This is a genomic window from Tsukamurella ocularis, assembly GCF_965138335.1.
Classification (GTDB): domain Bacteria; phylum Actinomycetota; class Actinomycetes; order Mycobacteriales; family Mycobacteriaceae; genus Tsukamurella; species Tsukamurella ocularis_A.
In genome coordinates this window covers 53798-108342 of record NZ_CBCSDV010000018.1, presented here as the reverse complement: position 1 = coordinate 108342, position 54545 = coordinate 53798, and the positions used below count along the sequence as shown (strand labels likewise).

61 protein-coding genes, 1 tRNA gene and 1 riboswitch (2 of these 63 running past the window's edge) are annotated in these 54545 nt (G+C 71.5%); of the genes, 32 read left to right on the top strand and 30 right to left on the bottom strand.

From position 1 onward, the window contains the following. On the top strand, positions 1–790 hold the 3' portion of the coding sequence (locus ACNAYW_RS16795) for a lipase family protein (protein WP_415850798.1). 614 nt of this gene lie to the left of the window's left edge; only the last 790 of its 1404 coding nucleotides appear in the window; its start codon lies beyond the left edge, outside the window; it ends in the stop codon at positions 788–790. Here the strand turns inward: ACNAYW_RS16795 and ACNAYW_RS16790 are convergent, their stop codons facing one another. The 18 genes from ACNAYW_RS16790 to ACNAYW_RS16705 form a co-directional block, all read right to left on the bottom strand. Continuing rightward, positions 791–1429 (bottom strand): TetR family transcriptional regulator, encoded by a 639-nt coding sequence (locus tag ACNAYW_RS16790; protein ID WP_415850804.1) that lies wholly within the window; start codon positions 1427–1429, stop codon positions 791–793. It lies immediately after the preceding gene. A gap of 50 nt (positions 1430–1479) precedes the next feature. After that, entirely contained in the window at positions 1480–1806 is a 327-nt protein-coding gene (locus ACNAYW_RS16785) for a hypothetical protein (RefSeq protein WP_415850797.1), read from the bottom strand. Between the two features lie 15 nt (positions 1807–1821). After that, on the bottom strand, positions 1822–3294 hold the full coding sequence (nuoN, locus tag ACNAYW_RS16780) for an NADH-quinone oxidoreductase subunit NuoN (RefSeq protein WP_415850796.1): 1473 nt from the start codon (positions 3292–3294) through the stop codon (positions 1822–1824). Then, the gene (locus ACNAYW_RS16775; protein ID WP_415850795.1) at positions 3291–4769 is read right to left on the bottom strand and encodes an NADH-quinone oxidoreductase subunit M; all 1479 of its coding nucleotides are present in this window, start codon (positions 4767–4769) and stop codon (positions 3291–3293) included. The genes nuoN and ACNAYW_RS16775 overlap by 4 nt, the downstream gene beginning before the upstream one ends. Beyond that, positions 4766–6643, bottom strand: a complete 1878-nt coding sequence (gene nuoL / locus ACNAYW_RS16770; RefSeq protein ID WP_415850794.1) for an NADH-quinone oxidoreductase subunit L — start codon at positions 6641–6643, stop codon at positions 4766–4768. Before nuoL ends, ACNAYW_RS16775 begins: the two co-directional genes overlap by 4 nt. Before the next feature lie 3 nt (positions 6644–6646). Continuing rightward, positions 6647–6946, bottom strand: a complete 300-nt coding sequence (gene nuoK, locus ACNAYW_RS16765; RefSeq protein WP_415850793.1) for an NADH-quinone oxidoreductase subunit NuoK — start codon at positions 6944–6946, stop codon at positions 6647–6649. Beyond that, the gene (locus ACNAYW_RS16760) at positions 6943–7716 is read right to left on the bottom strand and encodes an NADH-quinone oxidoreductase subunit J (RefSeq protein ID WP_415850792.1); all 774 of its coding nucleotides are present in this window, start codon (positions 7714–7716) and stop codon (positions 6943–6945) included. Before ACNAYW_RS16760 ends, nuoK begins: the two co-directional genes overlap by 4 nt. Then, entirely contained in the window at positions 7713–8216 is a 504-nt protein-coding gene (gene nuoI / locus ACNAYW_RS16755; protein ID WP_415850791.1) for an NADH-quinone oxidoreductase subunit NuoI, read from the bottom strand. The genes ACNAYW_RS16760 and nuoI overlap by 4 nt, the downstream gene beginning before the upstream one ends. Beyond that, complete coding sequence (gene nuoH / locus ACNAYW_RS16750) at positions 8209–9525, bottom strand: NADH-quinone oxidoreductase subunit NuoH (RefSeq protein WP_415850790.1); 1317 nt, start codon at positions 9523–9525, stop codon at positions 8209–8211. The genes nuoI and nuoH overlap by 8 nt, the downstream gene beginning before the upstream one ends. Continuing rightward, the gene (locus ACNAYW_RS16745) at positions 9522–11864 is read right to left on the bottom strand and encodes an NADH-quinone oxidoreductase subunit G (protein WP_415850789.1); all 2343 of its coding nucleotides are present in this window, start codon (positions 11862–11864) and stop codon (positions 9522–9524) included. The genes nuoH and ACNAYW_RS16745 overlap by 4 nt, the downstream gene beginning before the upstream one ends. Beyond that, a complete protein-coding gene (nuoF, locus tag ACNAYW_RS16740; RefSeq protein ID WP_415850788.1) occupies positions 11861–13201 on the bottom strand; it encodes an NADH-quinone oxidoreductase subunit NuoF in 1341 nt (446 codons plus the stop codon). Before nuoF ends, ACNAYW_RS16745 begins: the two co-directional genes overlap by 4 nt. Continuing rightward, a complete protein-coding gene (nuoE, locus tag ACNAYW_RS16735) occupies positions 13198–13920 on the bottom strand; it encodes an NADH-quinone oxidoreductase subunit NuoE (protein WP_415850787.1) in 723 nt (240 codons plus the stop codon). Before nuoE ends, nuoF begins: the two co-directional genes overlap by 4 nt. Further along, positions 13917–15206, bottom strand: coding sequence for an NADH-quinone oxidoreductase subunit D (locus ACNAYW_RS16730; protein WP_415850786.1), 1290 nt, complete (start codon positions 15204–15206; stop codon positions 13917–13919). The genes nuoE and ACNAYW_RS16730 overlap by 4 nt, the downstream gene beginning before the upstream one ends. Then, positions 15203–15937 (bottom strand): NADH-quinone oxidoreductase subunit C, encoded by a 735-nt coding sequence (locus ACNAYW_RS16725; protein ID WP_415850785.1) that lies wholly within the window; start codon positions 15935–15937, stop codon positions 15203–15205. Before ACNAYW_RS16725 ends, ACNAYW_RS16730 begins: the two co-directional genes overlap by 4 nt. Then, positions 15934–16488 carry a NuoB/complex I 20 kDa subunit family protein gene (locus tag ACNAYW_RS16720; protein ID WP_415850784.1) on the bottom strand — a complete coding sequence of 185 codons (555 nt, stop codon included), beginning with the start codon at positions 16486–16488 and terminating at the stop codon, positions 15934–15936. Before ACNAYW_RS16720 ends, ACNAYW_RS16725 begins: the two co-directional genes overlap by 4 nt. Beyond that, the gene (locus ACNAYW_RS16715) at positions 16479–16841 is read right to left on the bottom strand and encodes an NADH-quinone oxidoreductase subunit A (RefSeq protein WP_146435395.1); all 363 of its coding nucleotides are present in this window, start codon (positions 16839–16841) and stop codon (positions 16479–16481) included. Before ACNAYW_RS16715 ends, ACNAYW_RS16720 begins: the two co-directional genes overlap by 10 nt. Positions 16842–16982: 141 nt before the next feature. Further along, entirely contained in the window at positions 16983–17378 is a 396-nt protein-coding gene (locus tag ACNAYW_RS16710; RefSeq protein ID WP_415850783.1) for a response regulator, read from the bottom strand. A gap of 28 nt (positions 17379–17406) precedes the next feature. Next, positions 17407–18381, bottom strand: coding sequence for an isopenicillin N synthase family dioxygenase (locus ACNAYW_RS16705; protein ID WP_415850782.1), 975 nt, complete (start codon positions 18379–18381; stop codon positions 17407–17409). Positions 18382–18532: 151 nt separating this feature from the next. Here ACNAYW_RS16705 and eno point away from each other — a divergent pair, with 151 nt between their 5' ends. The 7 genes from eno (at position 18533) to ACNAYW_RS16670 (ending at position 23320) form a co-directional block, all read left to right on the top strand. Continuing rightward, on the top strand, positions 18533–19816 hold the full coding sequence (gene eno, locus ACNAYW_RS16700) for a phosphopyruvate hydratase (protein WP_415850781.1): 1284 nt from the start codon (positions 18533–18535) through the stop codon (positions 19814–19816). Between the two features lie 38 nt (positions 19817–19854). Then, positions 19855–20274 carry an FtsB family cell division protein gene (locus ACNAYW_RS16695; RefSeq protein WP_146486725.1) on the top strand — a complete coding sequence of 140 codons (420 nt, stop codon included), beginning with the start codon at positions 19855–19857 and terminating at the stop codon, positions 20272–20274. After that, on the top strand, positions 20274–20798 hold the full coding sequence (locus ACNAYW_RS16690; protein WP_415850780.1) for a DUF501 domain-containing protein: 525 nt from the start codon (positions 20274–20276) through the stop codon (positions 20796–20798). The genes ACNAYW_RS16695 and ACNAYW_RS16690 overlap by 1 nt, the downstream gene beginning before the upstream one ends. Beyond that, a complete protein-coding gene (locus tag ACNAYW_RS16685; RefSeq protein ID WP_415850779.1) occupies positions 20795–21748 on the top strand; it encodes a Ppx/GppA phosphatase family protein in 954 nt (317 codons plus the stop codon). Before ACNAYW_RS16690 ends, ACNAYW_RS16685 begins: the two co-directional genes overlap by 4 nt. 90 nt (positions 21749–21838) lie before the next feature. Then, positions 21839–22117: a hypothetical protein gene (locus tag ACNAYW_RS16680; RefSeq protein WP_415850778.1), complete on the top strand. Its 279-nt coding sequence runs from the start codon at positions 21839–21841 to the stop codon at positions 22115–22117. 70 nt (positions 22118–22187) lie between these two features. Further along, positions 22188–22781, top strand: coding sequence for a DUF418 domain-containing protein (locus ACNAYW_RS16675; RefSeq protein ID WP_415850777.1), 594 nt, complete (start codon positions 22188–22190; stop codon positions 22779–22781). After that, entirely contained in the window at positions 22760–23320 is a 561-nt protein-coding gene (locus ACNAYW_RS16670; protein ID WP_415850776.1) for a DUF418 domain-containing protein, read from the top strand. The genes ACNAYW_RS16675 and ACNAYW_RS16670 overlap by 22 nt, the downstream gene beginning before the upstream one ends. Here ACNAYW_RS16670 and ACNAYW_RS16665 read toward each other — a convergent pair. Next, positions 23304–23618 (bottom strand): DMT family transporter, encoded by a 315-nt coding sequence (locus ACNAYW_RS16665; protein WP_415850775.1) that lies wholly within the window; start codon positions 23616–23618, stop codon positions 23304–23306. The genes ACNAYW_RS16670 and ACNAYW_RS16665 overlap by 17 nt on opposite strands. A gap of 18 nt (positions 23619–23636) precedes the next feature. Beyond that, a riboswitch (guanidine-III (ykkC-III) riboswitch) is annotated at positions 23637–23700 on the bottom strand. A gap of 70 nt (positions 23701–23770) precedes the next feature. Between ACNAYW_RS16665 and ACNAYW_RS16660 the strand changes: the two genes are divergently transcribed. The 3 genes from ACNAYW_RS16660 to ACNAYW_RS16650 all read left to right on the top strand — a co-directional run bounded on the left by ACNAYW_RS16660 (position 23771) and on the right by ACNAYW_RS16650 (position 26011). After that, on the top strand, positions 23771–24346 hold the full coding sequence (locus ACNAYW_RS16660) for a dihydrofolate reductase family protein (RefSeq protein ID WP_415850774.1): 576 nt from the start codon (positions 23771–23773) through the stop codon (positions 24344–24346). A 67-nt stretch (positions 24347–24413) separates the two neighbouring features. Beyond that, positions 24414–25388 carry a mechanosensitive ion channel family protein gene (locus tag ACNAYW_RS16655; RefSeq protein ID WP_415850773.1) on the top strand — a complete coding sequence of 325 codons (975 nt, stop codon included), beginning with the start codon at positions 24414–24416 and terminating at the stop codon, positions 25386–25388. Between the two features lie 56 nt (positions 25389–25444). Then, a complete protein-coding gene (locus ACNAYW_RS16650) occupies positions 25445–26011 on the top strand; it encodes a dihydrofolate reductase family protein (protein WP_415850772.1) in 567 nt (188 codons plus the stop codon). A 26-nt stretch (positions 26012–26037) separates the two neighbouring features. On the opposite strand, the gene ACNAYW_RS16645 is transcribed toward ACNAYW_RS16650, so the two are convergent. After that, positions 26038–26111 (bottom strand) — tRNA-Leu (locus tag ACNAYW_RS16645). 85 nt (positions 26112–26196) lie between these two features. On the opposite strand from ACNAYW_RS16645, the gene ACNAYW_RS16640 reads away from it, so the two are divergent. The 3 genes from ACNAYW_RS16640 to ACNAYW_RS16630 all read left to right on the top strand — a co-directional run bounded on the left by ACNAYW_RS16640 (position 26197) and on the right by ACNAYW_RS16630 (position 28016). Next, entirely contained in the window at positions 26197–26403 is a 207-nt protein-coding gene (locus ACNAYW_RS16640; protein ID WP_068524404.1) for an RNA polymerase subunit sigma-70, read from the top strand. An 18-nt stretch (positions 26404–26421) separates the two neighbouring features. After that, on the top strand, positions 26422–26961 hold the full coding sequence (locus tag ACNAYW_RS16635) for a Clp protease N-terminal domain-containing protein (RefSeq protein ID WP_415850771.1): 540 nt from the start codon (positions 26422–26424) through the stop codon (positions 26959–26961). Between the two features lie 128 nt (positions 26962–27089). Continuing rightward, positions 27090–28016: a Bax inhibitor-1/YccA family protein gene (locus ACNAYW_RS16630; RefSeq protein ID WP_415850770.1), complete on the top strand. Its 927-nt coding sequence runs from the start codon at positions 27090–27092 to the stop codon at positions 28014–28016. Positions 28017–28075: 59 nt separating this feature from the next. Here the strand turns inward: ACNAYW_RS16630 and ACNAYW_RS16625 are convergent, their stop codons facing one another. Continuing rightward, complete coding sequence (locus tag ACNAYW_RS16625) at positions 28076–28993, bottom strand: SGNH/GDSL hydrolase family protein (RefSeq protein ID WP_415850769.1); 918 nt, start codon at positions 28991–28993, stop codon at positions 28076–28078. Positions 28994–29063: 70 nt separating this feature from the next. On the opposite strand from ACNAYW_RS16625, the gene ACNAYW_RS16620 reads away from it, so the two are divergent. Then, a complete protein-coding gene (locus ACNAYW_RS16620; RefSeq protein ID WP_415850768.1) occupies positions 29064–30446 on the top strand; it encodes a cystathionine beta-synthase in 1383 nt (460 codons plus the stop codon). A 13-nt stretch (positions 30447–30459) separates the two neighbouring features. Next, positions 30460–31632, top strand: a complete 1173-nt coding sequence (locus tag ACNAYW_RS16615; RefSeq protein WP_415850767.1) for a cystathionine gamma-synthase — start codon at positions 30460–30462, stop codon at positions 31630–31632. On the opposite strand, the gene ACNAYW_RS16610 is transcribed toward ACNAYW_RS16615, so the two are convergent. Further along, the gene (locus ACNAYW_RS16610; protein ID WP_415850766.1) at positions 31625–32092 is read right to left on the bottom strand and encodes a hypothetical protein; all 468 of its coding nucleotides are present in this window, start codon (positions 32090–32092) and stop codon (positions 31625–31627) included. The genes ACNAYW_RS16615 and ACNAYW_RS16610 overlap by 8 nt on opposite strands. A 160-nt stretch (positions 32093–32252) precedes the next feature. On the opposite strand from ACNAYW_RS16610, the gene ACNAYW_RS16605 reads away from it, so the two are divergent. Then, entirely contained in the window at positions 32253–33320 is a 1068-nt protein-coding gene (locus ACNAYW_RS16605; protein WP_415850765.1) for a polysaccharide deacetylase family protein, read from the top strand. Positions 33321–33392: 72 nt separating this feature from the next. Here ACNAYW_RS16605 and greA read toward each other — a convergent pair whose 3' ends face one another. From greA to ACNAYW_RS16590, 3 genes are all read right to left on the bottom strand, one after another. Then, positions 33393–33887: a transcription elongation factor GreA gene (gene greA, locus ACNAYW_RS16600; RefSeq protein WP_415677623.1), complete on the bottom strand. Its 495-nt coding sequence runs from the start codon at positions 33885–33887 to the stop codon at positions 33393–33395. Between the two features lie 167 nt (positions 33888–34054). After that, positions 34055–34816 (bottom strand): queuosine precursor transporter, encoded by a 762-nt coding sequence (locus ACNAYW_RS16595; protein ID WP_415850764.1) that lies wholly within the window; start codon positions 34814–34816, stop codon positions 34055–34057. Beyond that, positions 34813–35241, bottom strand: coding sequence for a DUF4307 domain-containing protein (locus tag ACNAYW_RS16590; RefSeq protein WP_415850763.1), 429 nt, complete (start codon positions 35239–35241; stop codon positions 34813–34815). Before ACNAYW_RS16590 ends, ACNAYW_RS16595 begins: the two co-directional genes overlap by 4 nt. A 61-nt stretch (positions 35242–35302) precedes the next feature. On the opposite strand from ACNAYW_RS16590, the gene mca reads away from it, so the two are divergent. The 3 genes from mca (at position 35303) to ACNAYW_RS16575 (ending at position 38484) form a co-directional block, all read left to right on the top strand. After that, positions 35303–36169, top strand: a complete 867-nt coding sequence (gene mca, locus ACNAYW_RS16585) for a mycothiol conjugate amidase Mca (RefSeq protein WP_415850762.1) — start codon at positions 35303–35305, stop codon at positions 36167–36169. Next, positions 36169–36495: a hypothetical protein gene (locus ACNAYW_RS16580; RefSeq protein WP_415850803.1), complete on the top strand. Its 327-nt coding sequence runs from the start codon at positions 36169–36171 to the stop codon at positions 36493–36495. The genes mca and ACNAYW_RS16580 overlap by 1 nt, the downstream gene beginning before the upstream one ends. Before the next feature lie 66 nt (positions 36496–36561). Continuing rightward, positions 36562–38484 carry a glycosyltransferase family 39 protein gene (locus ACNAYW_RS16575; protein ID WP_415850761.1) on the top strand — a complete coding sequence of 641 codons (1923 nt, stop codon included), beginning with the start codon at positions 36562–36564 and terminating at the stop codon, positions 38482–38484. A gap of 51 nt (positions 38485–38535) precedes the next feature. Here ACNAYW_RS16575 and ACNAYW_RS16570 read toward each other — a convergent pair whose 3' ends face one another. Beyond that, the gene (locus ACNAYW_RS16570) at positions 38536–38931 is read right to left on the bottom strand and encodes a RidA family protein (protein WP_415850760.1); all 396 of its coding nucleotides are present in this window, start codon (positions 38929–38931) and stop codon (positions 38536–38538) included. Between the two features lie 123 nt (positions 38932–39054). On the opposite strand from ACNAYW_RS16570, the gene ACNAYW_RS16565 reads away from it, so the two are divergent. Further along, positions 39055–40023, top strand: a complete 969-nt coding sequence (locus ACNAYW_RS16565; protein ID WP_415850759.1) for a helix-turn-helix transcriptional regulator — start codon at positions 39055–39057, stop codon at positions 40021–40023. Between the two features lie 3 nt (positions 40024–40026). Here ACNAYW_RS16565 and ACNAYW_RS16560 read toward each other — a convergent pair whose 3' ends face one another. After that, positions 40027–40515, bottom strand: a complete 489-nt coding sequence (locus ACNAYW_RS16560) for an SRPBCC family protein (RefSeq protein WP_415850758.1) — start codon at positions 40513–40515, stop codon at positions 40027–40029. Positions 40516–40593: 78 nt separating this feature from the next. On the opposite strand from ACNAYW_RS16560, the gene ACNAYW_RS16555 reads away from it, so the two are divergent. The 3 genes from ACNAYW_RS16555 (at position 40594) to ACNAYW_RS16545 (ending at position 44474) form a co-directional block, all read left to right on the top strand. Beyond that, positions 40594–42579: a thioredoxin domain-containing protein gene (locus ACNAYW_RS16555; protein ID WP_415850757.1), complete on the top strand. Its 1986-nt coding sequence runs from the start codon at positions 40594–40596 to the stop codon at positions 42577–42579. A 197-nt stretch (positions 42580–42776) separates the two neighbouring features. Next, the gene (locus tag ACNAYW_RS16550) at positions 42777–43835 is read left to right on the top strand and encodes a 3-deoxy-7-phosphoheptulonate synthase (RefSeq protein WP_415850756.1); all 1059 of its coding nucleotides are present in this window, start codon (positions 42777–42779) and stop codon (positions 43833–43835) included. A 102-nt stretch (positions 43836–43937) separates the two neighbouring features. Further along, positions 43938–44474: a DinB family protein gene (locus ACNAYW_RS16545; protein WP_415850755.1), complete on the top strand. Its 537-nt coding sequence runs from the start codon at positions 43938–43940 to the stop codon at positions 44472–44474. Here ACNAYW_RS16545 and ACNAYW_RS16540 read toward each other — a convergent pair. Further along, a complete protein-coding gene (locus tag ACNAYW_RS16540) occupies positions 44386–45321 on the bottom strand; it encodes a DMT family transporter (protein ID WP_415850754.1) in 936 nt (311 codons plus the stop codon). The two genes, ACNAYW_RS16545 and ACNAYW_RS16540, sit on opposite strands and share 89 nt — an antisense overlap. A 145-nt stretch (positions 45322–45466) precedes the next feature. On the opposite strand from ACNAYW_RS16540, the gene ACNAYW_RS16535 reads away from it, so the two are divergent. The 6 genes from ACNAYW_RS16535 (at position 45467) to ACNAYW_RS16510 (ending at position 51023) form a co-directional block, all read left to right on the top strand. Further along, positions 45467–46219 (top strand): SDR family NAD(P)-dependent oxidoreductase, encoded by a 753-nt coding sequence (locus ACNAYW_RS16535; RefSeq protein ID WP_415850753.1) that lies wholly within the window; start codon positions 45467–45469, stop codon positions 46217–46219. Between the two features lie 90 nt (positions 46220–46309). After that, entirely contained in the window at positions 46310–47170 is an 861-nt protein-coding gene (locus tag ACNAYW_RS16530; RefSeq protein ID WP_415850752.1) for an ABC transporter permease, read from the top strand. Further along, positions 47167–48225, top strand: coding sequence for a taurine ABC transporter substrate-binding protein (locus ACNAYW_RS16525; protein WP_415850751.1), 1059 nt, complete (start codon positions 47167–47169; stop codon positions 48223–48225). The genes ACNAYW_RS16530 and ACNAYW_RS16525 overlap by 4 nt, the downstream gene beginning before the upstream one ends. Next, complete coding sequence (locus ACNAYW_RS16520) at positions 48222–49007, top strand: ABC transporter ATP-binding protein (RefSeq protein ID WP_415850750.1); 786 nt, start codon at positions 48222–48224, stop codon at positions 49005–49007. Before ACNAYW_RS16525 ends, ACNAYW_RS16520 begins: the two co-directional genes overlap by 4 nt. A gap of 72 nt (positions 49008–49079) precedes the next feature. After that, positions 49080–49880 (top strand): isoprenyl transferase, encoded by an 801-nt coding sequence (locus ACNAYW_RS16515; protein ID WP_415850802.1) that lies wholly within the window; start codon positions 49080–49082, stop codon positions 49878–49880. A 147-nt stretch (positions 49881–50027) separates the two neighbouring features. After that, entirely contained in the window at positions 50028–51023 is a 996-nt protein-coding gene (locus ACNAYW_RS16510; protein WP_415850749.1) for an oxygenase MpaB family protein, read from the top strand. Between the two features lie 29 nt (positions 51024–51052). Here ACNAYW_RS16510 and ACNAYW_RS16505 read toward each other — a convergent pair whose 3' ends face one another. Continuing rightward, positions 51053–51661, bottom strand: a complete 609-nt coding sequence (locus tag ACNAYW_RS16505) for a TetR/AcrR family transcriptional regulator (protein ID WP_415850748.1) — start codon at positions 51659–51661, stop codon at positions 51053–51055. Between the two features lie 45 nt (positions 51662–51706). After that, positions 51707–52642 (bottom strand): type I pantothenate kinase, encoded by a 936-nt coding sequence (coaA, locus tag ACNAYW_RS16500; protein WP_415850747.1) that lies wholly within the window; start codon positions 52640–52642, stop codon positions 51707–51709. A gap of 33 nt (positions 52643–52675) precedes the next feature. Here coaA and ACNAYW_RS16495 point away from each other — a divergent pair, with 33 nt between their 5' ends. Further along, on the top strand, positions 52676–53887 hold the full coding sequence (locus ACNAYW_RS16495) for a DUF885 domain-containing protein (protein ID WP_415850746.1): 1212 nt from the start codon (positions 52676–52678) through the stop codon (positions 53885–53887). A gap of 9 nt (positions 53888–53896) precedes the next feature. Further along, positions 53897–54545 carry the 5' end (the start) of a serine hydroxymethyltransferase gene (glyA, locus tag ACNAYW_RS16490; RefSeq protein WP_415850745.1) on the top strand. Its footprint extends 650 nt past the window's final position, so only the first 649 of its 1299 coding nucleotides appear in the window; it begins with the start codon at positions 53897–53899; its stop codon lies off the right edge, out of view.

The window sequence follows — 54545 nt, the reverse complement described above, 5'->3', positions numbered from 1 at the left end:
GAAGACCCCCGTCACGCTGTGGGGCTACTCCGGCGGTGCGATCGCCAGCAGCTGGACCATCGAGGAGCACCCCACCTACGCCCCGGAACTCAACATCCGCGGCGCCGCGTTCGGCGCGCCCGAGCGGGACCTGGCCGCGTCGCTCAAGTCGGTGAACACCTCGCTGCTCGCGGGCCTCATCCCGCTGGCGCTCTCCGCGCTCGGCAAGGACTCCGAGGAGTTCCGCGCGGCGCTGGACAAGGTGCTCACCCCCGAGGGCCGGGCGCGCGTGAACGAGACCCGTCGGCACTGCATGCCCCAGAACGTGGTCGCCAACCTGTGGTTCGACTACAACCGCATGCTCACCAAGCCGGTCGACGAGGTGCTGCGGATCCCCATCATCGCCAAGACCATTCGCGAGCGCGGCGTCAGCGGCCGCGTCCCGACGGTGCCCGCGTACGTCTACAACGGCATCACCGAGGAGGTCGCGCCGATCACCGGGACCGACAAGCTCGTGGACTCGTACTGCCGGGGCGGCGCGTCCGTGACCTATCGCCGCGAGGAGTTTCCGCCGAACCCGGTCAAGCAGCTCATGACCACCCACGGCACCGTCGTGGTGACGGGCGCGGGCGGTGCGTTCGACTGGCTCAAGCAGCGGATGGATTCGACCGGCCCGGCATCGTCGGGCTGCGACATCCGCACCGTCTTCAGCAGCGGCCTCGAGCCCGCGGCGGTCGGCACCTTCGGGCAGGCCATCGGCACGGTCCTCGCCTCGCTGGTCGGCGCGCCGATCGGGGCGGGACCCCGGTAGTCAGTCCCCGGGGGCGGGTTCGACGGTGCCGTCGGGCCCGCTCAATCGGCTCGGCTCGATCGCGACGGGGTTCTCCTTGAGGCCGATGAGGCCGTACCAGGAGAGGTTGACGATGTGCGCGGCCACGGCCTCCTTGGGCGGGTTGCGCACCTCGAGCCACCACTGCGCGGTCATGGCGACCATGCCGACCAGGGCCTGCGCGTACAGCGGCGCGAGCTCGGGGTCGAGGCTCTTGTTCTGGAACTCGCCCTCGAGGTGGCTCTCGACCTGGCCGACGAGGTCGTTGAGCAGCGTCGAGTAGCCGCCCGAGTGTTCCGCGGAGCTGTTGCGGGTGAGGATGCGGAAGCCGTCGGCCCGCTCCTCGACGTAGGTGAGCAGCGCGAGGGCGATCTGCTCGATGCGGGTCTTGGACCGGTCCTCACGCATGGCGCGGGAGAAGACCTCGAGGACCATCTCCATCTCGCGGTCGACGACCACGGCGTAGAGGCCCTCCTTGCCGCCGAAGTGCTCGTAGACCACGGGCTTGGACACACCGGCCTTCGAGGCGACCTCCTCGATGGTGGCCGCCTCGTAGCCGCGGTCGGCGAACACCGACCTGGCCGTGTCGACCAGCTGGTTGCGCCGCTCGGCGGCGGTCATCCGCTTGCGCGGCGGCGCGCCGGCGCCGCGGTTCGCCTTCGCGGAGGAGGTCACGGAGCGTCCGTCGGGCCGGACGCGGCACCGTCGTCGCCCGACGGGGCGTCGGAGGGCTTGCGCGCGGCCTCGGCCTGCGCGGCCACCTGCGCCTGGTACGCGGCCTCGGCTTTGTCGTGCTGGTTCTTGATGAATCGGCTCGCGAAGACCAGGCCGACGAAGAACAGCAGCTCGAAGACGATGGCCGCGACGTACAGCACGCGCGCCGTCGTCGTGGTCGCGTCGGTGAGCCGCCAGATCAGCACGCCGAGCACCAGCAGCAGCACGGCGCCCATCGACTTCAACTGCAGGCCGTTGCTGAACGGAAGCGGCTTGTCACTCATGGGTGACGAGTCTACTTACCTCGCGGCGAAGACCGTGAGATCGGCGAACAGGTCCAACACGGGCTGCGGGAAGATCCCCAGCGCGATCACCGTGACGACCCCGAGGGCGATCGCGAAGCCCGTGAGCGGATCCACCCGCGGCACGTCGGGCGCGAACTCGTGCGCCGGCGCGAAGTACATCGTCATCAGCACGCGGATGTAGAAGACCGCGGCCAGCGCGCTCGCGAGCACACCGACCACCACCAGCCACGCGCCGCCCCGCTGCGCAGCCGCCGCGAAGACCGCGAACTTGCCGACGAAACCGGCGGTCAGCGGGATTCCGGCGAAGGACAGGAGGAACAGCGCCATGGCCCCGGCGAGCAGCGGCCGGGTCCGGCCCAGCCCCGCCCAGCGGTCCAGGTCGGGCACCTCGGCGCTCGTTCCGTCCGGCCGCGTCTCGCGGACCGCGGCGGCGACGGCGAAGGCGCCGACGGTGCTGATCCCGTAGACCGCGAGGTAGAAGGAGACCGCGCCGCTGCCGCGGACGGTGCCCGCGAAGACGCCGATGAGCAGGAAGCCCGTATGCGCGATCGCCGAGTACGCGAGCAGGCGCTTGACGTCCGACTGCGTCACCGCGATGACGGAGCCCACGACGACGGTGACCACCGCGACCGCGGCGACGACCGGGCGCCAGGGCACGTCGCGGAAGGCGACGAGGGTGAGCCGCACGATCACGCCGAACGCCGCGATCTTCGTGGCCGCGGCCATGAACGCGGTGACCGGCGTCGGCGCGCCCTGGTAGACGTCGGGCACCCACGAGTGGAAGGGCACGGCGCCGACCTTGAACAGCAGGCCGACCCCGATCAACGCGGCACCGATGGTGCCGAGCACCGCGTCCTGCGGCGCCGCCGTGATCGACGTGGAGCCCGTCGCCGCGAACCGCAGCGCGACGCCGAAGAGCAGGATCGCGGAGCTGAACGCGCCGAGCAGGAAGTACTTCAGCGCCGCCTCGAGCGGCAACAGGCCGCGCCGTTTCGCCAGCGCGCACAGCAGGTACAGCGGCAGCGAGAACACCTCGAGCGCCACGAACAGCGTCAGCCAGTCCTGCGCCGAGACGAAGGCCAGCATGCCGCCGAGCGCGAACAGCGTCAGTGGCACCGCCTCCGTGTGCGTCAGCGAGTCGTAGCGCGCCACCATCAGCGCGAGCGCCGGCAGCGTGGAGATCAGGAGCAGGCCCTGCAGCGCGAGGGAGAGGCCGTCGTCGGCGACCGACCCGGCCAGCACGGTCCGTGGGCGCGACCCGGCGTCCGCGAGCACCGCCACCGCGATCAGGGCCGCCACCACCGCGCCGCCGCCGAGTACCGCGTGCACCTTCGCGCGGAGTGCCGCGGGCGCGAAGGACTCCACCAGCACACCGACGATCGCCGCCGCGAAGACGATGATCGCGGGCGCGATCTGCGAGTACTCGATCGACGGCGCCGGGAGCGCAGCGAGCGGTTGCGGGTTCATCGGGCGACCTCCGCGACCGTGGGCGAGACCGACGGATTGATCGCGTCCAGCGCGGGCCCGGGGAAGAAGCCGAGCAGGGACAGGGCGACGATCAGCGGGGCCAGCACGAGCAGCTCCCGCGGCCGCGCGTCGTCGACGGTGCGCTCCACCGCCTCCGGGACGGGCCCCGTGAACATCCGCTGGTAGGTCCACAGCACGTACATCGCCGACAGCACCAGCGCGAGCACGGAGACGATCGCGGCGAACGCCCACCGCGGGTAGGTGCCGACCACGACGAGCAACTCGGACACGAACGGCCCGAGGCCGGGGAGCGAGAGGGTCGCGAGGCCGGCGATGAGGAAGATCGCGCCCAGTTTGGGCGCCCGCGACCAGGCGCCGCCGAAGTCGGCGATCCTGCGACTCCCGCGGCGCGCCACCAGGACCCCGGCGGTGAGGAACAGCGCGGCGGTCGCCACGCCGTGGTTCACCATGTACAGCACCGACCCCGCCTGTGAATCGCCGGTGCGCGCGACGACGCCGAGGATGATGAAGCCGAAGTGGCTGATCGACGTGTACGCGATGAGCGACATCACGTCGGACTGGCCGATCGCGAGGATCGCGCCGTAGACGATCCCGATCACCGCCAGCGCCGCGACCCACGGTGCGAACCGGGCCGCCGCGTCGGGGAACAGCGTGAGGCAGTAGCGCAGCATGGCGAAGGTGCCCACCTTGTCGACGATCGCCATCATCAGCACCGCCGTCGGCGGATTCGTCTGCACCGCCGCACCGGGCAGCCACGTGTGCAGCGGCCACAGCGGCGCCTTCACGGCGAACGCGAACAGGAAGCCGAGGAACATCAGGTCCTGCGCGATGCCGGGGCCGGGCCGCGCACCGTCGAGCAGGGCCCGCAGGTCGAAGGTGCCGGACGCGGCGTACAGCCCGACGACCGCCGCGAGCATCACGAGGCCGCCGGCCAGGTTGTAGAGCAGGAACTTCACCGCGGCATGAGCGCGGGCACCGGATTCGCCGCCCGTGCCGCCGAACCCGGCGAGCAGGAAGTACAGCGGGATCAGCATGGCCTCGAAGACCAGGTAGAACAGCAGTACGTCGGTGGCGACGAAACTGACCAGCACCATGGCCTCGACCGCCAGCGTGAGCGCGACGTAGGTGCCGGCGCGCTCGCTCTGCGGGGAGGTCTCGCGCCACGCGGCGAGCAGCAGCACGGGCAGCAGCGCGGCGGTGAGCAGCACCAGCACGAGCCCGGTGCCGTCGAGCCCCAAGCGGTAGCCCGCCCCGAACGACGGTATCCACGCGTGCGATTCGACGAACTGATAGCCGCCCGCGGGGTCGAAGGCGACGGCGAGCCCGATGCCGATCACCAGCGCGATCAGCGAGGCCGCCAGCCCGATCCACCGCGCCGCGCGGGGCACCGCCGCGGCGGCGACGGCACCGACCGCGGGCGCCGCCCACAGCAGCGTCAGCCACGGCCCGCTCATGAGAGCCACACCGCCGCGGCGCCGATGAGCACCGCCGTCCCGGCCAGCATGGTCAGCGCGTAGCTCCGCGCGTACCCGGTCTGCGAGCGGCGCAGCAGGAGCGAACCGAGGTGCACGCCCGCGGGAATCGCGTCGATCGCGCCGTCGATGCCCTTGCGCTCGGCGACGAGCAGCGCCTCGGTGGCGGCCTGCCCGGGCCGCATGAAGACGGCCTCGTTGAGGGCGTCGCCGTACAGGTCCTTACGGGCCGCGCGGGTCAGGGCGCTCACCGCCGACGGTGCCGCCACGGGCACGGTCCGCGTCAGGCGGACCGCCACTGCCACGCCGATCGCGACGGCGCCGAGCACGAGCAGCGTGACCGCCCAGGCGGGGATCGCGTGGTGCGCCTCGGGCGCGGCTCCGACGGCGGGAGCGAGGAAGTCGGACAGCGTGCCGCCGACCACCAGGAGCGCGCCCGCGCCGACGCTGCCCAGCGCCAGCACGATCATGGGGGCCGTCATCACCCGCGGCGACTCGTGCGGATGCGTGCCCTCGCGCCAGCGGCGCGCGCCGAAGAACGTCAGCACCATCACCCTCGTCATGTAGAAGCCGGTGATCCCCGCGCCGAGGATCGCGGCGCCGCCCAGCACGACGCCCCAGAAGCCACCGCGCCCGAGCGCGGTCTCGATGATCCCGTCCTTGGTGAAGAACCCCGACAGCGGCGGAACGCCGATGATCGCGAGGTAGCCGAGACCGAACGTGACCGCGGTGACCGGCATGACCCTCGCGAGGCCGCCGTACCGCCGCATGTCCGTCTCGTCGCCCATCCCGTGCATCACCGAGCCCGCGCCGAGGAACAGCCCGGCCTTGAAGCAGCCGTGGGCCAGCAGGTGCGCGATCGCCAGGGCGTAGCCGGCGGGACCGAGGCCGGCGGCCAGCACCATGTAACCGATCTGGCTCATCGTCGACGCGGCCAGCGCCTTCTTGATGTCGTCCTTCGCGCAGCCGATCACGGCGCCGAAGAGCAGGGTGACCGCGCCGACCGCGAGCACGAAACCCTGTGCCACGGGCGCGGCCTCGAAGACGGGGCCCGTGCGCACGATGAGGTAGACGCCCGCGGTGACCATGGTCGCCGCGTGGATGAGGGCGGAGACGGGGGTGGGGCCCTCCATGGCGTCGCCGAGCCAGCTCTGCAGCGGCACCTGTGCCGACTTGGCGCACGCGGCGAGCAGCAGGAGAAGCCCGAGCCAGGTGAGCACGCCCTCGCCGGCCTCACCGGCGCGGGGCAGGAACTCGCCGAAGGTGGTGGTGCCGAAGGTCGTCAGGGTCACGGCCACGGCCAGGGCGAGGCCCATGTCGCCGACGCGGTTGACGATGAACGCCTTCCGCGCGGCCGTCGCCGCGGAGGGCTTGTGCTGCCAGAAGCCGATGAGCAGGTAGGAGGCGAGGCCCACGCCCTCCCAGCCGAGGTAGAGCACGACCAGGTCGTCCGCCAGCACCAGCACCAGCATCGCGCCGAGGAAGAGGTTGAGGTAGCCGAAGAACCGCCGCCGGCCCGGATCGGCCGCCATGTAACCGATCGAGTAGACGTGGATCAGCGTGCCCACACCGGTGATCAGCAGCGCGAAGCACACCGACAACTGATCCAGGCGGAAGGCCAGATCCACCGAGAGAGCGCCGCCCGAGAACCAGTGGTAGAGCACGGTACCCACCGACCGGTCCGCGGGATCGCGGGCCAGGAGCATGCCGAACGCGACGACCGCGACCACGAAGGAGAGCGCCGCGACGGCGGTCCCGAACAGGTGCCCCCACGCGTTCGTGCGGCGCCCGCCGAGCAGCAGCGCCGCCGCTCCGGCGAGGGGGATCAGCGGCAGAGCCGCGAGGAGTACGGTCACCGGTCACCGCCTCAGCAGGTGCGGCTCGTCGACGGACACGGACCTGCGGACCCGGAAGATCGCGATGATGATCGCCAGGCCCACCACCACCTCGGCCGCGGCCACGACCATCGTGAAGAAGGCGAGCACCTGCCCGTGCGGGACGGCGTGCATCCGGCCCGCGGTGACGAGCGCCAGGTTCGCCGCGTTGAGCATCAGCTCCACGCACATGAACACGACGATGGCGTTGCGGCGCAGCAGCACCCCGGCGGAGCCGATCGCGAACAGCAGCGCGGCGAGGTACAGGTACAGGTGCGGGTTCACGGCGACACCTCCTCGTCGCGGAGTGCGTGCGGGACCTCGTCGTCGAGCGAGGGCGCGCGGTCGGGCAGTGCGCGGCGCTCCTCGGGCGCACGGGGCGTCAGCGTGTGGTTCACGGAGTCGAGCGCGGGCGACCCGTCGGGCAGCCGCGCCGGCAGGTCGACGGCGTTGCCCAGGGCGTAGACGCCGGGGTTGGGCAGCGGCGTGGCGCGGCGGCCCTCGCGGAACCGCCGGATCGACTGCTCGCGCTGGCTGAGCGCGGTGGCGAGCTTCTCCCGGTGCGCCAGGATCATCGCGCCCAGGGTGGCGGTGATGAGCAGCGCGGCGGTGAGCTCGAAGGCCCACAGGTAGCGCACGAAGACGGTGTCCGCCAAGGCCTCCACCGAGTTCGGCGGGTACTCGCCCGACGGTGCGCCGGGCCCCGGCAGGGACGCTCGGGCCACCAGACCGATGAGCAGCATCCCGAATCCGAGGCCCGCCACGGCGGCGGCGATCCGGTGCCCCCGGAGGGTCTCCACGAGTGAGTCGGACGAATCCACGCCCACGAGCATCACCACGAAGAGGAACAGCATCATCACCGCGCCCGTGTAGACCACGATCTGAACCACGCCGAGGAACGTCGCACCCTGCGCGATGTAGGCGATCGCCAGCAGGATCATGGTGGCGGCCAGGCACAGCGCCGAGTACACGGCCTTCGAGGCCAGCACGACGCCCAGGGCGAAGACGACCGCGGGCACCGCGACGATCCAGAACGCCCACTCCTCGCCTGTCACGAGTCGACCTCTCCCCGGTAGTAGTCGGCGGCGGTGAGGCCCTCGCGCATGGCGTGCGGCGGGGGCTGCTCGCCCTCGTGCAACGGGGCCAGCAGGTCGTCCTTGTCGTAGATCAGCGCGCCGCGGTCGCGGTCGGCCATCTCGTAGTCGTTCGTCATCGTCAGCGCGCGCGTGGGGCAGGCCTCCACGCACAGGCCGCAGCCGATGCAGCGCAGGTAGTTGATCTGGTACGTCCGTCCGTACCGCTCGCCGGGGGAGTACCGCTCCTCCTCGGTGTTGTCGGCGCCCTCCACGTAGATCGCGTCCGCCGGGCAGCTCCACGCGCACAGCTCGCAGCCGATGCACTTCTCCAGCCCGTCGGCGTACCGGTTCAGCTGGTGCCGGCCGTGGTAGCGGCCCGCGGTGGGCGAGCGCTCCTCGGGATAGTTCTCGGTGACCGGCTTGGTGAACATGGTCCGCAGGGTCACGCCGAACCCGGCGAGGCCGAGGGGATCAGCCATGGGTCGCCTCCTTCGCTTCGGCCTCGCTCGGCAGGGCGCGTCGGGCGGGCTCGGACAGGTACTGGCCCGGCATGGGCGGCACCGGGAAGCCGCCGGCCATCGGGTCGAAGGGCAGCGAGAACGTCTCCGGATCCGGCCCGGGCTCGGGCGCCTTCTGCCGACGGTGCCGCACCACCAGGACGGCGAGCACGGCGAGCGTGAAGAGCAGCGAGACGACGGGGGCGAGCACCGTCGTCGAATGCCCGGCGAGGGCCCACGCCTGCACCGCCCCGGCCACCAGCACCCAGGCCAGCGCGGTGGGGATCAGCAGCTGCCAGCCGAACCGCATGAACTGGTCGTAGCGCAGGCGCGGCAGCGTGGTGCGCAGCCAGATGAAGGCGAACAGGAAGCACCACACCTTGCCCACGAACCAGAGCACCGGCCACCAGCCGGAATTCGCGCCCTCCCACATGTTCAGCGGCCACGGCGCGTGCCAGCCGCCGAGGAACAGGGTGGTCGCCAGCGCCGAGACCGTGGTCATGTTGACGTACTCCGCGAGCATGAACATCGCGAACTTCAGCGAGCTGTACTCGGTGTGGAAGCCGCCCACCAGCTCGCCCTCGGCCTCGGGGAGGTCGAAGGGCGCGCGGTTGGTCTCGCCGACCATGGACACGACGTAGACGACGAAGGACGGCAGCAGCAGGAAGACGTACCAGGCGCCCTCCTGCCGGGCGACGATGCCCGACGTGGCCATGGTGCCCGCGTACAGGAAGACGGCGGCGAAGCTCAGGCCCATCGCCACCTCGTAGCTGATCACCTGCGCCGTGGAGCGCAGGCCGCCGAGCAGCGGATAGGTGGAGCCGGAGGACCAGCCCGCCAGCACGATGCCGTAGACGCCGATGCTCGTGATCGCGAGGATGTACAGCACGGCGACCGGAAGGTCGGTGAGCTGCAACGGCGTCCACGTCCCGAACACGGAGACCTGCGGCCCGAAGGGGATCACCGCGAAGGCCATGAACGCGGGGATGGTGGCGATGATCGGGGCCAGGAGGTAGACGGGCTTGTCGACGCCGGCGGGCGTGATGCCCTCCTTGAGCGCCAGCTTGATGCCGTCCGCGAGGGACTGCAGGATGCCGAAGGGGCCCACGCGGTTCGGCCCGTACCGGTGCTGCATCCGGGCCATGACCTTGCGCTCGATGAGGATCGCGGCGAGCACCGTCAGCACCAGGAAGGCGAAGATCGCGACGGCCTTGATCAGGATCAGCCACCACGGGTCGCGGCCGAACGCCGACAGGTCGACGGGGTCGTGCGGGCCGAGGGCGAGCGTCATCGCGCCACCCCGATCCCGACCACTGCGCCCCAGCCGACGCCCAGCGTCGCGGCGACGGTGCTGCCGGGCGAGTTCCGCGGCACCCACACCACGCCGTCGGGCATGTCGGTCACCGCGAGCGGCAGGGTGATCGTGCCGCGCGCGGTGGAGATCGAGACGTCGGCGCCGTCCGCGGCGAGGATCCCGGTGGCCGTGGCGGCCGACATCCGGGCGACCGGCCGGCGCGCCGTCGCCGCGAGATCGGGCTCGCCGTCCTGCCCGCGGCCCAGGTCGAGCAGCTGCCGCCACGTCGCCAGGATGGCCTCCCCGTCGCCGGGAACGCCGACGGTGCCGGGACGCCCGGTGACGGGGCGGCGCGGCGGGCGGACCGAGCCCAGCGTGCGGAGGGCGGCGGCGGCGCCGTCGACGTCGGTGAAGCCGAGGTCGGCGCGCATGGCCTGGGCGAGCACGGCGAGCACCCGCGCGTCCGCGAGGGCGCCGGGCGACGGGAGCGCCGCGGGGAAGGAGCGCATCCGTCCCTCCCAATTGCGGAAGGTGCCCGCGCGCTCGGCGACCGTGGCGACGGGGAGCACCACGTCGGCGCGCGTGGTGACCTCGGACCCGCGCTGCTCGAGGCTCACGACGAAGGCGGCGTCGAGGGCGCGCCGCGCGGCCTCGGGGTCGGGCAGGTCACCGACGTCGACCGCGCCGCAGACCAGGGCCGGCAGGTCGCCCGATGCGGCGGCGGCGAGGATGCCGGCGGTGTCCCGGCCGGGGCCGTCGGGCAGGGTGACGCCCCACAGCGCCTCGATCTCCATGCGGTGGGCGTAATTGGCGGTGAGGCGGCCGCCCGGCAGCATCCCGGCCAGCGCCCCCGCGGCCACCGCGCCGGGCTCGCCCGCGCGGCGCGGGATCCAGGCGAGGCGGGCGCCCGTGGTGCCTGCCAGTGCGGCCGCGGCGGCGAGCGCCTCGGGAGTCTCGGCGAGTCGTTCGCCCACGAGGATCACCGCGCCCGGGACGGACAGCTGCTCCGCGAGAGCCGGATCCGCCAGTGCGGCGGGTTCGCCGCCGGGCGCGCACGGGAGGAGGGTGCCGTCGAGTCGACCGAGTCCGCGCGAGGCGAACGGGGCGATCGACAGCACCCGGGTGCCGCCGGCGCGCACCGACTTGCGCAGCCGCAGGTGCACGATGGGCGACTCCTCCTCGGGCTCGAAGGCCGCGAGCAGCACGACCGGCGCCGTCTCCAGATCGGCGTAGGTCACCCCGCCCACTGCGCCCGAGGCCAGGAACGACGCCTCCTCGGCGCTGTGCGGACGGATCCGGAAGTCGATGTCGTTGGTGCGCAGTGCGATGCGCGCGAACGCGGAGTACGCGTAGAGGTCCTCGACGGTGCCTCGCCCGCCGGCGAGCACGCCTGCCGCCCGGCCGGTCAGCCCCTGCGCGGCGGCGGCGATCGCCTCCGGCCAGGAGGCGGGGGCGAGCGCGCCGTCGGCGCCGCGGACCAGCGGAGTGCTGAGCCGGTCCGGCGCGGAGGCGTAGGTGAAGGCCCAGCGCCCCTTGTCGCAACTCCACTCCTCGTTGACCTCGGGATCGTCGCCGGCGAGGCGGCGCAGCACCTCACCGCGACGATGGTCCACCCGCAGGCCGCAGCCGCTGGCGCAGTGCTCGCAGGCCGACGGGGTGGACGTGAGGTCGAAGGGCCGGGCGCGGAATCGGTACGAGGTGTTCGTGAGCGCGCCGACGGGGCAGATCTGCACCGTGTTGCCCGAGAAGTAGGAGTCGAGGGGCTGATCGCCCGCGACGCCCACCTGCTGCAGCGCACCGCGATCCATGAGCTCGATGAAGTCGTCGCCCGCGATCTCGTCGGAGAAGCGGGTGCAGCGGGCGCACAGCACGCAGCGCTCGCGGTCGAGCACGATCTCCGCCGAGAGCGGGATCGGCTTGGGGAAGGTGCGCTTGTCGGCGGACGGGAAGCGCGAGGTGGCGCGGCCGGCGGACATCGCCTGGTTCTGCAGCGGGCACTCGCCGCCCTTGTCGCAGACCGGGCAGTCCAGCGGGTGGTTCACCAGCAGCAGCTCCATCACGCTGCGCTGCGCGCCCGCCGCGGCGACGGAGGTGGCCTGCGTGCGCACCACCATGCCGTCGGTCACCGTCGTGGTACAGGACGCGAGGGGCTTGCGCTGTCCCTCCACGTCCACCAGGCACTGCCGACAGGCGCCGGCCGGCGCCAGCAGCGGGTGGTCGCAGAAGCGCGGGATCGCGATGCCCAGCTCCTCGGCGGCGCGGATCACGAGAGTGCCGGGCGGCACCTCGATCTCGATGCCGTCGATGGTGGCCCGCACGGGCTCCGGCGTGCTCACAGGGCACCTCCCGGGACGGGTGCCTCGCGCATCGAGGCCGCCGGATCGAAGGGGCAGCCGCCCTCGGCGACGTGCCGCTCGTACTCCTCGCGGAAGTACTGCAGCGAGCTCTGGATGGGACTGGCGGCGCCGTCGCCCAACGCGCAGAAGGCCTTGCCGAGGACCCCGTCGGCCACCTCCGCGAGCGTGTCCAGGTCGCCCGCGCGGCCCTCGCCCTCCTCGAGCCGGCGCAGCAGCCGGACGAGCCAGTAGGTGCCCTCGCGGCACGGCGTGCACTTGCCGCAGGACTCGTGCGCGTAGAACTCGAGCCAGCGCAGCACGGCCCGCACCACGCAGACGGTGTCGTCGAAGATCTGCAGGGCCTTGGTGCCCAGCATCGAGCCGGCGCCGGCGACGCCCTCGTAGTCGAGCGGTACGTCGAGGTGCTCCGCCGTGAGCAGCGGGGTCGACGAGCCGCCGGGCGTCCAGAACTTCAGCTCGTGCCCGGGCCGGACGCCGCCGGCGAGCTCGAGCATCTCGCGCAACGTCACGCCGAGCGCCGCTTCGTACTGCCCGGGCCGCATCACGTGCCCGGAGACCGAGTACAGCGTGAACCCGGGCGACTTCTCGCTGCCCATGGTGCGGAACCACTCGGACCCGCGCGCGAGGATCGCCGGCACGCTGGCGATCGACTCGACGTTGTTCACACACGTCGGCGAGGCGTACAGGCCCGCGACCGCGGGGAACGGCGGCCGCAGCCGGGGCTGCCCGCGACGGCCCTCCAGCGAGTCCAGCAGCGCCGTCTCCTCGCCGCAGATGTACGCGCCGGCGCCGCCGTGCACCACGAGCTCCAGGCTGAATCCGCTGGGGCCCAGGGGCTTGCCCAGGTAGCCCGCGGCGTACGCCTCGGCGACGGCGGCGCGCAGCCGCCGCTGCACGCCCAGCACCTCGCCGCGGACGTAGATGAAGGCCCGCCGTGCGCGGATCGCATACGAGGCGATGATGACGCCCTCGATCAGCGTGTGCGGCGTCGCGAACATGAGCGGCATGTCCTTGCACGTTCCCGGCTCGGACTCGTCGGCGTTCACCACGAGGTAATGCGGCTTGTCGGCGCCCGGCTTCGGCTCGTCGCCGTCGCGCAGCTGCGGGATGAAACTCCACTTGAGCCCCGTCGGGAAGCCGGCGCCGCCGCGCCCGCGCAGGCCCGCGTCCTTCACCAGCGCGATCACCTCGTCGGGCGTCATCGCCAGCGCGCGCTCGAGGCCCTCGTAGCCGCCCGCCCCGCGGTACGAGGCGAGGGTCCAGGGTTCGGGGTCGCCCCAGTGGGCGGAGAGCACGGGCGTGAGGTGCGCGGTCATGATTCCGCCTCCCGGACGGCCTGCAGCCCGGCCATCGTGGGGGCGCCGCCCGCTCCGGACGCGGAGACCGCGCCGGGCCGGGTGTCGTCGAAACCGGCGAGCAGCCGGGCGGTCTCGCGGAAGGTGCCCAGCGGCGCGCCGCGCGTCGGCGCCGGCGGCCGGCCGGCCCGGAGCGCGTCGGCCAGGTCCCGGGCGCTCGCCACCGTCTGGTCGTCGAAGAACTCCCAGTTGACCATGACGACGGGGGCGTAGTCGCACGCCGCGTTGCACTCGATCCGCTCGACGGTGACCTTCCCGTCGGGCGTGGTGCCGCCGGGGGCGATCCCGAGGTGCTCGCACAGTGCGGAGAGGATCGCGTCGCCGCCGAGGACCGCGCACAACGTGGTGGTGCAGACGCCGACGAGGTACTCGCCGGTGGGCCCGCGCCGGTACATCGAGTAGAAGGTGGCGACGGAGACCACCTCGGCGGCGGTGAGATCCAGCGCGGCCGCGCAGAACTCGATACCCGCCGGGGTGATGTAGCCGTCCTCGGACTGCACCAGGTGCAGCAGCGGCAGCAGCGCCGACCGCTTCTCGGGATACCGGGCGATGAGCTCCGCCGCGTCCGCCGCCAGGCGCTCGGCGACGGCCGCGGGGTACTCGGTGGGTGCCCCGGGGCGGTACAGCTGCACCTTCTCCTGCGGCCGCGCGCCGAACTTGAGGAAGACGGGCTCGCTCATCGGTCCACCCCTCCCATCACCGGGTCGATGCTGGCCACGGCCGCGATCACGTCGGAGACCATGCCGCCCTCGCACATCGCCGCCACCGCCTGCAGATTCGTGAACGACGGGTCGCGGAAGTGCACCCGGTACGGGCGGGTGCCGCCGTCGCTGACGGCGTGTACCAGCAGCTCGCCGCGCGGCGCCTCGACCGAGACCGCGACCTGGCCCGCCGGAACGGCGAAGCCCTCCGTCACCAGCTTGAAGTGGTGGATCAGGGATTCCATCGACTCGCCCATGATCTCCGCGATGTGCGCGCGCGAGTTGCCCAGGCCGTCGGGCCCGACCTGCAGATCCGCCGGCCAGCCGAGCCGGGCGTCCTCGACCATCACCGGCCCGGGCGTCAGCCTGTCGAGGCACTGCTCGACGATCCGCAGCGACTGGGTCATCTCCAGCACCCGGATCAGGTAGCGGCCGTAGCAGTCGCACCCGCTGTCTGTGATCACATCGAACTCGTAGTCCTCGTAGCCGCAGTAGGGTTCGCTGCGGCGCAGGTCGTGCGGCAGGCCCGTGGACCGCAGCACCGGGCCCGTGATGCCCAGCGCCATGCAGCCGGTGAGGTCCAGGTAGCCGATGTTCTTGGTGCGGGCGATCCAGATCGGATTCTCGGTGAGCATCGACGACATGGACGCCAACTGCGGCGGCAGCGTCCGCAGCAGCTCGCGGATCTGCGGGATCGCCTCGTCCGGCAGGTCGGCCGCGACGCCGCCGGGACGGATGTAGGCGTGGTTCATCCGCAGTCCGGTGATGGTCTCGAAGACGTCGAGGATCTGCTCGCGGATCTCGAAGCCGCGCAGCATGGGAGAGACCGCGCCCAGTTCCATACCGCCGGTGGCCAGCGCGACGAGGTGGCTGGTGATCCGGTTGAGCTCCATCAGCAGCACGCGGATCACGGTCGCGCGCTCGGGGATCTCCTCGGTGATGCCGAGCAGCTTCTCGACCGCCAGGCAGTAGGCGGTCTCGTTGAACAGCGGTGCCAGGTAGTCCATCCGGGTGACGAAGGTGGTGCCCTGCGTCCAGGTGCGGAACTCGAGGTTCTTCTCGATACCGGTGTGCAGGAAGCCGATCCCGCACCGGGCCTCGGTCACCGTCTCCCCGTCGAGCTCCAGGATCAGGCGCAGCACGCCGTGCGTGGACGGATGCTGCGGGCCCATGTTCACCACGATCCGCTCCTGGCCGATCGCCTCGGCGGCGATGTCGTCCCAGTCGGAGCCCATGGCGGTGAACTCGCTGTAGTCGGTGGTCATGAGTACGACCTCCGGGTGTCGGGTGCGGAGATCTCGGCGCCGTGGAACTCGACGCCGATGCCGCCCAGCGGGTAGTCCTTGCGTTGCGGGTGGCCGTCCCAGTCGTCCGGCATCTCGATCCGGGTCAGCGAGGGGTGCCCGTCGAAGACGATGCCGAAGAAGTCGTAGGTCTCCCGCTCGTGCCAGTCCGTCGTCGGGTAGACGGGGAACAGCGACGGGATGTGCGGATCCGTGTCGGGGCAGGAGGTTTCGAGGCGCAGGCGGCGGCCGTGCGTGATCGACTGCAGGTGCGTGACCGCGCGCAGTTCCGCTCCCGCGTCCTCGGGGAAGTGCACGCCGGAGGTGCCGAGGCACATCTCGAACCGCAGGGCGGGCTCGTCGCGCAGCAGCCGCGCCACCGCGACCACCTGCTCGCGGGGCACGCGCAGCGTGACCTCCCCGCGGTACACGACGACTGCGCGGACGGCCTCCGCGAACGGAGCCCCATCCGACCGGTCGAGCGCGTCCCGCAGGGCGGCGACGACCCCGTCGTAACCGGCGGGCAGGGGCTCCTCGCCGGGCCCGGGCATGACGACGGGGCGGCTGATCCGCCCGTAGCCCGACGTATCGCCCGTGCCGCCGCTGAACATGCCGGTGCGGGTGCGCACGACGTCGGGCCGCGGCGCCGCGGGTTCGACGGTGCCGGGCTCGTCCGGGTCACCGGGCTCGGGCAGCTCGGGGGAGTCGGTCATCGCAACAGGCCCTTGAACTCGATCGTGGGGCGCGCGGCGAGCGCGGCCTCCTCCGCGGCGCGCCGCGCGGCCTCGCGGTTCACGCCCATCGGTGTCTCCGCGACCTTCTCGTGCAGGGCGAGCAGGGCGTTGAGCAGCATCTCCGGGCGGGGCGGGCAGCCGGGCAGGTAGATGTCCACGGGCACCACGTGGTCGACGCCCTGCACCACCGCGTAGTTGTTGAACATGCCGCCCGAGCTGGCGCAGACACCCATGGCCAGGACCCATTTCGGCTCCGCCATCTGGTCGTACACCTGGCGCAGCACCGGCGCCATCTTCTGGCTGACGCGGCCGGCCACGATCATCAGGTCGGCCTGCCGGGGCGAGGCGCGGAAGGCCTCCATGCCGAATCGCGCGATGTCGAACCGGGGCCCGGTGGTGGCCATCATTTCGATGGCGCAGCAGGCCAGGCCGAAGGTGGCCGGCCACAGCGAGCCCTTCCGCGCGTACCCCGCCACCCCCTCGAGCGTCGACAGTAGGAAGCCGCCCGGCACCTTGTCCTCTAGTCCCAACTCAAGCCCCCTCGCCGCCACTCGTACGCATACGCGACCGTGACGTTCACCAGGAACAGCGCCATCGCGAGCAGGCCGTACGTGCCGAGCACGTCGAAGTGCACCGCCCACGGGTAGAGGAAGACGATCTCGATGTCGAAGATGATGAACAACATGGCCGTGAGGTAGAACTTCACCGGGAATCGGCCGCCGCCCGAGGCGGGCGTCGGCGACGGGTCGATGCCGCACTCGTAGGCCTCGAGCTTCGCGCGGTTGATCCGGCGCGGCCCCACGAACCGGGCGACGCCCACGGAGAAGACGGCGAAGGCGGCCGCGATCGCCCCGAGTACCAGGATGGGCACGTACAGGTTCACGGCGACGCTCCTTCCGCGGTGTATGCGAAATCCCAGTCAGCAGAACCGGTTAGGTTCCCCTGAGTGAAGTTGTGAGCTACATCACAACTATATGTCCAACGTCTGATCGGGGTGGGCTTTTGGGGCGAGCGTGTCTGATTCTCAGAGCGTCGCGGTCGCCAACAGGCGCCCTGCGGCACCCGCCAGCTCGAACGGATCGAGCGGGTGGCTCACCCAGTCGTCGGCCTGGGACCACCGTGCCAACCAGCCGTCGGCTCGGCGGGCCGTGATGACCAGCAGGGGCGGGCACGGTTCGATCTCGTCGCGCACCTGCCGGGCCAGCCCCATCCCGCCCGCGGGGGCGGCCTCGCCGTCGAGCACGACGAGCGCGACCCCGCCCTCGTCGAGTCGGGCGATGACGGCCGGGCCCGTCGCCGCCTCGAGGACGGTGATCGGGGGTCTGTCGGGAGCCGGGCGCGTGCCCAGGGCGGCGGTGATCTCCGCGCGGTGCCGCGCGTTGGAGCTGTAGACGAGGACGAGCGGGGCTGCGCCGGTCATGGTCCCCACGATAGGGACGGCGGTCGGGTTACGAAGCGGTTTGCGGGTAGTGCCGCGCCGCGACGTCCGGGTGCGCCCGCAGGCGGCTCTTCCAGGCGTTCTCGCCGTAGGTGTCGAAGATCGGGTTGTCCGGGTCGACGGTGACGCCCGTGCGCAGTTCCGCGGGGAGCGGCAGATGGGGCATGTGCGCGGTGACCGACGGGTTGAAGAAGTACGGCACCGAGATCCGGTCGGCCCCCGCGGTGCGATTGAGCACCCGGTGCTCGGTGGCGTGCAGGTAGCCGTCGGTGCCGACCTCCAGCATCTCGCCGATGTTCACGATGAAGGCGCCGGGCAGCGGCGGCACGTCCACCCACTCGGTGGCGCCGGGCGGCAGCACCTGCAGCCCCTGCGACGCCGGGTCCACCAGCAGCAGCGTCAGCACGCCCGAGTCCTTGTGTGCGCCCACGCCCTGCTCGGACGCCGTGCCCGCGGGGTAGCGGACGATCTTGATCAGCGTCGCCGGCTGTTCGGCGAAGGCCTCGTCGAAGACGTGCGGGTCGGCGCCCAGCGACCGCGCCCACGCGCGCAGCAGCGACAGCGAGATCCGCGACAGGTCCGCGTCCCACCGCTCCATGACCGCGCGCAGCTCCGGGAGGGACGCCGGCCACTGGTTCGGGCCGAGCAGGTTCCGGTAGTCCGGCCCGGGGCCCGACGGTGCCGGGTCCTCCCGTCCCAGGTCGATCTGCTCCCGCCAGTCGACCTCGCCCCGGGTGAGCTCGCCGCCGAGCCGGGTGTAGCCGCGGAAGTGCGGGGAGTTCGTCATCGCGATGGCGTCCTTGTCCGCCTGCGGCAGCGCGAAGAACGCGCGTGCGATGGCGAGGACCTCGTCGCTGCGCCGCTGCGGCAGGCCGTGCCCCGTCAGGTAGAAGAAGCCGACGTCGTGCGCGGCGGCGCGGACGGCACCGTCGAACTGCGCGGGATCGGTCTCGAGGAGGGCGAGGTCGAGCACCGGGATGGGCATGACCGCAGGGTAGCGCCGGGGTGCGCAGGTATGAGTGGATCCGATCAGTGTGATCGGGACTTCGTGCGCGCCGGGCTTCGTGTCGCGGGTGCCGGGCACTAGGCTGGCTGCTGAGTTGCCCCCGAGCTCGGCCAGTGCATAAGGAGAGACCGTGTCCGAAATCATCCAGGTAGGCGCCCGCGAGATCCTCGACTCCCGTGGCAACCCCACGGTCGAGGTCGAGATCGTGCTGGCCGACGGCAGCTTCGCCCGTGCGGCGGTGCCGTCGGGTGCGTCCACCGGTGAGCACGAGGCCGTGGAGCTGCGCGACGGCGGCGACCGGTACCTCGGCAAGGGCGTCACCAAGGCCGTCGAGGGCGTCCTGGAGGTGATCGCCCCCGAGGTGATCGGCATCCCCGCCGACGAGCAGCGGATCATCGATCAGACGCTGCTGGACCTGGACGGCACCCCCGACAAGAGCCGCCTCGGCGCGAACGCGCTGCTCGGGGTGTCGCTCGCCGCGGCGAAGGCCGCCGCGGAGTCCGCCGCGCTGCCCCTGTTCCGCTACCTGGGCGGCCCGAACGCCCACATCCTGCCGGTGCCGATGATGAACATCCTCAACGGCGGCGCGCACGCGGACAGCGGTGTCGACGTGCAGGAGTTCATGGTCGCGCCGATCGGGGCGGAGACCTTCAAGGAGTCGCTGCGCTGGGGCGCCGAGGTCTACCACTCGCTCAAGTCCGTGCTCAAGGCCAAGGGCCTGAACACCGGTCTGGGCGACGAGGGCGGCTTCGCGCCGTCGGTGGCCGGCACGCGGGAGGCGCTGGAGCTGATCTCGGAGGCGATCGGTAAGACGGGCCTCAAGCTCGGCTCCGACGTGGCGCTGGCGCTGGACGTGGCGGCGACCGAGTTCTACACCCCGGAGGGCTACAAGTTCGAGGGCAAGGTCCTCACCGCCGCCGAGATGAGCGAGTTCTACCGCGGCCTGATCGGCGAGTTCCCGATGGTCTCCATCGAGGATCCGCTCTCGGAGGACGACTGGGAGGGCTGGGTCGACCTGACCGATGCCATCGGCGACAAGGTGCAGCTGGTCGGTGACGATCTGTTCGTGACCAACCCGGAGCGGCTCGAGGACGGCATCGCCCGGGGCGCGGCGAACGCGCTGCTGGTGAAGGTCAACCAGATCGGCACCCTCACCGAGACCCTCGACGCCGTGGCCCTGGCGCACAACAACGGCTACAAGTCGATGATGAGCCACCGCTCGGGCGAGACGGAGGACACCACCATCGCCGACCTCGCGGTCGCGGTGGGCTCGGGCCAGATCAAGACGGGCGCGCCCGCCCGCTCCGAGCGCGTCGCCAAGTACAACCAACTGCTGCGCATCGAGGAGGAGCTGGGCGACGCCGCGCGGTACGCCGGCGACACCGCCTTCCCGCGCTTCGAGTTCACCAGCTGACCGCGTAGTACATCGAGAGTCGAAGGAGCACAGCCGAAGTGAGCAGCAGGTCCCGCCTCGTGCGCAGCCCGTCGGGCGGCGAGGCCCGTGCGGACGGACGGAGCGCGGGGCGGACCTTCGTGCTGTTCCTCGTGCTGTGCGTCCTCGCCCTCACCCTCGCGGTGCCGGTGCGGACCTACATGTCCGAGCAGGCCCGCGAGGAGAAGGTGGCGGCGGAGCACGCGCAGCTGCTGGCCGACATCGCCCGGCTCGAGGAGCAGAAGCGCCTGCAGGACGATCCGGAGTACATCAAGGCGCAGGCCCGGATCCGGCTGCAGTACGTGATGCCGGGCGAGACGCCGTACCGCGTGCAGGTGCCGGGCGCCCCGAAGCCGACGCCGGAGCAGGTGGAGGCCGAGCAGGCGAAGCAGAACCCCTGGTACACCAACGTCTGGCGCACGATCGCGGTGCCGCACTGATGAGTGACGCAGTCGCCCAGGAGGATCTGGATCGGGTCGCCGCGCAGTTGGGCCGCGCGCCCCGCGGCGTGCTCGCCATCGCCTACCGCACGCCCGACGGGGAGCCCGCCGTGGTCAAGACCGCGCCGCGGCTGCCCGACGGTACGCCCTTCCCCACGCTCTACTACCTGACGGATCCACGGCTGACCGCCGAGGCGAGCCGCCAGGAGAGCGCGGGCGTGATGCGGGAGATGGAGGCGCTGCTCGCCTCCGACGAGACGATCGCCGAGAACTACCGCGCGGCGCACCGGCATTACCTCGAGTCCCGCAACGCCCTGGAGGACCTCGGTACCGACTTCACCGGCGGCGGCATGCCCGACCGGGTGAAGTGCCTGCACGTGCTCATCGCGTACGCCCTCGCCGAGGGGCCCGGCGTCGTCCGGCTGGGGGACGAGGCCGTCGCCCTCGCCGCCGCGGCGGGACTGCGCGGCAGCGCCATCCCGGCCGACTGGCCGGAGCCGCAGTTCCCCTGGGGTGGTGAGTGAACCCGCTCGTCGTCGCGGCGATCGATTGCGGGACCAACAGCATCCGCCTGTACGTCGCTCGCGCCTCCGCTGCGGGCCTGGTGGAGCTGCACCGCGAGATGCGGATCGTCCGGCTCGGCCAGGGCGTGGACGCCACCGGCGAGTTCGCCGCGGAGGCCCTCGATCGGGTCCGCGCGGCGCTCGACGAGTACGTCTCGACCGCACTCGATCTCGGCGCGACGCGGGTCCGCATGGTCGCCACGTCCGCCGCCCGGGACGTCTCCAACCGGGATGCCTTCCTCGACCTCACCGCCGCAGCACTCGGCCGGATCACGCCCGGCGCTCGCGCCGAGGTGATCGCGGGCACCGAGGAGGCGGAGCTCTCCTATCGCGGGGCCACCGCCGGCCTCGACGCCGCCGACCCGGCCCTCGTGGTCGACCTCGGGGGCGGTTCGACGGAGCTCGTCGTGGGCTCGGGAGGCGCCGTGGCCCACGCCTACTCGGCCGATATCGGCTGCGTGCGGATCACCGAACGCGCGCTGCCCACCGACCCGCCGACCGCCGCCGAGATCGCGGACGCGACCGCGCACATCGACGCCGCCCTCGACGAGGCCACCACCGTCGTGCCGCTGGCCGGCGTCCGCACCTGGATCGGCGTGGCCGGGACCTTCACCACCCTCGCCGCGCTGGCGCACGGACTCACCGAGTACGACCCCGCGCTCATCCACGGCTCGCGGGTGCCGCTCGACGAGCTGATCGCGCTGTGTCGTCGGCTCGTGGGGATGACCTCCGCGGAGCGACTGGCGCTCGGACCGATGCATCCCGGCCGCGCCGACGTGATCGGCGGCGGCGCGCTCGTCGCGATGCGGCTCGCCCAGCGGCTGGGCGCCGTCGGCGTGACCGAGCTCACCGTTTCCGAGCACGACATCCTCGACGGGGTGGCCATGGGCCTCGCCGGCCCCGGGAATTAACGCACTGTTGACGAATTCACAGCCTCTCGGCAGCGCACCAAGCGGTTCGGCAGCCTAACGTCTTCTTCGAACGGCGAAAGGGAGTCGAAGATGACGAAGGCAACCGAGTGCGTGATCGTGGTGCTGGACGGCACCGATGCGACGGCGCGGCTGGTCAGTGAGCTCTCCGCGGCGGGCAACCGGGTGACCGCGGTGGGCACCAACTTCCGCGATGTGGTCTCCGTGCTCTCGGGCGATGTGTACGCGCTCGTGGCGGATCTCGCCGACCCCGAGCAGTGGGCGACCGCGGTGTGCCGCGCGGAGGCGCGGCACGGCACCGTCGACACCGTGCTGGATCCCGCCGGCCGGCTGGCGGCGCGCGCGGCCTGAGCCGACGTGGGGGGCGATCTCCGGGTGTTCACGGAGGCGGCGCCCGCATGCCGGCCCCTATGGTCACGGCATGTCGACGATCACCCCGACGGGCAACCGGATCGCGCCGCTCGACGCGCTACGCGGGTTCGCCCTGGGCGGCATCTTCGTCGTCAACGTCGGGCTCATGGCCGACCCCGACGGCTTCGCGCCGGGAGTCGTTCGCGACCTCGTCGACGTGGTCTTCCATCACAAGTTCTACGTGCTGTTCTCCTTCCTGTTCGGGTACTCGCTGACCCTGCAGTTCCGGTCGGCGGAGCGCGACGGCGCGAGCGCGCGGGCCCGCACGGCCCGGCGCCTCGCGGCATTGGCGGTGATCGGTGCACTGCACGCGGTGCTGCTGTTCACGGGGGACGTGTTGTTCGGCTACGGCGTCATCGGGATCGCCCTGCTGGCGCTGAGCCGGATGCGCCCACGCTCCGCGGTCCGACTGGCGGCCGCGTTGTACGCGGGCTGCCTGCTCCTCCTCACGGGCCTCACAGTGGCCCGGTCGTCACCGGCTCGGCGGAGCAGGGGCACGCCGCAGCGCTCGACGCGATCCGGGCGGGATGGGGCCGGGCCGCGGCGTACCGGTTCGACTACTGGCTCTCAGGATTGGTCCCGATGGTGGTCTTCGGACTACTGAACATCTTGCCGCTGTTCCTGATCGGCCTGGCGGCGGGGAAGGCGCGTCTGTTCGAGGACCCGGCCCGCTACCTCCCGCACATGCCGCGGGTGCAGGCGATCGGTTTCGGTCTGGGCCTGCCGCTCTCGGTGATTCCCGTGCTCCTGCACGTCCCGCACACCGAGGTGCTCGGCTACGTCTCGGGGCCGCTGCTCGCCGCCGCGTACGCCGCCACCTTCCTGCGGATCGCACACGCCCGGCCGGCGGTGTCCGAGGTCTTCGCGCCGGCCGGCCGGATCAGCGCCACGGTGTACCTGTCGCAGTCGCTGATCGCGGCGGTCGCCTTCACGGGCTACGGTTTCGCGCAGGCCGGAACGTGGTCCGACGGTGCCGTGCTCGCCTTCGCCGTGGCCGTCTTCGCGCTCCAGCTCGTGGCCGCGCGGTGGTACACGGAGCGGATCCGGTACGGCCCAGTCGAATGGGTACTGCGGGTGGCGACGTACGGCGGCACCGACCGGGTGCGGCAGCACGCCCGCGCGTCCGTCAGTGGGCCAGCTTGAGCCCGACGACCCCGCCGACGATGGCGATGATGCAGATGATCTTGATCAGCGACGCCGACTCGGTGCCCGTGGCCATCGCGTAGACCACCGTGAGGGTGGCGCCGATGCCGACCCAGACCGCGTACGCGGTGCCGGTGGGCAGGTCGCGCATGGCGTAGGCGAGGCCGGCCATGCTGGCGACGAGGGCGACGCCGAAGATGATCGACGGGGTGAGCTTGGAGAAGCCCTCGGACTTGCCGAGCGCGGTGGCCCAGACGGCCTCGAGAACGCCGGAGATGATCAGAACGATCCATGCCATGGTGCGAACCTCCTCGGGTTCGCACCGTCTTTTCGCTCGCCGGGTACGGTGCGCCTCGTCCGGATGTCCTTTGCGACGCCTCCAGGCTACTCGACGGTGCCCGCTGGGCAAGTGACGGTGACGAACCTGACCCGCGCACTACTGTGAGCCGCATGACGCGTGAACTGGTGTACACGGGATTCCTCTCGCTCGACGGGGTCGCGGACTCGCCCGGCGGGACCGTCGAGGGACATCGCAGCGGCGGCTGGGTGGCACGGCACGACTTCCTCCCGGAGGCCTTCTCGCTCAAGGGCGAGGAGCTGGGGGAGACCACGGCGCTGCTGTTCGGGCGGCGCAGCTACGAGGCCTTCGGTGCGGTGTGGCCGCAGTCCGACGACCACGCCGCCTACCGCGACCTGCCGAAGTACGTGGCCTCCACGACGATCGGGGAGGGCGACCTCGTGGACGGGTGGGGCGGCACCACGATCCTCCGGTCGACGGACGACGTCGCCGCTCTCAAGCAGACCGACGGCGGCTCGATCTTCATCCACGGCAGCTGCGAACTCGCGCGGAACCTGGCCGACGCCGGCCTCATCGACCGGTACAACCTGCTCGTCTTCCCGTACCTACTGGGCGCGGGCAAGAGCATCTTCGGCCGCGATGACGTCGATGCCACTGCGCTGCGCCTGCGGGAGTCCCAGGCCTACCCCAACGGAGTGCTCAAGGTGATCTACGACGTGATTCGCTGACCGGTACCCCGCGCATCCCCGGTTTCGGGAACTTGCGTGTGCGGCCGTCGTCCGTACCGTCGGAGGCATGTCCGATCTAGCCTTCCAGCTCAGTGAGAACGGACGACAGTGGCTGATCCACACGCCCCTGGAGATCGGCCTCTACGTCGTCCTCGCCGTCGTCGTCCGGTACGTGTTGCACCGCGGCATCGACCGGCTCGTCCGCGGTAACCGTCGCGACGGCGACTCGGCCCCACGACGATTCGGCCTCGGCAGGCTCAGCGGCAGGCTGGGTAGCGGCCGGCTGCCGACCGTGCGGCGGCGCACCGTCGACGATCCCGCGAAGGCGCAGCGCGACCGGGAGGCGCGGGCCCGGCGGGCGCAGCGGGCCGAGACCATCGGTTCGGTGCTCAAGTCCGCGGTCTCCTTCCTGGTGCTGATCTGGGTGGTGATCCAGTCGCTGGCGATCCTCGGGGTCAATGTGGCGCCACTCATCGCCTCCGCCGGCGTGGTGGGCGTGGCGCTGGGTTTCGGCGCGCAGAACCTGGTGCGGGACTTCATCTCCGGCATCTTCATGCTCATCGAGGACCAGTACGGCGTGGGCGATGTGGTGGACCTCGGAGAGGTCGTCGGCACCGTCGAGACGGTGGGTATGCGGATCACGACGGTGCGCGACGTGCAGGGCACGCTCTGGTACGTCCGCAACGGCGAGATCATGCGCGTCGCCAACTTCAGCCAGGACTACGCGGTGGCCTTCCTGCAGTTGCCGATCTCGTACTCCGCCGACGTGGACCTCGCGTGCCGCGTAGCCCTCGAGGCGGCCCTGGAGGCCGTGGCGGACGAGCCGCTGTCCGACGACGTCCTCGGCGCCCCCGACATGCTCGGCGTCGACGGCGCCACCGCCGACCGCGTGAGCATCCGCCTCACCGTGCGAGTGCGGGCGAACCGGCAGTGGGCGGTGGAGCGCGAACTGCGCCGCCGGATCCTGCGCGCCTTCGACGAGCACGACATCGCCCCGCCGTACCGCAGCGGGCTCCCGGTGGCCGCGGGAGTGCAGGACTGACCTGGGTCTCTCCCGGGACCGCCGCGGGGAGGGGCGGATTCGGTCATCATGGACCGATGCGCAGTGTCACGTACTCCCTGAGCACGTCGGCGGACGGGTACATCGTGGGGCCGGACGGGGCCTTCGACTGGTCGCAGCCCGACGAGGAGGTGTTCCGCTTCGCCACCGAGGAGGTGCGCGGGCTCGACGTGCACCTGATGGGCCGGCGGCTCTACGAGACCATGCTCTACTGGGACACCGCCGCGGAGACCCAGCCGCTGGACGCCGACGAGCGCGTCTTCGCGGCGCTGTGGAAGGAACTGCCGAAGGTCGTCTTCTCCACCACGCTCACCGAGGTGCAGGGCGCCAACACCCGCCTCGCCGACGGTGATCTCTCGGAGGAGATCATGCGCCTGCGCGACCAACCGGGCGCGGGAAACATCGGCGTCGGCGGTGCCGGCCTGGCCGCCGAGGCCGCGCGCCTGGGCCTCCTCGACGAGTACCGGGTGCGTGTCTATCCCGTCCTCGTGGGTGGCGGCACCCCGTACTTCCCGCAGCAGGGGACGGCCACCGCGCTGGAGCGGGTGGGCGGCCGAACCTTCGCCTGCGGCGTCGATTTCGTGCACTACCGCGTGCTGCGCTGATGGGCGTCGAACCCACCGCGGATGCGTGCCCCCAGTCGGACTCGAACCGACACTCGGCGGATTTTAAGTCCGCTGCCTCTGCCAATTGGGCTATGGGGGCGCGAGGGGAAGCGTAGCGTGCGGCGCACCGTCGAAAGTGTCAACGCGCGTTGACAGCCGTAGGGTGTCAACGTAGATTGACGGGTGTGAGCTCACCACCCACCCTCGTCGGATCGGCGGCATCGGAGGACCCCGCGGAGGGGCTCCGCGCCGTCGTCGCACTGCGGAAGCTGGCCGACCAACTCGAGGCGGTCCAGGTGTCCAACGCCCGGAATCTCGGTTGGTCCTGGCAGGACATCGCGGAACACCTCGCGGTCAGCCGCCAGGCGGTGCACAAGAAGTACGGCAAGTAAGCCGGGAAGAGGACTGCTGTGTTCGAACGGTTCACCAAGAGCGCCCGCGTCGCGGTCGTGCTCGCCCAGGAGGAGGCGCGCGACAACGGCGCCGACAAGATCACTCCCACCCACCTACTGCTCGGCGTGCTCGGCACCGTCGACGGTCCGCTGCAGCGCGAGCTGACCGACATCGGCCTCACGCCCGAGGCGGTCCGTGCCTCCGCCGCCGGCCGAGTGCTCACCGACAAGGACGCCGAGGCGCTGCGCGGCATCGGCATCGACGTGGGCGCCGTCGCGGACGCGGTCGAGAAGCGCTTCGGCTTCGACATCCTGCGCCCCATCCGCAAGAAGTTCCGCGCGGGGCACATCCCCTTCGATCCCGCGTCGAAGAAGATGCTGCAGCTCGCGGTGCGGGAGGCGGCGCACCGCAAGGACCGGAGCATCGAGAGCGCGCACATGCTGCTCGGGGTGCTGCGCAGCGACGACGACGATGCGCTCGCGGCCGTCGAATCCGTCGTGCCGCGCGACGAGTTGCGTCGTCGCCTCTACGACCTGCTCGACCGGCCCGCGGCGTAGGCGCCTGCGCATCTGGACGCGCCCGGTTAAGCTGTTCGTAAAGAACGTCGCCGAAACCGGGAACTTCGGCCGCGGTCTCGAGCGTTGAACAGTTCGTACAGGTGCACGACCAGGGAAAGGACCCCACGGTGCGCGAAAGCAGCAACCCGATCTTCCGCGGGCTGACCAAGGAGACCCGCCAGCAGGCGCCCGCCGGTCACCAGCAGGGCTACCCGCAGCAGGGCTACGGCCAGCAGCAGGGATACCCGCAGGGCATGAACCTGGGGATGGGTGCCGCAGGCGCCGCCCAGGGCATGCAGTTCCAGCAGTACCAGCAGCCGCCGCAGGCCCCGTACCAGCAGGGCACGGGCGCCGGCACGATGACGATCGACGATGTCGTCACCAAGACCGGTGCCACGCTCGGCGTTCTGATCGCGTTCGCCGTCGCGGCGTACGCGCTGGTCGCGGGCGGCATCGTCGGCGCGATGCCGCTGGCACTCATCGGCGGCATCGGCGGCTTCGTCCTGGTGCTGATCGCCAGCTTCGGCCGCAAGCAGGACAACCCGGCCATCGTGCTGTCGTACGCGGCGCTCGAGGGCCTGTTCGTCGGCTTGATCTCGTTCGTCTTCGCGAATTTCATGGTCAGCAAGGTCAGCGCCGGCGCCCTGATCGGCCAGGCGGTGCTCGCCACGGTCGGCGTGTTCATCGGCATGCTCGTCGTCTACAAGACCGGCGCGATCCGCGTGACGCCGCGCTTCACCCGCATGCTGTTCGCGGCGATGATCGGCGTCATCGTGATGATGCTGGGCAGCGCCGTCATCGGCTGGTTCGGCGAGGGGCCCGGCCCGCTGCGGAACTTCCAGGACAACCCGACGATCGCGGTCATCTTCTCGGTGGTCTGCATCGCGATCGCGGCGTTCAGCTTCCTGCTGGACTTCGACCAGGCGGACCAGCTGATCCGCGCCGGCGCCCCGTCGAAGGCGGCGTGGGGCGTGGCCCTGGGCCTGACCGTCACGCTGGTCTGGCTGTACGTCGAGATCCTGCGCCTGCTGAGCTACTTCTACAGCAGCGACTAGTCTCTACCCCCCGAACGCCCCGCAGCCCCGGCTGCGGGGCGTTCGGCGTTCCCGGGGTGTCAGGACCGATGCAGCGCGCGGGACAGCCGCGCCGTCAGCCGGTTCGCGTCCGCCGCCTCGGAGACCTCCGGCGGCGACGGCAGCGGGCCGTGCCACTCGCCGAGCGCGGCGAGCACCTCGGGGAGCAGCAGCCGCGCCGCCAACTCGTAGCCCGCCGCCGACGGGTGGAAGTTGTCCGGCGAGAACATCCGATCGGGCGCCTCGAGGAACTCCGGCGTCAGGGTGTCGGCGAAGGGCACGGGGTGCCCGCCCGCGGCGAGCACGTGCGCCCGCTGCCGCGCCGCGAGCTGTAGGCCGTACCGGCGGATCACCGACCGCAGCGGCTGGGGGATGGCCTGCACCACGCCGATGTCCGGGCACGTGCCCACCACGACCTCGGCGCCCGCGCCGCGCAGCTGGGCGACCGCCGCACCGAGCCGCCGCGCCGAGGGCTCGATCGCATTGAGCGCGGTGACGTCGTTCCCGCCGACGATGATCACCGCCACGTCGGGGATCTGCTTCGCGATGAACGCCGCCTCGATCTGCGCGGCGAGTCCCTTCGACGTCGCGCCCACGATCGCCTTCACCGCGAGCCGCACCGTCCGGCCCGTCTCCGCCACGACGCCGCGCGCGAGCAGCACGCCGGGCGTGTGCTCGGCATCGTCGACCCCGAGGCCCGCGGCGGTGGAGTCCCCGAAGACCATGAGGCTCACGTCGGCGGGGTGCTGCGGCCCGGGCCGCTCGACCACGGGGGTGCCGGGGGCGTAGATCCCGTCCTTCGACGGTGCCTTGTCGGTGCGGTGGGGGATCACGGTGCGCGCGGTGCGCGCCTGCTTGGTCAGCAGGGCGTACGCGCCCCAGGTGGCGCCGGCGCCGCTGACGGCGGCTGCCGAGGTGTACAGCGCGTCACGGGCGAGCCGGCTCCGGGAGTACCCCATGACGCCAATCTACCCACCGAGGCGGGCACCGGGCGCACGCCCCGCGGAGCGTGAATGGGACCATGGAGGCATGCGTATCGCAGGACACGTCAGTGAGTTGATCGGCGACACCCCTCTGGTTCGGTTGAACTCGGTGGTGAAGCCCGGATCGGGCCTGGTCGCGGCCAAGATCGAGTACCTCAACCCCGGCGGGTCCAGTAAGGACCGGATCGCGGTGAAGATGATCGACGCCGCGGAGCAGTCGGGCGAGCTCAAGCCCGGCGGCACCATCGTCGAGCCGACGTCGGGCAACACCGGCGTGGGCCTGGCGATCGTCGCGCAGCAGCGCGGCTACAAGTGCGTGTTCGTCTGCCCGGACAAGGTCAGCGAGGACAAGCGCAACGTGCTCAAGGCCTACGGCGCCGAGGTCGTCGTGTGCCCGACCGCCGTCGCGCCGGAGCACCCGGACTCGTACTACAACGTCTCCGACCGCCTCACGCGCGAGATCCCTGGCGCGTGGAAGCCGAACCAGTACTCCAACCCCAACGGACCGGCCTCGCACTACGAGACCACCGGTCCCGAGATCTGGCGCGACACCGAGGGGAAGATCACCCACTTCGTGGCGGGCGTGGGCACCGGCGGCACCATCACCGGCACCGGCCGCTACCTCAAGGAGGTCTCGGGCGGGAAGGTCAAGGTCGTCGGCGCCGATCCCGAGGGCTCCGTCTACTCCGGCGGCACCGGCCGCCCGTACCTCGTCGAGGGCGTGGGCGAGGACTTCTGGCCCACCGCCTACGACCCGGACATCCCCGACGAGATCATCGCCGTCTCCGACGCGGACTCCTTCGAGATGACCCGCCGCCTGGCCCGCGAGGAGGGCCTGCTCGTCGGCGGCTCCTGCGGCATGGCCGTCGTCGCTGCGCTGCGCGTCGCCGAGCGCGACCCCGACGCCGTCGTCGTCGTGCTGCTGCCCGACGGTGGCCGCGGCTACCTGTCGAAGATCTTCAACGACAAGTGGATGTCGAGCTACGGCTTCCTGCGCGCGCCGCTCGACCCCACGGAGCAGGAGGCCCTCGTCGGTGACATCCTGCGGGGCAAGAAGGGCGAGCTGCCCGACCTGGTGCACACGCACCCGTCGGAGACCATCCGCGACGCCATCGAGATCCTCGCCGAGTACAACGTCTCGCAGATGCCGGTCGTGGGCGCCGAGCCCCCGATCATGGCGGGTGAGGTCGCCGGTGCCGTCACCGAGCGCGAGCTGCTCTCCGCGGTCTTCGAGGGCCGCGCGAACCTCGCCGACCCGGTGAGCAAGCACATGGGCCCGGCGTTCCCGCTGATCGGTGCGGGCCAGCCGATCTCGGCCGCCAACACCGCGCTGCGCGAGTCCGACGCCCTCATGGTGATCGACGACGGCAAGCCCGTCGGCGTGATCACCCGGCACGACGTGCTGAACTTCCTCTCCCACGGCAAGTAGAAAGGGCCGCACCATGAGCGAGCAGAAGAGCGCGATCGACAAGCATGCGGCGCAGGGCTTCTCGACCCGCGCGATCCACGCCGGCTACGAGCCCGACCCGCTGACCGGCGCCGTGAACGTGCCGATCTACGCCAGCTCCACCTTCGCCCAGGACGGCGTCGGCGGCATGCGCGGCGGCTTCGAGTACGCCCGCACCGGCAACCCGACCCGCCGCGCGTACGAGGCCAACCTCGCCGCCATCGAGGAGGGCACCTTCGGCCGCGGCTTCGCGTCCGGCATGGCCGCCACCGACTGCCTGCTGCGCGCCACCCTGCGCCCCGGCGATCACCTGATCATCCCCGACGACGCCTACGGCGGCACCTTCCGCCTCATCGACAAGGTGTTCTCGCAGTGGGGGATCGAGCACACGCCGGCGCCGGTCACCGACGTCGACGCGGTGCGCGCGGCGATCCGTCCGAACACCAAGCTGGTGTGGATCGAGACGCCCACCAATCCGCTGCTCAACATCGGCGACATCGAGGCCCTGGCAGAGGTGGCGCACGCCGGCGGCGCGAAGCTGGTGGTGGACAACACCTTCGCCAGCCCGTACCTGCAGACGCCGCTCGCGCTCGGCGCCGACGTGGTGCTGCACTCGGTGACCAAGTACCTCGGTGGGCACAGCGACACCGTCGGCGGCGCGCTGGTGACCAACGACGAGCAGCTCGACACCGATTTCGCCTTCCTGCAGAACGGTGCGGGCGCGGTGCCCGGCCCCTTCGACGTCTACCTCGCGCTGCGCGGCATCAAGACGCTCGGCGTGCGCATGGACCGGCACTGCGACAACGCGGAGAAGATCGTCGAGTTCCTCTCCGCGCGCCCCGAGGTGTCGACGGTGCTGTACCCGGGCTTGGAGAGCCACCCGAACCACGCGGTGGCGGCCAAGCAGATGAAGCGCTTCGGCGGCATGATCTCCGTGCGTCTAGCCGGCGGTCGTGAAGCCGCGCAGCGCTTCTGCGCGCGGACCGAGATCTTCACCCTCGCGGAGTCGCTGGGCGGCATCGAGTCGCTCATCGAGCACCCCGCCGCGATGACCCACGCCTCCACCGCCGGCTCGCAGCTCGAGGTCCCCGAGGACCTGGTGCGCCTGTCCGTCGGCATCGAGGACATCGGCGACCTCATCGCCGATCTGGAGAACGCGTTCAACTGACGCCGCAGTAGCGCCACACGCCGGACTCGTAACGGAACCGCACCAGCGTCCTCGCCAGGACGGGATCGTCGTCGGGGTCGCTCGGTGCGCCCTGCGGCGAGTAGGTGAGGGCCATCGTGGCGACGTCGCCGTCGATGGTGACGTCGCCCGTGGACCGGGGGCCGCGAGGGAACCATCGGCCGCTCGGGTCGCCGGTCGCCAGCCGGGCGCACCACATGCTCGAGGTGTCGCGCGACGCGTCGACGTCGTCGGCGTAGATGCTGAACCGCGCCCGCACCGTGCGCTCGTCGTGGGCGTCGACGGGGACCGGATCGGACAGCGCGTGCACGAACAGCACCCCGAGTCCGAGGAGCAGCCCGGCACCCAGCGTGACGATGACCAGCACGATCGCGGTGACCATCAGGACGACGAACGCGGCCGGGTGACGCCGGTGCCACGGCGCGAAGTGGTTCGGATGCACGGCACGATGCTCCGCCGCCGCCCTTGTTCGCTCCTTGGCCGTTCCTTACGCCCGGAGTAACGACTCGGTCACCATCTGAACCTTCGACTTCCCCTTCAGGGTTCGTGGGACTAAAGTGGCTCTTGTTGTAGAACGTGACACAAGTGGCTGGAGTGAGTTCTTGAGGCCGAAGCAGAGCCGGAAGGTCCGCAACTACGCGGTCGCGGGGAGCGTCCTCGTGATCGCGGCTGCCGTCGCGGTCGGATGCGGCGTGACCGGCGGCGATCCGAGCCGCCTCGGGTCGAGCCTCACGTTCGACCCGTTGCCGTCGGCACCGTCGGGCGCCTCCGCGAAGCCGGGCGCCGGGGTCAACCCCGGGGCGCTGCCGCCCGGGCAGACCACCGTGCCTCCGTCGCCGCAGGCGCCGGCCACGATGACCGTCGTGGTGCCGCCGCCGAGCGGGCCCGCGAAGCCGCAGCCCACCGTCGGCGGACCCACCGCCGCCGCGGTCCCGCCGGCGCCCACCACGGCCGCGGGGGGTGACACCGCGAACCGGGGCGAGGGCGCACCGTCGGGCCAGGGCGGCGGCACGTCGAGCCCCGCGCCCGCCCCGCAGGCGGCGGCCAAGCCCGTGACCAAGCCGGTCCTCCGCGCCGACGGCAGCGTCGACTGCGCGCAGAGCAAGTGCGTCGCGCTCACCTTCTCCGGCGGGCCCGGGCCCGCGACCAGGCAGTTCCTGCAGATCCTCGACGATCACGGCGCCAAGGGCACGTTCTTCGTGACCGGAGCGCAGGTGAACCTCAACCCCGACATCATGACGGCGATCGCCGGCACCGGGAACGAGGTCGCCAACGGCACGTGGACCCAGCCGGACCTCACGACGCTGTCGGAGGCCGACATGACCTCGCAACTGCAGCAGACCAACGACGCGATCCGCAGCTCCGTGGGCAGCGCGCCCACGCTGTTCCGGCCGATGGGCGGGCACACGTCGCCGGCGGTCGTGGACGCGGGCAAGCGACTGGGCCTGACCCAGATCCTGTGGGACCTGGATTCGATGGACTACAACTACCAGGGTGATCCCGACGGTCTGACCCAGGTCCTGCTCAAGGTGAAGCCGGGGCAGATCGTGATGCTGCACGACACCTTCGTCTCCTCGGCGACGGCGCTGGACCGCATGATGACCCAGCTCGGCGACCAGGGCTACGCCTTCGTCACCGTCGGCCACCTGCTGAGCAGCCGCGCCGGATAGCGCCCCCACGGAACGCGAAAGCGGGCCCGTCCCCTTCGGGGAGCGGGCCCGCTATCGACGGTGCGAGGGAGCCTAGGAGTGGTACGGCTCCGCGCTCACGAGCGTGACCTTGACGACCGCGCCGCTCGGGATGGTGTACTCGCGGGTCTCGCCGACCTTCGCGTCGATCAGCGCGGCGCCGAGCGGCGAGTTGGGGGAGTAGATCTCCAGCTCGCCGTCGCCGCCGCCCTCTTCGCGCGTGGCGATGAGGAAGGTCTCGGTGTCCTTCTCGTCGCCGTCGTAGTAGACCTTCACGACCGAGCCGGGGAGCGCGACACCCGACTGGGTGGGGGCCTCGCCGACCTTCGCGTTGTTGAGGAGCTCCTGCAGCTGGCGGATACGCGCCTCCTGCTGGCCCTGCTCGTCGCGCGCGGCGTGGTAGCCGCCGTTCTCCTTGAGATCGCCCTCTTCGCGGCGCTCATTGATCTCGGCGGCGATGACGGGGCGGTTGGCGATCAACGCGTCCAACTCGTTCTTGAGGCGCTCGTGGGACTCGGGGGTCAACCACGTCACCTGAGTGTCCGTCATTTCTTCGTCCTTCGTCGTAGTCGGCAGGCCCGCTGCGGGATGTCACCACCCCACAGCCGACCGGCCCCGGAACGGCGCCCGGGGCCCGTAAATGCAGCAATACACGGCTCCATCCGGAACCGTGTATCCGCTGATTCTAGCATGGGAAACAGAAGCGGGCATCCGGTTCAGGCGGCCAGGAGTGCCTGCTGGTAGGTGGGCTCGCGGCGCTTGAGGAAGCCGCACAGCGCGTAGCTCAGCGGCATGATGACGATCTCGACCAGCGTCTTCCACACGAATCCGAGGATCAGATAGTTGAGGAACTGGCCCGGGGAGGTGAAACCGAGCGCGGGCGCGGCGATCGAGCAGAAGACCAGGGTGTCGAAGAATTCACCCACCACCGTCGAACCGAGGAGGCGCGACCACAGGTGTTTTTCACCGGTCCACGCCTTCATCCGCACCAGGACCCACGAATTCATGAACTCGCCCACGAGATAGCCCGCGAGGCCGGCGATGAGGAACCGCGGAACAACGCCGGCGACGGTCTTGAAGGCCTCGTCGTTGGGCCAGCCCGGCGCGGGCGGCAGCAGCGTGGTGACCCAGAAGCACAGCGCCGCGAGCGCGAGGATCGCGAAGCCGGTCAGGATCACCCGGCGCATGGCGCGGAAGCCGTAGACCTCGGAGATCACGTCGCCGAGGACGTAGGCGAGGGGGAAGAGGTAGAAGGCGCCGTCGGTGGCGATGCCGTCGATCTGCAGGCCGAGGATCTCGACGTGCAGCGATGGGGCGAACAGCACGGCCTTCGTGCCCGTGATGTTGCTGATGATCATGACGCCGACGAACAGGCCGACGAGGGCGGGGAAGTAGTGACTGGAAACGGTGGCGAACGCCGGCGCGCGGTTGCGGGCCGGCTGCCCAGACTTCGGGGCGGGGGAGTTGTCAGTGCTCACGCACGGTCAAGATACGCGGGCACGTTCGTCCCGCAACCGAAGACGTCGCCCACGGCGGGCGGTTCGGTGGTGCGCACCTCGCTCGTGACCACGACGACGGGGTCCGGCGACGGGGCGACGTAGAACTCGCGCCGGCCGATCTCGTCGCCCGCCTTGTTCTTGGCGTAGACGATGCAGCTGACCGCCTGCTGCGGGTCCGTGCGAGTCACGGTGACCTGCACGTCCACGGCGGAATCGGACAGCACCCGGTACCCCGCGGTCTCGCCGGTGACCGGCTGCCGCGAGAACTTCTGATAGCCCGCCCAGGCGAGTCCGACGCCGAGGATCACGACCACGACCAGCCCGATGATGCCGATGCGACGCGCGCGGGCGGGATCGCGCTCGTCGGGATAGCGATCGGAGGGGCGGACGGGGGCGGTCGACATGCGTCCATCGAAGCACACCCGGCGCGGCGCGCCGTCGGCCGATCGTGGAACACTGGGGGTCATGACCGGATACCGCCTCCTCGCCGTTCACGCGCACCCGGACGACGAGTCGAGCAAGGGCGCCGCCACCATGGCGCGGTACGCGGCCGAGGGGAACGACGTGCTGGTCGCGACGTTCACGGGCGGCGAACGGGGCGACATCCTCAACCCCGCGATGGACGTCGCGGGTATCCAGGACCGCTTGCCCGAGGTGCGCCGCGAGGAGATGGCCAAGGCTGCGGCCATCCTCGGCGTCGATCACCGCTGGCTGGGCTTCGTCGACTCGGGCCTGCCCGAGGGGGACCCCCTGCCCCCGCTCCCCGAGGGCTGTTTCGCGCTGGAGCCGGTGGAGGTGCCGACGGAGACGCTGGTGCGCCTGATCCGCGAGTTCCGCCCGCACGTGATGATCACGTACGACGAGAACGGCGGCTACCCGCACCCGGATCACATCATGACCCACACCGTCTCGCTGGCGGCCTACGAGGCGGCGGCCGACCCGGAGCAGTTCCCCGACGCCGGCGAGCCGTGGCAGATCTCCAAGGTCTACTACAGCCACGGCTTCCTGCGCGGCAAGTTCCAGGCCTTCGCCGACGAGTTCGAGAAGCACGGCCTCGAGAATCCCTACACCGAGTGGTTGGCCCGGTGGAAGGACGAGAAGAACGACATGATGGCCCGCGTGACCACGCAGGTCGAGTGTGGCGAGTACTTCCCCGTGCGCGACGACGCGCTGCGCGCGCACGCCACCCAGATCGACCCCAACGGGCCGTTCTTCGCGGTGCCGATGGAGTGGCAGCAGCGCCTGTGGCCGACCGAGGAGTACGAGTTGGCGAAGACCACGGTGAGCAGCAGGATGCCCGAGAAGGACCTGTTCAGCGGGATCGAGAAGTGATGGGACCGCTACTGCAGCTGGCCACCGACGTCGCGATCCTCGCGCAGGACCCGCAGAAGCCCAAGGGCCCCGAGTTCGGCAAGTCGGGCCCGCTGGGCCTCGCCGTGATCGTCGCGCTCCTGGCCGTGACCTTCCTGCTCATCCGCTCGATGAACAAGCACGTCAAGAACCTCCCCGAGTCCTTCGACGACGAGGCGCCCGGCGAGGGCGACGAGGCCGGCGGCACCGACCACGCCGGGATCGAGGCGGACGGGGCCTCGCTGACGAAGGGCGACGGCGGACCGTCGGGCGGACCCGACGGTGCCGGGGGCCCCGAATCCCGGTAGCGCCTCACAGCGACCTCCCAGGCTCACGGCCGGGTCCGCGCAGTTCCGGCCACGACAGTGGCCTGCGTGACGTACCTGACTCCGCGGCGCTGCGCCGTGACCGCCCTGCTCGCCGCCACGGCGCTCCTCTACTGCTGGAACCTGTCGATCAACGGGTACGGCAACGACTTCTACGCCGCCGCCGCGCAAGCCGGAGGGCTGAGCTGGAAGGCGTGGCTGTTCGGCTCGCTCGACCCGGGCAACGTGATCACCGTCGACAAGCCGCCCGCCGCGTTGTGGGTGACCGGTCTGTTCGTCCGTGTCTTCGGGGTCTCCTCCTGGTCCGTCCTGGTGCCGCAGGCGCTGATGGGCGTCGGCACCGTCGGGCTGGTGTACCTCACCACGCGCCGACTCCTGGGCACGCTGGAGGATCGGATCGCGACCGGTGGCGCCCTGCTGGCCGGCGCCGCGTGCGCGCTGACCCCGGCGGCCGTGCTGATCTTCCGGTTCAACAATCCCGACGCCCTGCTGGTGCTGCTCATGACCGCGGCCGGCTACTGCACCGTGCGGGCCTGCCAGGCGGCGTCGTGGCGGTGGCTCGTGGCGTGCGGCGCGCTGCTCGGCTTCGCGTTCCTGACCAAGATGCTGCAGGGTCTGCTGGTGCTGCCGGGGTTCGGCCTCGCCTACCTGCTGTTCGCGCGGACGTCCTGGCTTCGACGGTGCCGTGATCTCGCGCTGGGCGTCGTCGCCGTGGTGGTCTCGGCCGGCTGGTACGTGCTCCTGACGGTGTTGTGGCCCGCGTCGTCGCGCCCGTACATCGGCGGCTCGAAGGACGGCACGTTCATGGACCTCGTGCTCGGCTACAACGGGGTGGCGCGGATCGTCGGGAACAGCGGCGGCTCCGGTTCCGGCGGTTTCGGCGGTGGCGGGCCCGGCGGCAACGGCGCCACGGGCACCTCGTTCGGCGGCACCCCGAGCCTCGCGCGCCTGTTCAGCAACGAGTTCGGCAACGAGATCTCGTGGCTGTTGCCCGCCGCGCTGCTGGTGCTCGTGATCGGGCTGGTGCTCGTGGCGCGGCGCCGACTGGAGCGGGACCTCGCGCTGGGGCTGACCGTCTTCGGCACGTGGCTCGTGGTGACCGGGGTGGTCTTCTCGTACATGAGCGGCACGGTGCACCCGTACTACACCGTGGCGCTCGCGCCGGCGATCGCGGTGCTCGTGGGCGGCGGTGCGGCCGTGGCATGGAGCCGCAGGTCGACGGTGCCCGGCACGCTCGCGCTGGTCGGTCTCGTGCTCGCCGCCGGCGGGTGGGGCATCGTCCGCGCCTGGCGGGCGGGATACGCGTGGCCGGTGCTGGGGATCGTCGTGGGCGTGCTGACGGCGGCGGCGATCGTCGCGCTGCTCGTCACCCGTCGGGGCGCGGGGCGGGCCGTGGCCGCCGCGTTGGTGCTCGCGCTGCTCGCCGGCGGCGTCGCGACGGCGGCGTTCTCCGTCTCGACCGCCGGCACCGCGCACAGCGGCGGCGTGCCGACGGCGGTGAAGACCGCGAAGTCCGGCGACATGTTCGGCGGTCCGGGCGGCGGACGCGAGGGGAAGGCACCGTCGGGCGGCGGGGCGACGATGGAGCTGCCGGCAGGCGTCGAACTGCCCGACGGTGCGCGCGACGGAGGCGGCCGGCCCGGTGGTGAGGCCTCGAACGCCGAGCTGGTCGCGCTGCTCAAGACCACCACGACGCGGTGGGCCGCGGCGGTGAACGGCGCGCAGAGCCAGGGCTCGCTGCAGCTGAACTCCGGCCGGCCCGTGATCGCGATCGGCGGGTTCAGCGGCTCCGACCCCGCGCCCACGCTCGCGCAGTTCCAGCAGTGGGTGAAAGACGGGAAGGTCGCGTACTACGTCTCCTCCGGCGGCTTCCGCCCCGGCGGCGGGAAGTCCGAGATCCAGAGCTGGGTGGAGGAGAACTTCACCGCCACCAAGGTCGGGAGTGCGACGGTCTACAAGCTGGTGGCGTAGCAGCCGGTGCCGCCCGCACCCCCGTGGACCGGCACGGGCGGCACCGTCGGGCTAGGCGACGGCGGTGCCCTCCAGTTCGACCATCTGCCCGGGGATCGCGAGCCGGGTCACCCCGAGCATCGTGGTGCTGGGGGCGACGCCCGCGGCGCCGAGCCGCGCCGCGAGGACGCCGTAGTGCGGGAACAGCTCGTCGACGTCCGTGGTGTAGACGTTCAGGCGGACGAGGTTCGCGAGCGACATCCCGGCCGCGCGGAGCACGGCCTCGAGGTTGTCGACCGCGAGCGCGAGTTGCGCCGCGACGTCGCCGTCGTGCTCCGGCCGGCCGTCGGGGCTCACCGCGGTCTGTCCCGCGATGTACAGGGTCCGGGTGTGCCCGCTGACCAGTTCACCCTGGTTGAATCCGAGCTCCTGGGACCAGGTCACGGGGTTGACCGCGGTGCGTTCCATCGTCGTCTCCGATCGGTGTGGCGGGAGCGCGGTGGTCCCGTGACCACCCGTCGACGCCCGCACGACCAGGTTCGCAACGAATCACGTCACCCTGTGTCGTGATTTTCAGCGAGAATGTCAGGCGTGCGTGCCGATCGACTCGTCTCACTGGTGCTGCTCCTGCGCCGGCGCGGGCGGATGACGGCCGACGAGCTGGCGGCGGAACTGGAGGTCTCGCCGCGGACGGTGCAGCGCGACATCGACGCGCTGTCCACCGCCGGGGTCCCCGTCTACGCCGATCGCGGGCGACGCGGCGGCTACTCCCTGCTCCCGGGCTTCCGCACCGAGCTGACCGGCCTCAACCACGACGAGGCGCTGGCGCTGCTCACCGCAGGATCGGGCACCGGGCGAAGGGCCTTCGGCCTCAACGCCGCCCTCGCCTCCGCGATGCGCAAAGTCGTCGACGCCCTGCCCGAGGAGAGCCGTTCCGACCTCGACCGGGCCGCCGCGCGGTTCCTGGTGGAGCCCGAGACCGACCTGCTCTCCCGGCGGTCCGTGGCCGAGGACGTCGACGCGTCCGTGATGGGCGCGGTGCGTCGCGCCGTGCTCGCGGGGCGCGTGCTCCGCTTCCAGTACGCCGCGCCGGAGAAGGAGCCGCGGTGGCACACCGTCGACCCGATCGGCCTGGTCACGGTGCGCGACCGCACCTACCTGCTCGCGGCGAAGGCGGGGGAGGACCGCACGTACCGGATGTCGCGGATGCTCGCGGCCGAGGCGCTCGCGGACGCCGCCGTGCGCCCGCCGCAGGTCGACCTGGACCGGATCTGGGCCGAGCGGAGCGCGCAGTTCCTCTCCGAGAACCACATTCCGGTTCTCGTCCGCGTCGAGGCGGCGCGGCGCGATGAGCTGGTGAACCACGCGCGCGCAGTGCGCGCCGAAGTGGTCGAGCCCGACGGGCGGGTCCGCCTCGACGTCTGCTTCGAGGACCTGCGCCACGCCGTCTGGGCGGTGTGGCAATTGGACACCGCCGCCGAGGCTCTCGCGCCCGAGGAACTGCGCGCGGCGCTGCGCGCTCGGGCGGAGGGTGTCGCGGACCGGTACCGGATCACCTGACGATCAGGCCCCGTCGCGGACGTCCCTGCCCTGCTCGGCGAAGGCCTTGAAGTCCTCCATGTGCTGCAGCTGCTGCTTCCGGAAGACGCCGGGCAGCACGAGCGCCATCAGCCGCAGCAGCGGATTGCGGAAGCGGTACTCGTTCTCGCTGTCCCACCGCGTCCGGCCGGGCCCGGCCTCGGACAGCCGCTCGCGCGCGGCGTTCCACATGCCCGCACCCTCGATCTCCCGCTCGAACCGCACGACGGTGCCGGCCCGGATCGTGCTCAGGTCCGCCGGCTCGCGACGCGTGACGGTCTCCGTGAGCTCCATCGTCTGCTTCCCCGACTCGAGCACCACGCGGGAGACGGTGCCGACCTCCCCGTGCGCCCCGCTCAGCGGCTCGTGGACCACCATGCCCCGCAGCCACATCGGTAGGTGCGAGGGGTCGGAGAGCAGCTGAGCGACGCGGTCGAGCGGCAGCGCGATCTCGATCGACGTCGTGCACTTCATGCCTCCGGACGGTAGTCGGCGCCGGTCGGGAGCGTCGAGCGCGCGGCCGGGGCCGGTGGTCTGAGGCAGGATGGGGACATGAACCGACTCGGCGCCGCCACCAGCCCGTACCTGCGCCAGCACGCCGACAACCCGGTGCACTGGCAGGAGTGGACCGAGGCCGCGCTGGCGGAAGCCGTCGAGCGCGACGTGCCGATCCTGCTGTCCATCGGCTACGCCGCGTGCCACTGGTGCCACGTCATGGCGCACGAGTCCTTCGAGAACGAGGCCATCGCGGCGCAGATGAACGCGGGCTTCGTGTGCATCAAGGTCGACCGCGAGGAGCGCCCCGACCTCGACGCGATCTACATGAACGCCACCGTCGCCATGACCGGGCAGGGCGGCTGGCCCATGACGTGCTTCCTCACCCCCGCCGGCGAGCCCTTCTACTGCGGCACCTACTACCCGCCCGAGCCGCGCGGCGGGCAGGCGAGCTTCCCGCAGCTCCTCGAGGCCATCACCGACACCTGGCGCGACCGCCGCGACGAGGTGGGACGGGTCTCGGGGCAGGTGGCCGCGCACCTGCGGCAGGCCTCGGCCGGCCTGCCCGACGGTGCCGCCCCCTCCGCGGAGGAGCTGGCCGGGGCGGTGCGCGCGATCTGCGCCGACGAGGACCCGTCGGGCGGTTTCGGCCGCGCGCCGAAGTTCCCGCCGTCGGCCACCGTCGAGGCCCTGCTGCGGCATCACGAGCGCACGGGCGACCCCGCGTCGTACGGCGTGGCGGTGCGCTGCGCCGAGGCGATGGCCCGCGGCGGCATCTACGACCAGCTCGCCGGCGGCTTCGCGCGCTACGCCGTGGACGCCGACTGGGTGGTGCCGCACTTCGAGAAGATGCTCTACGACAACGCGCTCCTGCTCCGCTTCTACGCGCACCTGGGCCGGCGCACGGGCTCGCCGCTCGCGCTCCGCGTGGCCGACGAGACCGTCGACTTCCTGATCCGCGACCTCGGCGTCGACGGCGGCGGGCTCGCCTCCTCGCTCGACGCGGATACCGTCGTCGACGGGCACGGCGTCGAGGGAGCCACCTACGTGTGGACGCCGGCGCAGCTCGTCGAGGTTCTCGGCGAGGCCGACGGCGCTTGGGCAGCCGAGGTTTTCGCAGTCACGCCGGGTGGCACCTTCGAGCACGGCGCCTCCGTGCTGCAGCTGCACGGCGAGCCCGACCCGGTGCGGCTCGCCGATGTGCGCCGCCGGCTCTACGACGCACGGGTCCTGCGCCCGCAGCCCGGCCGCGACGACAAGGTGGTCACCGTCTGGAACGGCCTCGCGATCACCGCGCTCGCCGAGGCGGGCCGCGTGGGCGAGGCCGAGGCGGTCGCGCGGTACGTCCTCGGAACCCATTGGGACGGTGCGCGACTGCGCCGCAGCTCGCTCGGCGGCGCGGTCGGCGAGGCCGACGGCATGCTGGAGGACTACGCCGCGCTCGTCACCGGGCTGCTCGCGCTGGTGCAGCGCACCCATGGCTCAGATGCGCCCGAGAATGATTGGGCCGCACCGGCGGCCGCGATCCTCGACGCCGCGATCGAACGCTTCGCCGACCCCGCGGCGGACGGGAGCTGGTACGACGCACCGTCGGACGGAGAAACGCTCCTGACTCGTCCCCGCGACCCCGCGGACGGCGCCACCCCCGCCGGCGCGAGCCTCATCGCGGAGGCGCTCACCTACGCCGAGGCCCTGCTGGGGGAGCGCTACGCCACGCTCGCCGCGGCGACGCGGGCCCGCTCGGGAGAGCTGATCCGGCGCGTCCCGCGCGGCGCCGGTCACCACCTCGCCATCGCCGAGCAGGCCGCGGCGGCGCTGCAGATCGCCGTCGCCGACGGTGCGGGCGTCGATGCCCTGGTGGCCGAGGCGCGCCGCCTCGCGCCCGGCGGCGCGGTCGTCATTGCCGGCGCCGAGGATTCGCATCCGCTGCTGGAGGAGCGCGGCCCCGTCGACGGCCGGGCGGCGGCGTACGTCTGCCACGGCACCGTCTGCTCCCTGCCGGTCACCGACGGTGAGACGCTCGCCACAGAGATCGCGCGGTAGCTGTGCTATGTTCAGCTCGTGGGTATGAACGCGTATTGGCGCTTTATCGAGGCTCCGGGTGGAGCCGTCGGTGATGCGCGCGTGCGCGGATAATCCCGACCGTACGAACCCGGAGCCCAAGGCAGCGAGATCACTCGCTGCCTTTTTCTATGGCACCGGGACTCCCGCCTGGTGTCGCCTACCAGGAAGAGATAGAGATGACCATCGAACTCGACACCCCGGCGTCCACCTCGAACCGGCGCGTGCGGGCGTTCCACGCGATCCCCTCGCCCGCGCAGCTGCGCGACGAGCTGCCGCTCGCACCCCGTCTGGCCGCCCAGGTCGAGGCCGACCGCGCCGCGGTCGCCGACGTCATCGCGGGCCGTGACCAGCGACTCCTCGTCGTGGTGGGGCCCTGCTCCGTGCACGACCCCGAGGCCGCGCTCGACTACGCCCGGCGGCTCAAGCCGATCGCCGACGAGCTGGCCGACGAGCTCCTCGTCGTGATGCGCGTGTACTTCGAGAAGCCGCGCACCACCGTCGGGTGGAAGGGCCTCATCAACGACCCCGGCATGGACGAGAGCTACGACGTGCCCCGCGGCCTGCGCACCGCGCGCCAGCTGCTCCTCGACATCCTGGAGATCGGTCTGCCCGTGGGCTGCGAGTTCCTCGAGCCGACGAGCCCGCAGTACATCGCCGACACCGTCGCCTGGGGCGCGATCGGCGCCCGCACCACCGAGTCGCAGGTGCACCGCCAGCTCGCCTCGGGGCTGTCGATGCCGATCGGCTTCAAGAACGCCACCGACGGGAACCTGCAGGTCGCGATCGACGGCGCCGTCTCCGCGGGCTCGCGTCACGTCTTCTTCGGCACCGACGACGACGGCGCGGCCGCCGTGGTGGAGACCGTCGGCAACGACAACTGCCACATCATCCTGCGCGGCGGCCGCGGCGGGCCGAACTTCGACGCCGCCACGGTCTCCGAGTCCGTGGGTGCGCTCGAGAAGGCCGGGCTGGCACCCTCGGTGATGGTGGACTGCTCGCACGCCAACTCGGGCAAGGACCACGTCCGGCAGGCCGAGGTCGCGCGGGAGATCGCCGGCCGCCTCGCGGCGGGCGAGAAGGGGATCTCCGGGGTCATGCTCGAGTCCTTCCTCGTCGCGGGCGCGCAGCAGCCCGGCCCCGGCCCGCTGGTCTACGGCCAGTCCGTCACCGACAAGTGCATGGACTTCGGCACCACCGACTCGGTGCTGCACGACCTGGCGGCCGCGCTGCGCTGAGTGGATCGGTTCACGATGTCGCGTTCTTCTGCGGTACGCGTGCGCAGGCGCACCTGTACCTCCGCAGAACCCGACATCGTGAGCCGCAGTAGATTCGTGGGCGTGGCGATCACACCGGACACCAAGGACTGGACGTGGGTCATCGAGCGGGCCTGCCCGGCCTGCGGATTCGACCCGTCGACGGTCCGCCGCGAGGACGTCGCCGATCGCATCGCGCGGTCGGCCGCCGGCTGGGACGCGGCGCTGGCGAGGACCGATGCGAGCATCAGGCTCGATGAGCGGACCTGGTCGGTGCTCGAGTACGGCTGCCACGTCCGCGACGTGCACCGCATCATGCGCGAGCGCCTCGAGCTGATGCTGGCGCAGGACGGCGCGGCCTTCGCGAACTGGGACCAGGACGTCACGGCCGTCGAGGACGCCTACGACGAGCAGGACCCGGGGACCGTCGCCGCCGAGCTGGCCCGCGAGGCCGCAGCCTTCGCCGCGGCCTATCGCGGCGTGGGGGCGGGCGACTGGGCGCAGACGGGCCTGCGCTCCAACGGCTCCGCGTTCACGATCGAGTCGTTCGCCGTCTACGCCCTGCACGACCTGGAACATCACCGCGTGGACGTGCGGCTGGATCCGCGGCCCGGCGGCTGAGGACGATTCCCGTGAGCACGACCAGCCCGCCCAGCGGCTGGTTCCACGCGGGCCGCTCACCGAGCACCGCGACGCCGAGGGCGACACCCACGACGGGCGTCAGGTAGGTCACGGACGCCGCCGCGGCCGCTCCCCAGGCCGCGACGATGTTCGTGTTCCACAGGTACGCCAGCCCCGTCCCGAAGGCGCCGAGTCCCAGCATCGCCAGCATCACCCGCGGCCCGCCCGCAGCGAGGGGCGGGTCGGTGACGAGCACCCAGGCGTCGATGGTCGCCGCGCCGATGCCCACCTGATACAGCGCGACCGACGGTGCGCGGAGCGCGAGCGGGGTCACGAACCGGCGCAGGTACACGAACGCGACCCCGTAGCTCGCGGTGGCTGCGAGACAGGCCAGCTGCCCGGCCACGGTGCCGGACCCGCCCGACGCCCACGGCGCCAGCACCACCAGTACCCCGGCGAAGCCCACGACGAGCCCCAGTGCCTGGTTGCGAGTCGGCCGCTCCGAACGCAGGGCGACGCAGGTCACCAGAACCGTCATCAGCGGGGTCGTGGCGTTGAGGATGCTCGCGAGGCCGGAGTCGATCCGCTGTTCCGCCCAGGCGAAGAGGGTGAAGGGGACGACGCACAGCGTGATCGCCACGACTGCGATGTGCGCGACGACCCGCGGTCGCCGGATGAGCGGTGCGCGCACGACGATCGCGACCACCGCGAGCGTGAGCGCGCCGATCGTCATGCGGGCGGCGGTGACCTGGGCGGGAGACAGCCCGGCGAGGCCTTCCTTGATGAACAGGAAGCTCGAGCCCCAGGCCACGGCCAGGCCGGCGAACTGCAACGGGATCGTGCGCATCCATCGATCCCATCTCGGCCGAGGCGCTGGGGCTGGCGGGAATCGGTCGGATCGTTCGCCCTCGGCCCGCCCTCAGCCCGACGGCTGCCCGGCGGCGACGATACGGTGAGGGTCCTTCCTCCCACGTCCCCGAACAGGAGCAGTCATGGCTGAAGTCGCCGTCGTCACCGGAGCGAGCAGCGGGATCGGGGCCGCCACGGCGCGGCACCTGGTGCGCGCGGGATTCGACGTGGTGATCGGGGCCCGCCGCGTCGACCGGCTGGAGGACCTCAAGGCCGACCTCGAGGCCCAGCACCCCGAGCGGATCGTCACCGCGCTGCCGCTCGACGTCTCCGACGTGGACTCGGTGAAGGCCTTCACCGACGCCATCGACAAGGTCGACGTGCTGGTGAACAACGCCGGCGGCGCGCTCGGCGTGGACCGCATCGAGACGGCGGACGAGGCCGACTGGTCGCGCATGTACGACATCAACGTGCTGTCGATCCTGCGCGTGACCCAGGCGCTGCTCCCGAAGCTGCGGAACTCGCCGGCCGCGAGCGTCGTCACGATCGGGTCCGTCGCCGCGCTCGAGGCCTACGAGACCGGCGCGGGCTACAACGCCGCCAAGTTCGGGGCCCGAGCGGTGACGCGCGTCCTGCGTCTCGAGCTCAAGGGCGAGCCAATCCGCGTCATCGAGATCGATCCCGGCCTGGTGGAGACCGAGTTCTCCGTGGTGCGCCTCGGGGGTGACCGGGCCGCCGCCGACAAGATCTACGAGGGCGTCGACAACCTCACCGCCGATGACATCGCCGACGCCGTGACCTGGACCGTCACCCGCCCGCCGCACGTGAACATCGACTCGATCCAGATCATGCCGAGGGATCAGGTGGCCGCGCGCAACGTGCACCGCCGCACGTAACGATCACCGCGATCGGAACGCTTACGCTGCGGGACGCGGCCTGACAGAGTTTCCTGTTCGTGTGCCCATTAGGGCGCCGGAGAGGAATTCATGGCCGGAGAGCCCCCGCTACTGAGGGTGAAGAACGCCGTCATCGAACCGCTGCCGCAGGCGGTCAGGTCGTGGCTCGTCCGCATCATCGCGCTGCTCGCCTTCGTCGCCGTCTGGTGGCTGGTGAGCGGGCTGCGGCTGATCGACGAGACCTTCCTGCCCACGCCGAAGGCCGTCTGGGACGCCGCGGTGCGCGCGAGCACCTGGCACCAGGTGGCGCCGGGCGTGCCGCGGGAGGTGCTCGGCGAGCAGAACTACTTCCTCTGGGAGCACCTGGTCGCCAGCCTGCAGCGGATCTTCGCGGGCGTCGGCGCCGCGATCATCATCGGCCCGCTCCTCGGCTTCGCCATGGGCACCTCGGCGACGATCAACACGATCATCGAGCCCTACCTGAACTTCCTGCGCGCGCTGCCGCCGCTGGGCTACATCGGCCTGCTCATCGTGTGGTTCGGCATCGGCGACACGTCGAAGATCTGGCTCCTGTTCCTCGCCGCCTTCCCGGCCATCGCGATCTCCACCGTCAACGGCGTGCAGGGGGTGAGCCAGGACCAGATCAACGCGGCCCGCGCGCTCGGTGCCAACCGGCTGCAGACCATCCGCGGCGTCATCGTCCCGGCCACCCTGCCCGAGGTGATCAACGGCATCCGCATCGCCGTCGGCTTCGCCTGGACCACCGTCGTCGCGGCGGAGCTCAACAACGGCATCCCCGGCGTCGGCGGCCTCGCGTACCTCGCCGGCCAGCAGCTCAACACCCCGCTGACCATCGCCTGCATCATCGTCATCGGCGTCACCGCGCTCCTGCTGGACTCGCTCATCAAGTGGATCGGCCTGCTGGCCGTCCCGTGGAAGGGGAAGGCATGAACCGCCTCCAGCGCCTCGCGCGCACGGCGCTCGTCGTCGGCACCGTCGGCCTGACCCTGACCGGCTGCATCGTCGAATCCGGCCGCGCGGAGCAGTCCCGCTCCATCGGCGGGACCACGGCGTGCCCCGTCGACCCGGACCCGACGGTGCGCGGCACCGTCCGGATCGGCTGGCAGGAGATCCCGAACGGCGACCTCGTGGTCAAGGACACCGGCCTGCTCCGGACCTGCCTGCCCAACGTCAACGTCGTGTGGAGCAAGTTCGCCTCCGGCGGCGACGTGATCCAGGCCTTCGGCGCCAACAGCCTCGACGTGGGCCTGCTCGGCAGCGCGCCCGCCGCGAAGGCGCTCAGCGCGCCGCTGAACATCGACATGAAGGTCATCTGGATCCAGGACCGGATCGGGGCCGCGGAGTCGCTGGTCGCGCGCGGCGACGGCATCAGAGGCGTCGCCGACCTCAAGGGCAAGCGGATCGCGGTGCCCTTCGCGTCCACCGCCCACTACAGCCTCCTGACCGCTCTGGAGAAGGCCGGCGTCACCGATGCGCAGGTCATCAACCTGGCGCCCGACGCCATCCGCGGTGCGTGGAACGGCGGACAGATCGACGCCACCTACATCTGGGAGCCCACCCTGAGCCAGCTCAAGGGGACCGTGCTGACCGACAGCGCGCAGGTCGCCGAGCAGGGCGCGCCCACCTACGACCTCGAGGGCGCGCGCAGCGACTTCGTGCGCGACAACCCCGCCTTCCTCAAGGTCTGGACCGCCGCGCAGGGCTGGGCCGCGAACCTGCTGAACACCGATCCGACCAAGGCCGCCGAGCACATCGCCGGCCAGCTCGGCGTCCCCGTCGAACAGGTACTCACACAGGTCAAGGGCTACGCGTACTTCGACGCGAAGACCCAGGCCGGCCCCGATCACCTCGGCGGCCAACTCGGCGCCGACATCCGCCGGACCGCCGAGTTCCTGCTCCAGCAGGGGCAGGTGCAGGGCGTGGCCCCGGCGCAGCACTACACCGAGGGCGTCTACGCCGCGGCCGCACAGGGGGGTACGAAGTGACCGGCACGGAACGCGTCGAGCTGACGGGGCTCGGCAAGACCTACGACACCGCGAGCGGGCAGACCGTCGCGCTGCAGCCGACGGACCTGACGATCGAGCCGGGCGAGTTCGTCTCCATCGTCGGGCCGTCGGGCTGCGGCAAGACGACGCTGCTGCGGCTCATCGCCGGCTTCGAGGAACCCACGGAGGGCGTCGTCGAGGTGGGCGGCGCGCGGGTGACGGCACCGTCGGCCGACCGGGGCGTGGTCTTCCAGGCCCCCACCCTGTACCCGTGGCTGACGGTGCGCGGCAACGTCGAGTTCGGGCCCAAGGTGAGCGGGGTGGGCAAGGCCGAGCGACGGGAGCAGGCGCAGAAGCTGCTCGACCTCGTGGGTCTCGGCGACTTCGGCGACAAGCGGCCCTACGAGCTGTCGGGCGGCATGCAGCAGCGCGCGCAGATCGCCCGCGTGCTCGTCAACGATCCCGCGATCGTGCTCATGGACGAGCCCTACGGCGCGCTCGACGCCCTGACCCGCGAGCGGCTGCAGGTGGACCTGCTCAAGCTCTGGCGGGAGGCCGGCAAGACCATCGTCTTCATCACGCACTCCGTGGAGGAGGCCGTCTTCCTGAGCACGCGCGTGCTGGTGATGAGCGCCCGCCCCGGACGCGTGGTGATCGACCGGAAGGTGGAGCTGCCGGGGGACGGACCGGACACGGTGCGCGACCCGTCGGTGACCGGTACGCCCGAGTTCCAGGCCCTGCGAGCGGAGCTCGCCGCCGCGATCTACGCAGCGCACGGCTGAACCTCAGCGGGGGCACAGCTCGCGCGGCGTAGTGTTGCCACCGTGGTGAGTGCCCCCAAACTGCCCGTGTCGCTGCCCACCGGGCCGGCCCGCAAGCTCTTCTCGCCGGCCTACGCGCTCTACGAGCGCAGGCTGGTGGGCGAGCTCACCAACGCGTACCGCGACGGCGCGCAGCGTCCGCGGCACGTGGCGGTGCTCTGCGACGGCAATCGACGCTGGGCCCGGGCCGCCGGGTTCAGCGACGTCAGTCACGGCTATCGCATGGGCGCGAAGAAGATCGCCGAGATGCTCGAGTGGTGCGACGAGGCGGGGATCGAGCTCGCGACGATCTACCTGCTGTCCACGGAGAACCTGCAGCGCGATCCCGACGAGCTCGCGGCGCTGCTGGAGATCATCACCGACGTGGTGGAGGAGATCTCCGGGCCGGACAAGAACTGGTCGGTGAAGATCGTCGGCGCGATGGACCTGCTCCCGCCGGACGCCGCGCGCCGGCTCACCGCCGCCGCCGAGGGCACCACGGGCCGCACGGGCACGCACGTCAACGTGGCGGTCGGGTACGGGGGCCGCAAGGAGATCGTCGACGCCGTGCAGTCCCTGCTGCGCAGTGAGCTCGCCGACGGGATGTCGGGGCAGGAGCTGGTGGACGCGGTCACCGTCGAGGGGATCGACCAGCACCTGTACACCAAGGGGCAGCCCGACCCCGACCTCGTGATCCGCACGTCGGGGGAGCAGCGGCTCTCCGGCTTCCTGCTGTGGCAGAGCGCGTACAGCGAGATCTGGTTCACGGAGGCCTATTGGCCCGAGTTCCGCCGGGTCGACTTCCTGCGCGCGCTGCGCGATTACGCCGCGCGGCACCGTCGTTTCGGCGCGTAGCTCGCATCTGCCCCTCGTCTGACCTGCGCCGACCGGCAGAGCGAGTGGCCGAGTGAGCGGCGCCGGCGACATTCCTATCACTGAACCCTGGTGACGCGCACCACAGCCTGATACGATTTCATCAATAGTCGTAACAGGGAGGTTCGAATGACGGAACTCGCAGAGCGCGCATCGACGGCGGCGCCGGAACGCTACGGGCCCGCATCGCGGTTCATCGACCCGCTGGGGCTCGGCGCCACCGCGGCCGGGCAATGGGCGTTCCTGCCCATCAACGGCGCCGCGTTCGTGATGCAGCTGATGCATCCCGTGATCGGCGACATCGTCGGGGAGTTCAGCGTGGCGTACACCGACCCGGTGGGGCGGGCGATCCGGTCGATGGACTCCGTGCAGCGCTGGTACTTCGGCGAGGACGCGGCGATCGAGGAGGGCTATCGGCTGCGCGCCCAGCACCAGCCGCTCCAGATGCGCAACGCGGAGGGCAGGCACATCAGTGCCCTGGACCCCGAGGCCTACGCCTGGGTGATCGGCACCGGTGTTCTGACCGGGCTCGACTCGCTGCCGCGCTCGCTGGGGCGACGCCTCACCGCGGCGGAGGTCGACGAGCTGTTTGTGGAGTCGAAGAAGATCGCCGATATCGTCCAGGTGCCCGACGGGCGGATCCCGTGGGAGCCCGCCGCGTTCGAGCGGTACGTCGACGGCATGCTGCCGAAGCTGATCGCGCACCCGGGTGCGGTGCGCTTCCTCGAGGACTTCGCGCACGGCAATCCGCCGCTGCCGCCCGAGGCGGGCCCCTTCCTGCGCGCCGTCGAGCCGCTGCTCAGGCCCGCGGGGATGACGGTCAACCGGGCCGTCTACCTGCTCACCGTCGGGGTGCTGCGGCCCGAGGTGCGCGAGATCCTGGGCGTGGGCTGGAACCGGCGCGAGGAGATGGGCTACCGCGCGGCGACCGCCGCGATCCGGCAGGCGTACAAGGTGATCCCGGAGCGCGTGGGCTACACGCCGCTCGCGTACCACGCCCGCGGCCGGGCCCGCGCGCTGCGCGCCATGCAGCGTCGCGACCTGCCCGATTTCACGGCCTTCCGGCGCGAGCGCACGCCCGCCCAGCTCGCGCAGGCGCCCGCCGCGCGGTGCCCGTTCGGCTGAGCCGGGCGACCGGGCTCACTGCACCGGTATCACTGCACCAGGGGGACGAGCGCGGTGCGCGCGTAGGCGCGCGCGGCGTCGTCGTCCTCGAGATCGAACGGGGCGGGGGAGACGACGAAGCACGCCGTGGTGAGCCGGACGAGAGCGTCGGCGCGGACGTCGGCCGCATCGCCCGGCATCGTCCCCGCCTCCTGCTCCCGCACGATCATGCCGCGGATGAATCCGATGCCGTGCCGCACCGTGTCGAGGCGCTCGTCGGCGAACAACTCCGCCCGCTCCCGCGGATCGGACGGCAGCAGCCCGCGGCCCGCACGACAGCACAGCACGAAGACCTCCTGGATCCGCGTGGGGATGTCGGGCGTCGTCGCGACCACCTCGGCCGTCTGCGTGAACAACCGGCCCAGGCTCCACGCCAGTGCGGCCGCCAGGATGTCGTCCTTGGAGCCGAGCCTGCGGAACAGCGTCATCCGGCTCATCCCCGCGTCGGCGGCGATCTTCTCCACCGTCGTGCGGCGGGTGCCCTCCCGGCTGAGAACGCGCAGCGCGGCCCGGTAGACGTGGGCGTCGGCATCGTCGACGTCCGTGTGCGCGCCCGCCTGCAGGAGGAGTTCGGGCAGCGTTGCTCCGGGCCGGGTCATGGCATCCGATCCTAGGCCCGACGGTGCGCGGCCGGGCCCGGTCCGTCAGAGCTTGCGCAGGCGCACCCGGTTGATGGAGTGATCGGAGTCCTTGCGCAGCACCAGCGTCGCGCGCGGGCGGGTGGGCAGGATGTTCTGCACCAGGTTGGGGCGGTTGATGCCCGCCCAGATGCCCTCGGCGCGGTCGCGCGCCTCGACGTCGGAGAGCCCGGCGTAGTGGTGGAAGTGCGAAGCAGGATCGGCGAAGGACGTGGTCCGCATCGAGAGGAACCGGTCGACGTACCAGCGCTCGATGTCCTCGATCCGCGCGTCCACGTAGACGGAGAAGTCGAAGAGGTCGGAGACCATGAGGCGCGGCCCGGTCTGCAGCACGTTGAGCCCCTCGACGATGAGGATGTCGGGCCGGCGGACGTGGATGAACTCGCCGGGCACGATGTCGTAGAGCTGGTGCGAGTACATCGGCGCGGTCGCGTCCTCGGCGCCCGACTTCACCGTGGTGACGAAGCGCAGCAGCGACCGGCGGTCGTACGACTCGGGGAAGCCCTTGCGGTGCATGATGCCCCGCCGCTCCAGTTCCGCGGTCGGATGCAGGAAGCCGTCGGTGGTCACCAGGTCGACCCGGGGATGCGAGTCCCACCGGGCGAGCAGCGCCTGCAGGACGCGGGCCGTGGTCGACTTGCCGACCGCCACCGAGCCCGCGACGCCGATCACGAAGGGGACCTGCGCGTTGTGCCGCTGCTCGCCGAGGAACGTGGCGGTCGCGGCGTAGAGCCGCTGCCGGGCGGCCACCTGCAGGTGGATGAGGCGGGAGACCGGGAGGTAGACCTCGGCGACCTCGGCCAGGTCGATCTGCTCGCCGAGGCCCCGGAGGTCGGACAGATCCGCCTCGGTCAGCGACAGCGGCGTCGACTGCCGGAGCTCGCGCCACTGAGCGCGGTCGAGCTCGATGTACGGGCTCGGTTCGCTCACCGGACGAGGCACCCCGCGTCAGACATGCCCTCTAGTCTGGCACGCATGGAGGAGCTGAGCGTCACCGACCGTTACCTGCGGCTCGGCCTGCGGTTCGACCGCATCGAACCCGGATTCGTGGATGCCTACTTCGGCGACCCGGCGCACCGTCGGGCGGTGGAGGCGGAGGACGCGCCCGAACCGGCCCGGCTCGCCGCCGACGCGCGGGCCCTGCTGCGGGACGTCGAGGCCGACGCCGCGCTGACGCCGCAGCGGCGGGAGTTCCTGGCCGGGCACGTCGCGGCGCTCGAGTGCTCCGCCCGGAAGTTCGACGGTGCGCCGATCGGCTTCGTCGACGAGGTGAAGGCCTACTTCGACGTGGACATCGCCATGGGCGAGACCGCCGACTACGAGGCGGCGCACGCCGAGCTCGACGAGCTGCTGCCCGGAGCGGGCCCGCTGCAGCCCCGCATGCAGGCCCAGCGCGACCGTTTCCTGGTGCCCGCCGAGCGGGTCCCCGAGGTCGTCGACGCGCTCGCCGGGGCCCTGCGCGACGTCGTGCGCGCGCGGTACCCCCTGCCCGACGCGGAGACCGTGCGGTTCGAGATCGAGCACGACAAGCCCTGGTCCGGCTTCAACTACTACCTCGGCGACTACACCTCGCGCGTCGCGGTGAACGGCGACCTGCCGCAGTACCTCTCGGGGCTGCCGCACCTCATCGCGCACGAGGCCTACCCAGGCCACCACACCGAGCACTGCCGCAAGGAGCAGCTGCTCGTGGCGGGGGAGAACCAGCCGGAACAGACCATCTTCCTGGTCAACACCCCGCAGTGCCTGATGGCGGAGGGGCTGGCCGACCACGCGCTCGGTGCCGCGATCGGCCCGGGCTGGGGCCGCTGGGCGCAGGAGATCTACGCCGATCTCGGCCTGTCCTTCGACGGTGAGCTCGCCGAGCGGATCGCGGCGGCCTCGTCGGGCCTGCTGCACGTACGGCAGGACGCCGCGCTGCTCCTGCACGACCGGCACGCGAGCGAGGACGAGGTGGCCGCCTACCTGCAGCGCTGGGGCCTCATGGCCGAGCGCAGCGCACGGCAGTCGCTGCGGTTCGTCGGCTCGCCGCTGTGGCGGGCCTACATCTCCACCTACGTCGAGGGCTACGCGCTGCTCGGCACGTGGCTCGATCGCGCCGATCGCGGGCCCGCGCGGCTGGACCGCTTCGGAAGGCTGCTCGACGAGCCCCTCACCCCGTCTGCGCTGCGGCGGGAGCTCGCGGCTTAGGATGAGCGCATGAGCGATTCCAGCGTGAACTCCGCGTCCCTGGCCGAACTCGATCCCGAGGTCGCGGCCGCCATGAACGGCGAGCTCGCGCGGCAGCGCGACACGCTGGAGATGATCGCCTCGGAGAACTTCGTGCCGCGCGCCGTGCTGCAGGCGCAGGGGTCCGTGCTCACCAACAAGTACGCCGAGGGTTACCCCGGCCGCCGCTACTACGGCGGCTGCGAGTACGTCGACGTGGTGGAGGACCTCGCCCGCAACCGGGCCAAGGAGCTCTTCGGCGCCGACTTCGCGAACGTCCAGCCGCATTCCGGCGCGCAGGCCAACGCGGCCGTGCTGCAGGCCCTCATGGAGCCGGGCGAGACCCTCATGGGCCTCGACCTGGCGCACGGCGGCCACCTCACGCACGGCATGCGCCTGAACTTCTCGGGCAAGCTCTACGAGAACGTCTTCTACGGCGTCTCCAAGGAGGACCACCAGGTCGACATGGACGAGGTGCGCAAGATCGCCCTCGACACCAAGCCCAAGGTGATCGTCGCCGGCTGGTCCGCGTACCCGCGCCAGCTCGACTTCGCCGCCTTCCGCTCCATCGCCGACGAGGTGGGCGCCCACCTCTGGGTCGATATGGCCCACTTCGCGGGCCTCGTCGCCGCGGGCCTGC

Bases quoted from the DNA above. Each gene is read 5' to 3' on its own strand.
- ACNAYW_RS16790 (WP_415850804.1), bottom strand. From the start codon at position 1,429: ATGACCGCCGCCGAGCGGCGCAACCAGCTGGTCGACACGGCCAGGTCG.
- ACNAYW_RS16785 (WP_415850797.1), bottom strand. From the start codon at position 1,806: ATGAGTGACAAGCCGCTTCCGTTCAGCAACGGCCTGCAGTTGAAGTCG.
- nuoN (WP_415850796.1), bottom strand. From the start codon at position 3,294: ATGAACCCGCAACCGCTCGCTGCGCTCCCGGCGCCGTCGATCGAGTAC.
- ACNAYW_RS16775 (WP_415850795.1), bottom strand. From the start codon at position 4,769: ATGAGCGGGCCGTGGCTGACGCTGCTGTGGGCGGCGCCCGCGGTCGGT.
- nuoI (WP_415850791.1), bottom strand. From the start codon at position 8,216: ATGGCTGATCCCCTCGGCCTCGCCGGGTTCGGCGTGACCCTGCGGACC.
- nuoH (WP_415850790.1), bottom strand. From the start codon at position 9,525: ATGACGCTCGCCCTCGGCCCGCACGACCCCGTCGACCTGTCGGCGTTC.
- nuoF (WP_415850788.1), bottom strand. From the start codon at position 13,201: ATGACCGCGCACCTCACGCCCGTGCTCTCCGCCCACTGGGGCGACCCC.
- nuoE (WP_415850787.1), bottom strand. From the start codon at position 13,920: ATGAGCGAGCCCGTCTTCCTCAAGTTCGGCGCGCGGCCGCAGGAGAAG.
- ACNAYW_RS16730 (WP_415850786.1), bottom strand. From the start codon at position 15,206: ATGACCACCGACTACAGCGAGTTCACCGCCATGGGCTCCGACTGGGAC.
- ACNAYW_RS16725 (WP_415850785.1), bottom strand. From the start codon at position 15,937: ATGACCGACTCCCCCGAGCTGCCCGAGCCCGGTGACCCGGACGAGCCC.
- ACNAYW_RS16710 (WP_415850783.1), bottom strand. From the start codon at position 17,378: ATGACCGGCGCAGCCCCGCTCGTCCTCGTCTACAGCTCCAACGCGCGG.
- ACNAYW_RS16705 (WP_415850782.1), bottom strand. From the start codon at position 18,381: ATGCCCATCCCGGTGCTCGACCTCGCCCTCCTCGAGACCGATCCCGCG.
- ACNAYW_RS16690 (WP_415850780.1), top strand. From the start codon at position 20,274: ATGAGTGACGCAGTCGCCCAGGAGGATCTGGATCGGGTCGCCGCGCAG.
- ACNAYW_RS16680 (WP_415850778.1), top strand. From the start codon at position 21,839: ATGACGAAGGCAACCGAGTGCGTGATCGTGGTGCTGGACGGCACCGAT.
- ACNAYW_RS16675 (WP_415850777.1), top strand. From the start codon at position 22,188: ATGTCGACGATCACCCCGACGGGCAACCGGATCGCGCCGCTCGACGCG.
- ACNAYW_RS16670 (WP_415850776.1), top strand. From the start codon at position 22,760: ATGGTGGTCTTCGGACTACTGAACATCTTGCCGCTGTTCCTGATCGGC.
- ACNAYW_RS16665 (WP_415850775.1), bottom strand. From the start codon at position 23,618: ATGGCATGGATCGTTCTGATCATCTCCGGCGTTCTCGAGGCCGTCTGG.
- ACNAYW_RS16660 (WP_415850774.1), top strand. From the start codon at position 23,771: ATGACGCGTGAACTGGTGTACACGGGATTCCTCTCGCTCGACGGGGTC.
- ACNAYW_RS16655 (WP_415850773.1), top strand. From the start codon at position 24,414: ATGTCCGATCTAGCCTTCCAGCTCAGTGAGAACGGACGACAGTGGCTG.
- ACNAYW_RS16650 (WP_415850772.1), top strand. From the start codon at position 25,445: ATGCGCAGTGTCACGTACTCCCTGAGCACGTCGGCGGACGGGTACATC.
- ACNAYW_RS16625 (WP_415850769.1), bottom strand. From the start codon at position 28,993: ATGGGGTACTCCCGGAGCCGGCTCGCCCGTGACGCGCTGTACACCTCG.
- ACNAYW_RS16620 (WP_415850768.1), top strand. From the start codon at position 29,064: ATGCGTATCGCAGGACACGTCAGTGAGTTGATCGGCGACACCCCTCTG.
- ACNAYW_RS16615 (WP_415850767.1), top strand. From the start codon at position 30,460: ATGAGCGAGCAGAAGAGCGCGATCGACAAGCATGCGGCGCAGGGCTTC.
- greA (WP_415677623.1), bottom strand. From the start codon at position 33,887: ATGACGGACACTCAGGTGACGTGGTTGACCCCCGAGTCCCACGAGCGC.
- ACNAYW_RS16590 (WP_415850763.1), bottom strand. From the start codon at position 35,241: ATGTCGACCGCCCCCGTCCGCCCCTCCGATCGCTATCCCGACGAGCGC.
- mca (WP_415850762.1), top strand. From the start codon at position 35,303: ATGACCGGATACCGCCTCCTCGCCGTTCACGCGCACCCGGACGACGAG.
- ACNAYW_RS16580 (WP_415850803.1), top strand. From the start codon at position 36,169: ATGGGACCGCTACTGCAGCTGGCCACCGACGTCGCGATCCTCGCGCAG.
- ACNAYW_RS16570 (WP_415850760.1), bottom strand. From the start codon at position 38,931: ATGGAACGCACCGCGGTCAACCCCGTGACCTGGTCCCAGGAGCTCGGA.
- ACNAYW_RS16560 (WP_415850758.1), bottom strand. From the start codon at position 40,515: ATGAAGTGCACGACGTCGATCGAGATCGCGCTGCCGCTCGACCGCGTC.
- ACNAYW_RS16555 (WP_415850757.1), top strand. From the start codon at position 40,594: ATGAACCGACTCGGCGCCGCCACCAGCCCGTACCTGCGCCAGCACGCC.
- ACNAYW_RS16550 (WP_415850756.1), top strand. From the start codon at position 42,777: ATGACCATCGAACTCGACACCCCGGCGTCCACCTCGAACCGGCGCGTG.
- ACNAYW_RS16540 (WP_415850754.1), bottom strand. From the start codon at position 45,321: ATGCGCACGATCCCGTTGCAGTTCGCCGGCCTGGCCGTGGCCTGGGGC.
- ACNAYW_RS16535 (WP_415850753.1), top strand. From the start codon at position 45,467: ATGGCTGAAGTCGCCGTCGTCACCGGAGCGAGCAGCGGGATCGGGGCC.
- ACNAYW_RS16530 (WP_415850752.1), top strand. From the start codon at position 46,310: ATGGCCGGAGAGCCCCCGCTACTGAGGGTGAAGAACGCCGTCATCGAA.
- ACNAYW_RS16525 (WP_415850751.1), top strand. From the start codon at position 47,167: ATGAACCGCCTCCAGCGCCTCGCGCGCACGGCGCTCGTCGTCGGCACC.
- ACNAYW_RS16510 (WP_415850749.1), top strand. From the start codon at position 50,028: ATGACGGAACTCGCAGAGCGCGCATCGACGGCGGCGCCGGAACGCTAC.
- ACNAYW_RS16505 (WP_415850748.1), bottom strand. From the start codon at position 51,661: ATGACCCGGCCCGGAGCAACGCTGCCCGAACTCCTCCTGCAGGCGGGC.
- ACNAYW_RS16495 (WP_415850746.1), top strand. From the start codon at position 52,676: ATGGAGGAGCTGAGCGTCACCGACCGTTACCTGCGGCTCGGCCTGCGG.